Origin of the sequence: Neobacillus sp. NPDC058068 (assembly GCF_042885335.1) — a bacterium.
Classification (GTDB): domain Bacteria; phylum Bacillota; class Bacilli; order Bacillales; family Cytobacillaceae; genus Neobacillus.
The window spans coordinates 172,610-214,964 of the sequence record NZ_JBHVSI010000006.1; the positions used below are offsets into that span (position 1 = coordinate 172,610).

General features: G+C 44.6%; 43 protein-coding genes and 1 pseudogene (1 of these 44 only partly in view). 17 read left to right on the forward strand and 27 right to left on the reverse strand.

What is annotated here, in order from left to right; genetic code table 11:
* A protein-coding gene (gene speE / locus ACFVSW_RS09280) for a spermidine synthase (protein WP_387314950.1) crosses the window boundary here: on the reverse strand, nt 1-411 show its 5' portion. 417 nt of this gene lie to the left of the window's left edge; only the first 411 of its 828 coding nucleotides appear in the window; it begins with the start codon at nt 409-411; the stop codon falls past the left edge of the window.
* Nucleotides 412-828: 417 nt separating this feature from the next.
* Between speE and ACFVSW_RS09285 the strand changes: the two genes are divergently transcribed.
* Nucleotides 829-2,895, forward strand: coding sequence for a transglycosylase domain-containing protein (locus tag ACFVSW_RS09285; protein WP_387314952.1), 2,067 nt, complete (start codon nt 829-831; stop codon nt 2,893-2,895).
* Nucleotides 2,896-3,081: 186 nt separating this feature from the next.
* Here the strand turns inward: ACFVSW_RS09285 and ACFVSW_RS09290 are convergent, their stop codons facing one another.
* Nucleotides 3,082-3,591: a YwhD family protein gene (locus tag ACFVSW_RS09290; protein WP_387314955.1), complete on the reverse strand. Its 510-nt coding sequence runs from the start codon at nt 3,589-3,591 to the stop codon at nt 3,082-3,084.
* Between the two features lie 18 nt (nt 3,592-3,609).
* Nucleotides 3,610-4,260, reverse strand: coding sequence for a site-2 protease family protein (locus ACFVSW_RS09295; RefSeq protein ID WP_387314957.1), 651 nt, complete (start codon nt 4,258-4,260; stop codon nt 3,610-3,612).
* Between the two features lie 175 nt (nt 4,261-4,435).
* Between ACFVSW_RS09295 and ACFVSW_RS09300 the strand changes: the two genes are divergently transcribed.
* Nucleotides 4,436-4,621: a 2-hydroxymuconate tautomerase gene (locus ACFVSW_RS09300; RefSeq protein WP_387314959.1), complete on the forward strand. Its 186-nt coding sequence runs from the start codon at nt 4,436-4,438 to the stop codon at nt 4,619-4,621.
* A 69-nt stretch (nt 4,622-4,690) separates the two neighbouring features.
* Here ACFVSW_RS09300 and ACFVSW_RS09305 read toward each other — a convergent pair whose 3' ends face one another.
* From ACFVSW_RS09305 to ACFVSW_RS09320, 4 genes are all read right to left on the reverse strand, one after another.
* A complete protein-coding gene (locus ACFVSW_RS09305) occupies nt 4,691-4,891 on the reverse strand; it encodes a hypothetical protein (protein WP_387315145.1) in 201 nt (66 codons plus the stop codon).
* Between the two features lie 162 nt (nt 4,892-5,053).
* Complete coding sequence (locus tag ACFVSW_RS09310) at nt 5,054-5,557, reverse strand: YwgA family protein (RefSeq protein WP_387315147.1); 504 nt, start codon at nt 5,555-5,557, stop codon at nt 5,054-5,056.
* 34 nt (nt 5,558-5,591) lie between these two features.
* The gene (locus ACFVSW_RS09315) at nt 5,592-6,893 is read right to left on the reverse strand and encodes an HD domain-containing protein (protein WP_387314962.1); all 1,302 of its coding nucleotides are present in this window, start codon (nt 6,891-6,893) and stop codon (nt 5,592-5,594) included.
* 291 nt (nt 6,894-7,184) lie between these two features.
* Nucleotides 7,185-7,406, reverse strand: a complete 222-nt coding sequence (locus ACFVSW_RS09320) for a YuzB family protein (protein WP_024027438.1) — start codon at nt 7,404-7,406, stop codon at nt 7,185-7,187.
* Nucleotides 7,407-7,706: 300 nt separating this feature from the next.
* Between ACFVSW_RS09320 and ACFVSW_RS09325 the strand changes: the two genes are divergently transcribed.
* The gene (locus tag ACFVSW_RS09325; protein ID WP_387314965.1) at nt 7,707-8,453 is read left to right on the forward strand and encodes an RsfA family transcriptional regulator; all 747 of its coding nucleotides are present in this window, start codon (nt 7,707-7,709) and stop codon (nt 8,451-8,453) included.
* A gap of 230 nt (nt 8,454-8,683) precedes the next feature.
* Here the strand turns inward: ACFVSW_RS09325 and lipL are convergent, their stop codons facing one another.
* Both lipL and pta read right to left on the reverse strand, forming a co-directional pair.
* A complete protein-coding gene (gene lipL, locus ACFVSW_RS09330; protein WP_387314967.1) occupies nt 8,684-9,514 on the reverse strand; it encodes an octanoyl-[GcvH]:protein N-octanoyltransferase in 831 nt (276 codons plus the stop codon).
* 313 nt (nt 9,515-9,827) lie between these two features.
* Nucleotides 9,828-10,799 (reverse strand): phosphate acetyltransferase, encoded by a 972-nt coding sequence (gene pta / locus ACFVSW_RS09335; protein ID WP_387314969.1) that lies wholly within the window; start codon nt 10,797-10,799, stop codon nt 9,828-9,830.
* A 244-nt stretch (nt 10,800-11,043) separates the two neighbouring features.
* Between pta and hemQ the strand changes: the two genes are divergently transcribed.
* Complete coding sequence (hemQ, locus tag ACFVSW_RS09340) at nt 11,044-11,787, forward strand: hydrogen peroxide-dependent heme synthase (protein WP_387314971.1); 744 nt, start codon at nt 11,044-11,046, stop codon at nt 11,785-11,787.
* Nucleotides 11,788-12,026: 239 nt separating this feature from the next.
* Nucleotides 12,027-12,533 (forward strand): spore coat protein GerQ, encoded by a 507-nt coding sequence (gene gerQ, locus ACFVSW_RS09345; RefSeq protein WP_387314973.1) that lies wholly within the window; start codon nt 12,027-12,029, stop codon nt 12,531-12,533.
* A gap of 80 nt (nt 12,534-12,613) precedes the next feature.
* On the opposite strand, the gene ACFVSW_RS09350 is transcribed toward gerQ, so the two are convergent.
* The 3 genes from ACFVSW_RS09350 to ACFVSW_RS09360 form a co-directional block, all read right to left on the reverse strand.
* Nucleotides 12,614-12,985: a DUF423 domain-containing protein gene (locus tag ACFVSW_RS09350; protein ID WP_387314975.1), complete on the reverse strand. Its 372-nt coding sequence runs from the start codon at nt 12,983-12,985 to the stop codon at nt 12,614-12,616.
* 142 nt (nt 12,986-13,127) lie between these two features.
* Nucleotides 13,128-13,454 carry a YwdI family protein gene (locus tag ACFVSW_RS09355; RefSeq protein ID WP_387314976.1) on the reverse strand — a complete coding sequence of 109 codons (327 nt, stop codon included), beginning with the start codon at nt 13,452-13,454 and terminating at the stop codon, nt 13,128-13,130.
* 81 nt (nt 13,455-13,535) lie between these two features.
* On the reverse strand, nt 13,536-14,471 hold the full coding sequence (locus ACFVSW_RS09360) for a substrate-binding domain-containing protein (protein ID WP_387314979.1): 936 nt from the start codon (nt 14,469-14,471) through the stop codon (nt 13,536-13,538).
* 137 nt (nt 14,472-14,608) lie between these two features.
* On the opposite strand from ACFVSW_RS09360, the gene modA reads away from it, so the two are divergent.
* On the forward strand, nt 14,609-15,433 hold the full coding sequence (gene modA / locus ACFVSW_RS09365) for a molybdate ABC transporter substrate-binding protein (protein WP_387314981.1): 825 nt from the start codon (nt 14,609-14,611) through the stop codon (nt 15,431-15,433).
* A 9-nt stretch (nt 15,434-15,442) separates the two neighbouring features.
* Nucleotides 15,443-16,105 carry a molybdate ABC transporter permease subunit gene (modB, locus tag ACFVSW_RS09370; protein WP_387314983.1) on the forward strand — a complete coding sequence of 221 codons (663 nt, stop codon included), beginning with the start codon at nt 15,443-15,445 and terminating at the stop codon, nt 16,103-16,105.
* Nucleotides 16,106-16,148: 43 nt separating this feature from the next.
* On the opposite strand, the gene ACFVSW_RS09375 is transcribed toward modB, so the two are convergent.
* From ACFVSW_RS09375 to fdhD, 12 genes and pseudogenes are all read right to left on the reverse strand, one after another.
* A complete protein-coding gene (locus tag ACFVSW_RS09375; protein ID WP_387314986.1) occupies nt 16,149-17,168 on the reverse strand; it encodes a thiazole biosynthesis adenylyltransferase ThiF in 1,020 nt (339 codons plus the stop codon).
* A gap of 270 nt (nt 17,169-17,438) precedes the next feature.
* Nucleotides 17,439-17,672, reverse strand: coding sequence for a molybdopterin converting factor subunit 1 (moaD, locus tag ACFVSW_RS09380; protein WP_387314988.1), 234 nt, complete (start codon nt 17,670-17,672; stop codon nt 17,439-17,441).
* A complete protein-coding gene (locus tag ACFVSW_RS09385) occupies nt 17,665-18,132 on the reverse strand; it encodes a molybdenum cofactor biosynthesis protein MoaE (protein WP_387314992.1) in 468 nt (155 codons plus the stop codon). Before ACFVSW_RS09385 ends, moaD begins: the two co-directional genes overlap by 8 nt.
* Entirely contained in the window at nt 18,129-20,066 is a 1,938-nt protein-coding gene (locus ACFVSW_RS09390) for a molybdopterin biosynthesis protein (protein WP_387314995.1), read from the reverse strand. The genes ACFVSW_RS09385 and ACFVSW_RS09390 overlap by 4 nt, the downstream gene beginning before the upstream one ends.
* 15 nt (nt 20,067-20,081) lie before the next feature.
* Nucleotides 20,082-21,314, reverse strand: a complete 1,233-nt coding sequence (locus tag ACFVSW_RS09395; RefSeq protein WP_387314998.1) for a molybdopterin molybdotransferase MoeA — start codon at nt 21,312-21,314, stop codon at nt 20,082-20,084.
* Between the two features lie 20 nt (nt 21,315-21,334).
* On the reverse strand, nt 21,335-21,934 hold the full coding sequence (mobA, locus tag ACFVSW_RS09400; RefSeq protein WP_387315001.1) for a molybdenum cofactor guanylyltransferase: 600 nt from the start codon (nt 21,932-21,934) through the stop codon (nt 21,335-21,337).
* 145 nt (nt 21,935-22,079) lie between these two features.
* Nucleotides 22,080-22,880, reverse strand: coding sequence for a formate dehydrogenase accessory protein FdhE (locus ACFVSW_RS09405; protein WP_387315003.1), 801 nt, complete (start codon nt 22,878-22,880; stop codon nt 22,080-22,082).
* A 594-nt stretch (nt 22,881-23,474) separates the two neighbouring features.
* Nucleotides 23,475-24,188 (reverse strand): formate dehydrogenase subunit gamma, encoded by a 714-nt coding sequence (locus tag ACFVSW_RS09410; RefSeq protein WP_387315005.1) that lies wholly within the window; start codon nt 24,186-24,188, stop codon nt 23,475-23,477.
* Nucleotides 24,181-25,011: a 4Fe-4S dicluster domain-containing protein gene (locus tag ACFVSW_RS09415; protein WP_387315008.1), complete on the reverse strand. Its 831-nt coding sequence runs from the start codon at nt 25,009-25,011 to the stop codon at nt 24,181-24,183. The genes ACFVSW_RS09410 and ACFVSW_RS09415 overlap by 8 nt, the downstream gene beginning before the upstream one ends.
* Nucleotides 25,011-27,413: pseudogene (gene fdnG / locus ACFVSW_RS09420) on the reverse strand (formate dehydrogenase-N subunit alpha); the annotation flags it as partial. The pseudogene fdnG and the gene ACFVSW_RS09415, both read right to left, overlap by 1 nt.
* Before the next feature lie 12 nt (nt 27,414-27,425).
* On the reverse strand, nt 27,426-27,998 hold the full coding sequence (locus tag ACFVSW_RS28070; protein ID WP_483871850.1) for a twin-arginine translocation signal domain-containing protein: 573 nt from the start codon (nt 27,996-27,998) through the stop codon (nt 27,426-27,428).
* A 119-nt stretch (nt 27,999-28,117) separates the two neighbouring features.
* Complete coding sequence (fdhD, locus tag ACFVSW_RS09425; RefSeq protein WP_387315010.1) at nt 28,118-28,879, reverse strand: formate dehydrogenase accessory sulfurtransferase FdhD; 762 nt, start codon at nt 28,877-28,879, stop codon at nt 28,118-28,120.
* 413 nt (nt 28,880-29,292) lie between these two features.
* Here fdhD and pdxK point away from each other — a divergent pair, with 413 nt between their 5' ends.
* Nucleotides 29,293-30,132 (forward strand): pyridoxine/pyridoxal/pyridoxamine kinase, encoded by an 840-nt coding sequence (gene pdxK / locus ACFVSW_RS09430; protein WP_387315013.1) that lies wholly within the window; start codon nt 29,293-29,295, stop codon nt 30,130-30,132.
* A gap of 46 nt (nt 30,133-30,178) precedes the next feature.
* Here the strand turns inward: pdxK and ACFVSW_RS09435 are convergent, their stop codons facing one another.
* The 3 genes from ACFVSW_RS09435 to ACFVSW_RS09445 are packed head-to-tail and all read right to left on the reverse strand — an operon-like array spanning nt 30,179 to nt 33,856.
* Entirely contained in the window at nt 30,179-31,258 is a 1,080-nt protein-coding gene (locus tag ACFVSW_RS09435) for a Ger(x)C family spore germination protein (RefSeq protein ID WP_387315015.1), read from the reverse strand.
* Entirely contained in the window at nt 31,255-32,346 is a 1,092-nt protein-coding gene (locus ACFVSW_RS09440; RefSeq protein WP_387315017.1) for a GerAB/ArcD/ProY family transporter, read from the reverse strand. The genes ACFVSW_RS09435 and ACFVSW_RS09440 overlap by 4 nt, the downstream gene beginning before the upstream one ends.
* A gap of 25 nt (nt 32,347-32,371) precedes the next feature.
* Complete coding sequence (locus tag ACFVSW_RS09445; protein WP_387315019.1) at nt 32,372-33,856, reverse strand: spore germination protein; 1,485 nt, start codon at nt 33,854-33,856, stop codon at nt 32,372-32,374.
* Between the two features lie 207 nt (nt 33,857-34,063).
* Here ACFVSW_RS09445 and ACFVSW_RS09450 point away from each other — a divergent pair, with 207 nt between their 5' ends.
* The 9 genes from ACFVSW_RS09450 to ACFVSW_RS09490 all read left to right on the forward strand — a co-directional run bounded on the left by ACFVSW_RS09450 (nt 34,064) and on the right by ACFVSW_RS09490 (nt 42,078).
* Nucleotides 34,064-34,411: a YojF family protein gene (locus ACFVSW_RS09450; RefSeq protein WP_387315021.1), complete on the forward strand. Its 348-nt coding sequence runs from the start codon at nt 34,064-34,066 to the stop codon at nt 34,409-34,411.
* Between the two features lie 24 nt (nt 34,412-34,435).
* On the forward strand, nt 34,436-35,101 hold the full coding sequence (bshB2, locus tag ACFVSW_RS09455; RefSeq protein ID WP_387315024.1) for a bacillithiol biosynthesis deacetylase BshB2: 666 nt from the start codon (nt 34,436-34,438) through the stop codon (nt 35,099-35,101).
* A 317-nt stretch (nt 35,102-35,418) separates the two neighbouring features.
* On the forward strand, nt 35,419-35,853 hold the full coding sequence (locus ACFVSW_RS09460) for a cytochrome C (protein WP_387315026.1): 435 nt from the start codon (nt 35,419-35,421) through the stop codon (nt 35,851-35,853).
* A gap of 18 nt (nt 35,854-35,871) precedes the next feature.
* Nucleotides 35,872-37,737, forward strand: a complete 1,866-nt coding sequence (gene nosZ / locus ACFVSW_RS09465) for a Sec-dependent nitrous-oxide reductase (RefSeq protein WP_387315028.1) — start codon at nt 35,872-35,874, stop codon at nt 37,735-37,737.
* 82 nt (nt 37,738-37,819) lie between these two features.
* Nucleotides 37,820-38,401, forward strand: a complete 582-nt coding sequence (locus tag ACFVSW_RS09470) for a hypothetical protein (RefSeq protein WP_387315030.1) — start codon at nt 37,820-37,822, stop codon at nt 38,399-38,401.
* Entirely contained in the window at nt 38,398-39,738 is a 1,341-nt protein-coding gene (gene nosD, locus ACFVSW_RS09475) for a nitrous oxide reductase family maturation protein NosD (RefSeq protein WP_387315031.1), read from the forward strand. The genes ACFVSW_RS09470 and nosD overlap by 4 nt, the downstream gene beginning before the upstream one ends.
* Nucleotides 39,702-40,499, forward strand: coding sequence for an ABC transporter permease (locus ACFVSW_RS09480; protein WP_387315033.1), 798 nt, complete (start codon nt 39,702-39,704; stop codon nt 40,497-40,499). The genes nosD and ACFVSW_RS09480 overlap by 37 nt, the downstream gene beginning before the upstream one ends.
* Nucleotides 40,496-41,173: an ABC transporter ATP-binding protein gene (locus tag ACFVSW_RS09485; RefSeq protein WP_387315035.1), complete on the forward strand. Its 678-nt coding sequence runs from the start codon at nt 40,496-40,498 to the stop codon at nt 41,171-41,173. The genes ACFVSW_RS09480 and ACFVSW_RS09485 overlap by 4 nt, the downstream gene beginning before the upstream one ends.
* Nucleotides 41,170-42,078, forward strand: a complete 909-nt coding sequence (locus ACFVSW_RS09490; protein ID WP_387315038.1) for a FixH family protein — start codon at nt 41,170-41,172, stop codon at nt 42,076-42,078. Before ACFVSW_RS09485 ends, ACFVSW_RS09490 begins: the two co-directional genes overlap by 4 nt.
* Nucleotides 42,079-42,355 lie beyond the last annotated feature (277 nt).

The window sequence follows — 42,355 nt, forward strand, 5'->3', positions numbered from 1 at the left end:
ATCGCCCACCTGAACGTCGACACGCTCGTCCTCAAGCCAGCCAGCAATCTCCGGCAAGAATTTCTTTGAATACTCGATTACTTTGCCATCGATATCAACAAGCGTCGCTTTCTTCACGCTTGGGTGCTTTAACACTTCACGGATAACACCGCCATCGCCGCCGCCGACAACAAGAATATTTTCTGGATTTGGGTGCGTAAATAATGGAACGTGCGCCACCATTTCGTGGTAAACAAACTCGTCTTTAACAGAAGTCATCACCATGTCGTCTAATAACAGCATGTTGCCCCACTCTTCTGTTTCAATCATATCCAGCTTTTGAAATTCCGTTTGCTCTGTATGTAAGGTTTTATTCACTTTCATTGTGATACCAAAGTTTTCAGTTTGCTTTTCTGTAAACCAAATTGACATCTTCATCTTCCTTCCATTTTATCCTGTGGTCAACCGCATTGGGAGTCTGACCCCATAGGTTCGCTTTTCTTTTTTATACTACCCAACCTATTGAATTACAAACGGAAAAAAAAGTCTAGCAAAATTTTATGAAATCCCTCGGAAAATGTTTAAAATGAGTCTATTTTTTCAATACTATTACTATCTATTTTTTTAAGGCTGTATTAAAAGTGAATGTTGATTTCCGTTCCAGGCGCGAGCGGTTCGCGGGACGGGCGGTGAGCCTCCTCGGCGCTAAAGCGCCTGCGGGGTCTCACCTGTCCCGCTGCTCCCGCAGGAGTCTCGCTGTATCCACGTCCAATCAGCATTGTGCTCAAAATCAACAATGTGCTTTAACACAGCCTTTTTTAAAAAAAGGGAAAAACGGGGGTGAAGATAGTGGAAATCATGACTGATCACGGGTTTCGGAAGACAGTCAAATATTTGCGGGCATTTATTATCATCAGTTTGATCGGCATGATTTGTATGCTCGTTCTTTTCCTTGGCATTCTTGCCTATGCAAAAATTTTGGGGGCGCCGCCGCTCGCTGTTCCGCAATCAACGCTTTTCTACGCCGATGACGGGACGCTAATTGGTGAGAGTAACAGCGGTCAAAAGCGCTACTGGGTCGGGCTCAAGGATATTTCACCGGATTTAGTGAATGCGACCGTCTCGATTGAGGATAAAAGTTTTTACAGTCATCATGGTTTTGATCTTAAACGGATTGCCGGTGCTGTCCTTGCCGATATTCGAGCCTTTGCCAAGGTGCAGGGGGCAAGCACAATCACCCAGCAATATGCACGGAATCTGTTTCTCGAACATGATAAAACGTGGAACCGCAAGCTGCACGAAGCATTTTATACCATTCGCCTTGAAATGAATTACTCGAAAAACGACATTCTTGAAGGCTATTTAAATACTATCTATTATGGCAATGGTGCATATGGTGTCGAAGCGGCGAGTCAATATTATTTTGGCAAAAAAGCGGCGGATTTAACCCTTGCGGAAGCAAGCATGCTGGCGGGAATTCCGAAGGGGCCTGGCCTCTACTCACCGCTTGCCTCAATGGAAAACGCCAAACGGCGCCAGGCGATTATTTTAGCAACGATGGTGAAAAATGGCTATATTCAAACCGATACGGCGAAAACGGCGGCAGCAGAGAAGCTCAAAATAACAGGCATCCACACGACACAAAGGGTTAAGGTGGCCCCTTATTTTCAGGATGCCGTTAAAAATGCCTTGAAAAATCAATTACATCTTGACGACCGCACGATTGCCCTCGGTGGTTTAAAGGTGTTTACCACCCTTAACCTGAAACAGCAGGAAGCAGCGGAAAGGCAAGTCCAGCAATACGTTTCCAGCTCGTCGGAAATTCAGGTCGGGTTAGTCGCGATGGATCCGAAAAATGGCTATCTAAAAGCGATGGTCGGCGGACGGGACTATGAAAAAAGTCCGTTCAACCGGGCCGTTCAAGCGATAAGACAGCCGGGCTCGACCATCAAGCCGCTGCTTTATTACGCGGCGCTTGAGCAGGGCTTTACCCCATCGTCGACAATGCGCAGCGAGTATACGACCTTCCATTTTGATGATGGCCAGGGCGACTATACACCGCATAACTTTAACAACAAATATGCGGACGGCGAAATAACTATGGCCCAGGCGCTCGCCGTCTCCGATAATATCTTTGCCGTCAAGACGCATTTATTTTTAGGAGAAGAGACGTTAATCGAAACGGCAAAGCGCTTTGGGCTGTCGACAAAAATGGCCCAGGTTCCGTCGCTGGCATTAGGGACTTCAGGGGTTCGCGTGATTGAAATGGCCAATGCTTACAGCCTGCTGGCTAACGGCGGGAAACGGGTTAATCCGACCTTGATTACTCGAGTCGAGGATTATAATGGAAATGTTATTTTTGAAAAGAAACAGGAAGCAAAAAAGGTATTAGATCCGGCCAAGGCGTTTGTGCTGACGCAAATGCTGACGGGTATTTTCGATAAAAAGCTGAACGGCTACGCCAAGGTCACCGGCAGCACGATCATCAACGATCTAACGCGGCCCTATGCCGGAAAATCGGGATCAACGGAAACCGACAGCTGGATGATTGGCTATTCGCCGCAGCTCGTTACGGCTGTATGGGCGGGCTATGATATCGGCAAGCCGATTGAGCTCACGGCGGAAAAGACTTACGCGAAAAACATCTGGGCGGACTTTATGGAGGAGGCGTTAGAGGGCAAGCCGGTCAAGGCGTTTACGGCGCCGAAAGAGGGGGTTATCGGCGTTTACGTTGACCCCGCGAACGGCAAACTGGCAACCAAAGACTGCCCGGTCCGGCGCTTCACCTATTTTGTCGCCGGCACCGAACCAACGGAATATTGCACCGATCACCTAAAGAATGCGAATCCAGAACCGGCGAAACAGAAGAACATCAAAAAGGTACCATGGTATAAAAAAATAATGCCATGGAGTTAATATCGTAAAATAGAAAAGCTCCGGAGGATTTCCCCGGAGCTTTTCTTGTCCTAGTTTTACGTGTATTCACACATTGCTAATAATACTATCTATTTTTCAAAAAAACCATAAGTAATTATCCGCTTTCTTAAAAAGATTGAGAATTGTCCAGCGCAAGCAGCCTCGGGCCTCGAGGTCTTTTCCCTGTTACTCTGCCAATAATCCTTTTTTCAGTTCATCATTAGAATTATTCCACAATACCTCATTATGCCCGCGGAGGAAATCCGCCAGCACCTGCTTTGACTTTGCATCCATATCGTCGACAATAATATGGCGCTTTAACGACTTATCCATCCGGTTCACATGTTCCGGCAGCGATTTGTAACCGCGGCGGATTTCCCGGTCCACAGTCATATAGCAGGCGGTCGCCCCGGCATAATACGGTCCTTCCGGCTTGCGGTCAATCGTCACCCACACAAGCCAATACGGTTTCCCGTTCGGCACTTCTTCTTTCGTTTTTAAAAACTTTATCCCTTTTTCGACGACACTGCGGGCATGCATGGCGCCGACATCGATTTCGGCAGTGCCTTCGTTGACATCAATAATAACTGGCGAGACATTATCAAGACTTAATGCACCCTTGCCATAGCCCTTATGCCCGTCTGTCGGGTCACTTTTGATAATATTAAAACCAAGCTTCTTCTTTTTTTCATCCATTGCTGGTGCAGGCCTCCTTTATAAAAATAACCCCTGAATGAAAGAACCAAGGACATTCCACACCCAGGGAACAACCTTTTGAAATATCGGCTGAATGGTATAACTATTTAATGGTGTAATTACTAAAATTAAAAAAATTAAGATTCCATATTGTTCATATTGCGTCATTTTTGCCCTGAGATGATTAGGGGCGAGGTCCTCGACAATCCGGTAGCCATCAAGCGGCGGGAGCGGCAGCAGGTTAAAAACGAATAAGACGATGTTGAGCCAGATAAATATCTCTAAAAAAAGATAAAAATTGTCTGATGCGCCGGCTCCGAACCGATTTATCCCGAAGTTAATCATAAAGCCGATCGCCGCCAATACCAAATTGGAGAGTGGTCCTGCAACCGAGACAAGCACACCAGCCAGGCGCGGCTTTTTAAAGTAAAAGCGATTGACCGGTACCGGACGGGCCCAGCCAAAGCCGGCGATGAGAATTAAGATGGTTCCGAACGGGTCGAGATGCTTGAGCGGATTCAACGTCAGCCGGCCTTGATTTTTCGCTGTCATGTCGCCAAATTTGTAGGCAACAAAGGCGTGGGCAAGTTCGTGAAACGTAAACGCAATTATCAGCGTAATCGCTACGTAGGGAATCTCCTGCAGCGGATAGGCAAGGAATCGTTCCAATAGTGTTTCTCCTTCCTCATGAAAACGGCTTAGGCACCGCCACTAGTTTTCCTTTAGTATACATGAAACGGCTTCAAAAAAGAAAAGCAAATGCGCTGACGGTGATTGCACTTTTTCTTTGTTTGTGAAAAACTGTTAAGAAGCTGGACAACTTTTTAAAAGGAGGAAATACATCATGCCATATGTAACCGTAAAAATGATTGAAGGCCGTTCAGAGGAGCAAAAGCGGGCGTTAGTTGAAAAGGTAACTGTCGCAGTCAGCGAAACCACAGGCGCCCCAACAGAAAACATCACCGTCTTCATCGAAGAAATGAGCAAAAACCACTACGCCGTCGGCGGCATCCGCGCAAGCGACAAATAAGAAAAGCTGCAAGGGTGTCAGGCACCATGTGAAAAATTCACATGGTGCCTGACACCATATTCCATTTATTTACAAAAATTTCATCTCATCTTTTGGTGGGTCGAGTTTCATTTTTTCGAGTTCGACTTTCATTTTTTCTGTTTCGATTAAGAAATTCTCGTGTTTTAGTTTCTCAAGCTCCAGTTGATCTTTAATCATATCGGCTTTTAACACTGTTTGTTTCTGGAAATGACCTGTTAAAATGGCGACAATTGGAATTCCAAAAATCATTACAACCGAGATTACTCCAATAATCACTGCACTCCGCCTCCCTCATTTACTCGATAGACAAATCATAGCAAATTTTCAAAAAAATGAATACTGATTTGACTGAAAATTCTGCAACAAAAAACCGCCCGGATTTCTAGCTCTCCAAGCGGTTTTGAACAAAACTTATTGAATTTTCGTTTTCAACTTTTCAATATAGCAGTAGGCCTCGTCAATTTCGGCCTCGGTGTAGCGCTGGCTGCTTTTTAAGGTAAACACCTTGTTCGCAACGTCCGCTTTTGAAAGATCATCAAAATATAATACCGTCGAAACCAGCTCAAGGAATCTAGCATTCTGCCCATTCATATCGGTCAGGCAATCCTGCAAACACGGCATTTCCACCTCATTCAGGCTCAAAAACTCTTTCCCGGAATCCGTCAGCGTGTAGCGATATTGAAAATAGCCGCCTTTTTTCTCCTTCACTTCATCGAGAAAACCCATATTACACAACTCTTCCACCCTAGTCGTCAATTCCTCCGAGTACGGACCGTAAAAGTGAAACTGAAACCGCTCTTGAAAGGGAAAGGCAATCTTCTTCGCAATATATATCATCTTCTGCAGCTTTTTTCTGCCGGTAATTTCACCGGACACCATAATCGCCTGCATCAGCTTCGCATGATCATTTAACACGTTCGTCATCTCCTACTCCATCTATAACCAATTCTTATTCTATCTCTAAAAGCGCCCGTATTTGTTTTTTTACATTCTTTTTAGTCGAGTCATCCCGAAGAAAATCGGCCGGGTAATAAAGCTTATGATCGGTTCTTCTTTTTCCGGAAATGGCATCGACAATCTCCGACTCCCGCGATAACTCTCGCAAATCTCCATTTTTCATCAACAAATGTATCGGCAGCCGCTCTTCTTCCTCGCCGGGGCGGTAAAAGTCATACGGCAAATCCGAAGATGAATCGACAACCAAATAATATTCCGGGTCAATTCCTGCTTTTTTGAATAAGGAATTCAGTTCGGCGAGCTTCTTGTATTCTTTCGCAGGATCAAATTCGGCAAACTTGAACAGATTGCGATTAACAAAGCGCCGGCAAAGGTCGCGTAAAATCGCGTCTTCTTCCTCCTGCCAAATTTGAAAATAATATAAAATAACGGATTCATCTAATTTTAAATAGTCTTCTAATGTTACCTGGCCATGAAAGATGGATGTAAAGTGGAGCGGCTCGTATTTAAACGCATAGTTCTCTTCAAACAATTGCTTGGCGCGGTGAAGGATTTTCGTCAAAATTACCTCAGCGCTCCTTGATACCGGGTGGAAGTATACTTGCCAGTACATCTGGTAGCGGCTCATGATATAATCTTCAACCGCATGCATTCCGCTCTTTTTGATCACGACTTGGTCTTCTCGCGGCCGCATCACCCTTAGGATTCTTTCCATATCAAAATGGCCGTAGCTGACACCCGTGAAATACGCATCCCGCTGCAAATAATCCATCCGGTCGGCATCAATCTGGCTTGAAATCAGGCTGATGACGAGCTTCTTTTCCGACGTTTTCCCAATCACTTCGGCTACTTTAGCAGGAAAATCATGGCCGACCTTCAAGAGAATCTTGTTTACCTCTGTTTCTCCTAAAATAATCTTTCTCGTAAAGTCTTCATGGTCAAAGTCAAACACCTTTTCAAAGGAATGAGAAAAGGGGCCGTGCCCGAGATCGTGGAGCAGGGCGGCACATAGGGTCAAAAGCCGGTCATTGTCGTTCCATTCCGGTCTGCCGGCAAACACATCATCAATGATGCGGCGGACAATTTCATAGACCCCGAGCGAGTGGTTGAAACGGCTGTGCTCCGCTCCGTGAAAGGTCAAGAAGGTCGTTCCAAGCTGTTTAATCCGGCGGAGGCGCTGAAACTCCTTCGTTCCAATTAAATCCCAAATCGCCCGGTCGCGCACATGGACATAGCGATGGACAGGATCTTTAAATACCTTTTCTTCGAATAGTTTTTCCGCCGAATATACCATTGGTTTCCCTCTTCCTCATATACTTGCTTGTGCTATGCCTGGGGCTGAGCAAGGCGCTTACGGTTTTCTTGCTCCTATTATATCCTAAAAATCACCTATTTTTCAGCAAAATTCCGCAGGATTTTTCGACAACCTGCTTTTGGTGTCACTTTTGGTGTCACTTTCGGTGTCAGACACAGTTCCATAAAAAGGGAAATGGTGTCAGGCACCAAATTCCACAAAAAGGAAAATGGTGTCAGGCACCCAGTTCCATAAAAAGTAAAAATCACCTAAGCTCTGAGACTAAGGTGATTATTTTACCTTTTTGCTAACTTTCTCCATTAATTCCTCTTCTGTTAATGCGGCGACTGGGCGGTTATTAACGAAGGCAAAGGTTTTTTTCCGGCCGGGTCCGCAATAGGACTGGCAGCCAATCTTGATGTCGGCGTCCGGATCGATATCTTTCAAGCGAGGGATTAATGTCTTCAAATTCACGGCCTGGCAATCATCGCAAACACGAAATTCATTCGACATTCGTTACAACCCTTTCTACGTTCAATCTATTTGCTTTTATATTTATGTTATCCTGCAAGGATTTTATAAACTGGTTAACCACATTATTTTACATTTTCTTATTTGCCAATGCAAGTTGCAATCTTTAGCAATCGCGCCCGGGGCATATTAAATCTTTCAGTTAAAAAATCTACTATCCTTCCATTCCTTTTGGTATAAAGCTTGAAAAACTTGTCCATGATAAGACTAGAACTTTTAAAAATCGTCAGGATCATGCCTGACACCGTTAATTGGAAATTTTATTAGGGAGTTGAAAAAAATATGAAAGTTCGTCAAGATGCATGGACAGATGAGAATGATCTGCTTTTAGCCGAAACTGTGCTCAGACATGTAAGAGAAGGCAGTACACAGCTGAACGCCTTTGAAGAGGTGGGGGACAAACTGAATCGGACCTCTGCGGCCTGCGGCTTCAGATGGAACGCCGTCGTCCGTCACCGCTATGAAAAAGCATTGCAGTTAGCCAAAAAGCAGCGGAAACAAAGGCAAAGAGTTTTAGGCAAAGACCAGGGCGGCAAGAAAAAGCTGCTGTACAGTCCGCCGGTTACCGCTTCAGTGTCAGAGGAACTGGAAACATTACCGCTGCCAGCCGAAATGCCGCTCGAAACCGCCGTTGAAGAACCGGAAATGGCCGTCGAGTTTGCCGCTGAAACCTATGTAAAACCAGCTGTAACGCAGACTTACAGACAGCCGGCGACAACAGGACTCTCGCTCGATTCAGTCATTAGTTATTTGCAAAACTTTCATCATGCCAATCTGCAAAATGAAGCATTAAAAAGTGAGAATGAAAGATTGAAACGAGAAATGGCAGAGCTAAGAAAGCAAAACGAGGAACTGGCGGCAAAGATTTCCGGCCTCGAGCAGAATTCCGAAACCATTCAGGAAGACTACGAGACACTCATGAAAATCATGAACAGGGCCAGAAAGCTTGTTTTATTTGAAGAAGAAGAAAGACCAGCGACGAAATTCAAAATGGACCGCAATGGGAACCTAGAGAAAGTCGCTGAATAAGAGAGAACATTGGTGTTGGGAGAAGAGAATAAAGCGCAGCATCTCATTATAAAAGCGGAAGCGCCTTGATCAGGGGCGACAGGCATAAGACGAGCCGGCGAGAAGGCTGCTCTTTAGACTTCTTGACGGATTGGCTTATGACCCGAGCCCCTAGGCGCTGGAGCTGGATAGTAACCAAAGTCTAATGTATTAAACTTATTATATTTAGAAAAGCCGTAATCCATCAGGGTTTACGGCTTTTTTATTTGTTCATTCCGCTCAGTAATCCTTTGGTAATAGCCGGGAAATAACGCCAGCTCGAACGGATTCAATTGCCCTGCATATAAAAAATCACTATTTGCCTTTAATTGCTTTAATAGACGCAGCATCACATCGGCAATCGTGAAATCTGTCTCAAGCAATTCCGAAAGCGAGGCCATAACCTCAGGGACAATTTCCGGGAAGACGAATTTTGTTTGTTCGGCTTGTTTCGCCCGCTGGTAAAATTGCTTCACAAGCTCGGCCCGGTTTCTGCCGCTGCCATTGACACAGAGATATATCTGGACCGCGACCCCTTTTTTGAGGCGGCGCTGGGAAATGCCGGCGAATTTTTTTCCATTGATACTAAGGTCATAGCTCCCCGGGCAGTATGAGCCGACGATTTCCCGGGCCTCAATCTCGAATGGAAAATCAGCAAACATTTTTTGAATCAGCAGCCACATCGCGTCATAGCCGCGATTGATATCAATCCCTTTTACAGCCTCCGGAAAAATTAACGAAATATTAAGGACGCCTTCATCCAGAACGACCGCTAGGCCGCCGGAATTCCGGACAATCACTTCGTAGCCCTGCTGCTTTAAAAATTCAATCCCTGCCTGCAAAAACGGCAATTTTGTATCCTGAATGCCGAGGACAATCGTATTGTGATGGACCCATGTCCTTGCCGTCGCCGGCGCTTCGCCCGCCCCGACCGAGGCACAGATGGTATCATCGGTTCCGAACGATTGAACTGCTTGAAAGTGCATCCCAACCGCGGACTGGTCGATGATCCGCCACTCGGGCTGATGCAGTAAGTCTTCCATGTTGTGCTCTCCTCTTTATTAAAAAAATCCTCTTATTATTATATCAAAATGAGTAGAGTTCTTTGTAGGATTTTGGACTTCTTACTCATTTTTTCGATTGAGAGAAGGAGGTTTTGGACTTTCTACCTCACTTTTTTGTTTAAAAGAAGGAGGTTTATTTGTTTTGGCTATTTTTCAAGAGGTTTTGGCTATTTTTTTACCTGTTTTGGCTATTTTTCGACCCCTTTTGGCTAATTAGACATTTTCTGTAAAAAAATCACCCTTCGGTTACGAAAAAAGGAGCCAGCCCACACCCGGACCAGCCCCAAACTCCTTACAAACCCTGCGCCGCCGTAATTAACGCCAGCTTGTACACATCTTCTTCGTTACAACCGCGTGATAAATCATTTACTGGCGCATTTAAGCCCTGCAAAATCGGGCCAACCGCTTCAAATCCACCCAAACGCTGGGCAATTTTATAACCAATATTACCTGCTTCAAGACTAGGGAAAATAAACACGTTCGCATCGCCTTGCAGGACAGAACCAGGCGCCTTACTTTTTGCCACAGATGGAACAAATGCTGCATCGAACTGAAACTCTCCATCGACCACAAGCGTTGCATCGCGGCGCTTAGCCTCTGCCACTGCCGCAGCCACTCGTTCCGTTTCCTCCGATTTTGCCGATCCCTTCGTTGAAAAGCTCAACATTGCAATCCGCGGCTCGATATCGAACATCTCGGCCGTTTTCGCGCTTTCCACAGCGATTTCCGCTAAATCATTGCTGTCCGGGGCAATATTGATCGCACAGTCGGCGAACACGTATTTTTCATCGTTGCGTACCATGATGAACACACCGGAAGTTTTCTTAACGCCCGCCTTTGTCTTAATAATTTGCAGTGCCGGGCGCACCGTATCCGCTGTCGAATGGGCCGCGCCGCTCACTAAACCATGCGCTTTATTTAAGTACACAAGCATCGTGCCGAAATAGTTTTCATCGAGGAGAATCTTGCGCGCATCTTCCTCCGTTGCTTTCCCTTTGCGGCGTTCCACAAATGCAGCGACAAGTTCGTCCATGCCCGCATAGCTTGTCGGATCATAGATTTCCGTCAAATCCAGTGTAACCCCAACCTCAGCAGCTTTTGCCTTAACCTGTTCAATGTTGCCAATCAAAATCGGCGTGATTAATTTTTCCGCAGCCAAACGGCTAGCTGCACGGATAATCCGCTCGTCCAATCCTTCTGGAAAAACAATCTTTAACTCGCGTCCGGAAATTTTCCGCTTTAAACCTTCAAATAAATCACTCACAATAAACCCTCCTTAAACAAACTCCATTATTAGCATACTTTACCGTGGTAAAATTTCAAGCAAAGTAGTCACAGACAGCGTTTTCATTCGAAAATTTATTTTTTCAAAAAATGGCAACTCCGTTTTACTATTACCCCTTTTTGATAAAAATAACCACTTACGGTGACCTAGAGGTTTATTCATTCGCCCTTTGGTCAAACTATGATATAGTTATAGGCAGAATTATTATTTAGGAGTGATTATAATGAGTGAAGCAGCACAAACGCTTGATGGCTGGTATTGCCTTCATGATTTCCGTACTGTTGATTGGACAACTTGGAAAATGATTTCAAGTGATGAGCGCCAGGCAGCCATTCACGAGTTTTTAAGTCTCGTTGAAAAATGGAACACAACACAGGAACGTAAAGAAGGCAGCCATGCTTTATATACAATCGTTGGCCAAAAGGCTGATTTTATGATGATGATCCTTCGTCCAACGATGGAAGAGCTAAATGAAATTGAAACCGAATTCAACAAAACAAAATTAGCGGAATTCACGATTCCGGCTCATTCCTATGTATCGGTGGTTGAGCTAAGTAACTACCTGCCTGCAGGTGATGACCCATACCAAAATCCGCAAATCCTTGCACGCCTGTATCCAACATTGCCAAAAACAAAGCATGTTTGTTTCTATCCAATGGATAAGCGCCGCCAGGGCGATGACAACTGGTATATGCTGCCAATGGAAGATCGCCGCAGCATGATGCGCAGCCACGGGATGATTGGCCGTACATATGCTGGAAAAGTAAAACAAATCATCACCGGCTCCGTCGGTTTTGACGATTACGAATGGGGAGTCACTCTATTTGCCGAGGATGTCCTCCAATTTAAAAAGCTTGTCTATGAAATGCGTTTTGATGAAGTGAGTGCCCGCTTTGGTGAATTCGGTGCTTTCTTTGTCGGAAATATTTTAGAAGAAGAGCGCGTGGCAACATTCCTTAACGTTTAAGAAGCATATATAAAAAGTTCTCAGCAGATGCTGGGAGCTTTTTTTCACATCTCCGTTTATCCTCAAGTCATATATTCGGACTTTCCTTCATACAAATAAAACAGCGAGTCTTAATGATTGCCCCCAACTAAAGAGAAGGGATTTTTATTCTTTCCTGCATTCACATTTTGGAGTAAGGGGAGTATCAATAGAATGTTGGGCCATTCGTTTATGTTTATTCATATTAGGAGGGAAAAAAGATGAGCCAATATTACAATCCACAAGGTTTTCAGCCCTATACCGGCGCTGCCGGACAGCAGGGCGCACAGCCGATTGCAGGTGGGGGGCAGGGATTTATGCCCGTACAACAGCAGGCATTTCCGCAATTTCCGCCAGCTGCATCTGGGGGGTTCCCGCCACCAGCTGCAGGTCCCGTGACGTTCCCGTCTCCACCAGCTGGAGGGGCCCAAGTGCCAGGAATGCTGCCAATTGAGCAGTCATACATCGAAAACATTTTACGTTTAAACAAAGGAAAACTTGTCCACGTCTTTACAACCTTTGAAGGGAACAGTCAATGGAATGCGAAGGAATTTACCGGAATTATTGAGGCGGCAGGAAGGGATCATGTCATCTTAAGTGATCCACAGAAAGGAACACGTTACCTCATCCCGATGGTCGCCGTTGACTACATTACTTTTGCGGAAGAAATCGAGTATGAATATCCATTCGGTGGTGGCCCGACCTTAAGCACGTTCCCGCCAAGATAAGTGAAACCGCAAAAACACCAATTGTGCGCCAATTGGTGTTTTCTTTTTGAAAAAGCGGCATGATGCTACTCTTCCCAGTATTAAAAATTCTTCACTGCGCCAACAATCATCAGAATCCATGCTGCTAAGAAACAAACGCCGCCTATTGGCGTGATTGCGCCCAGGACGCCTACCTTCGTCAAGCTCAATAGGTACAAGCTGCCGCTGAACAAAATAATCCCTGCAAACATCAACCAGCCGGACCAGCTGAATAACGAGCTTGGCGCTGCTTTCCCTAAGAGAATCCCAATGATTAAAATCCCTGTTGCATGGAACATTTGATAGGTAACCCCTGTTTTCCAAATTTCTAAATAATGCGCATCGAGCCTGTCTTTTAACCCGTGTGCTCCGAAGGCACCAAGCGCCACGGCCACAAAAGCATTGATGGCACCAATAATAATAAATGCTTTCATCTACAATTCCTCCATTCATGTCTAGCTTCAGCGCCAAGCCCCTCGAGGTCATAAGGCAATCCGGCAGGAAGGTTAAAAACCAACCTTCCCACCGGCTTGTCTTATGCTGGTCGGGGCTGAGACTGGCGCTTCAGCTTTTCGATTAAAAATCAAGTAATGAATCGCCATTTGCTTCGTCGTCCATCTCTATTTTTTTCCCTTGTTGCATTGCTGCCGGCTGTTGGAAAACTTGTTGATTCAGCATTGGTTGTTGGAATGCTTGTTGATTCATCGCAGGTTGTTGAATAACCGGAGTCGGTTGAATCACTGGCACTTCCATTTTCGCTGCCGTTTTTTCGTCTAGAATCAATTCGCATAATATTTTAATAGAGTACACTTTTTCCCGCAAGCTTTCTTGCTTGGCGCTGCTTTTCGCCAGCTTCAATTCTTCTTCTATTTTTGCTAATAACGTTTGCACAGGTATATTCACTTCGAAAATTCCCTTCTATTTCTCTTCTTCTTTCGACAATATTCCTCTGTTTCACGTGAAACAAGTCATAATTTGTCAACATTAAAAGGTCTCGTACATGACTGAGCCTGTTTGCGCTTGATCGTAATCACCCAAAGAGCTAATTTCTGTTTGAAACAATGAAGACGATAAAATCTCTTTGACAATCCGGATAAGTGCTTCATTTTCAGGCGTTTTTAACATTACAAGGTCGTACTGTTCGGTAATTAACGGTACAAAGTCAACGCCGACCATTTTCGCCGCTTTTTCAATGCCTACGCCGACATCGGCCTTGCCGGTCGCAACAGCCGAAGCGACGCTTAAATGATTCGTCTCCTCGTGTTCATATCCAGTAATCGCCTTCGAAGATATTTGATGAATCCTGAGCTGTTCATCAAGCAGAATTCTTGCTCCTGATCCTTTCTCACGATTAATCATCGTAATGTGCGGCTGACTTAAATCCGGCCACGAAGTAATGTTAAGCGGGTTTCCTTTTTTAACATAAAGCCCTGCTTTTCTAGAAACAAGATTGAGTAGAATGTATCGGTTCCCAGTTAAAATTCTTTTAACGTATGGAAGATTATATTCCCCGGTATCACCATCAAACATATGTAGACTCACGATATCACAGTCGCCATTATATAAAGAGATGAGGCTGTTTAAGCTGCCGGAATAGGATCTAAGTGACTTATAGGGAGAAGATTTCTCGATATGTTTTCCTAAAATATCGAGGACGATATCTTGTCCGCTAATAACGATGTTGTGGGATGCTTTTGTTTCTGATCTGTGGGAATCTGCCATAGGAATGGCAGCTACGGTCTCTTGTGGAGACTTTTGATTTTTTATATATTGGTCTAAATCGGCTGCATCCATCCGCATCTGTCTGCCGACGCGGAATACAGGAAGCTCCCCTTTTTTTATTAAATCATAGATCGTAAGCTTCGAAACTTTTAACAGCTGCGAAACCTCTTCAATCGTATAGGAAATCTCCTTTGACATGTCCATCCCTCCACTTTATATTGTATCTCATTACTTTTTAAAAAGCATATTGCAAAAAATTTGTGATTTTTCTCATACCATAACTAATTATAATTAGTTATAATTAGTTATATCTAATTATAAGGAGAATGATAAATTTGAAAAAAAGTTATTTATTATTTTTATCGGTAATGATGTTTTTACTTGTCATTACTGGATGCTCAACTAATGATCAAAGTAAACAGCCGGCCGAGAAAAAACAACCAGTGGCGGAAAAACAAGCAGCACCTGAAGAGAACGTCGAATTGACGATTTCCGCAGCAGCAAGTTTACAAGATGCCTTAACCGAAATTACTGCGAATTTTAATAAAGAACATGGTAATGTGAAAATCAACTACAATTATGGCGCTTCCGGGGCGTTGCAACAGCAAATTTCACAAGGAGCACCAGTTGATCTTTTCTTCTCTGCAGCAGAAGATAAATTCGATGCATTAGTGAAAGATGGTCTGATTGAAGAAAAAGATGGTATCGATCTTGTAGGAAATGAATTAGTACTAGTTGTTCCAAAGGAATCCACTAAAGGCATTAAAACGTTTGAAGATCTACCAAAAGCGGATAAGATTTCAATTGGTACACCTGAATCGGTACCAGCCGGTAAATATGGGAAAGAGGTATTAGGAAACTTAAATATCTGGAGCAATGTTGAAGGAAAAATCGTCTATGCCAAGGATGTACGCCAAGTGCTTACATATGTAGAAACAGGGAATGTTGATGCTGGAATGGTCTATAAAACAGATGCGTTGACATCGGACAAAGTAGAGATTGCCGCAACGGCGAGTGAATTGACCCATACGCCTATCATCTATCCTGTAGGAGTCATCAAGGCAAGTAGCCATCAAAAAGAAGCTATGCTATTCTATGATTATCTAAAAACGAAAGCAGCAATGGACGTTTTTGAAAAATACGGATTTAAAGGACTGTAATAAGCAAACATGACAGACCACTTTTGGGATCCTGTAAAACTCTCACTTGAAATAGCGGTCGTTTCAGGATTCATTGTACTAATTTTGGGATTATTTTTGGGAAAATGGATGGCGAAGGCAAGATTCAAAGGGAAGGCCGTTATCGAAACGATTTTCCTGTTACCATTAGTATTACCGCCAACAGTTGTCGGTTTCCTGTTACTTGTGATATTTGGAAAAAAGAGTCCCATTGGCCATTTCATCGAATCGATCTTTCAGCAGCCGATTATTTTTACTTGGTGGGCAGCCGTTCTTGCGGCTGTAGTTGTCGCTTTTCCGCTCATGTATCAATCAGCTAAGACCGGATTTGAAGAGGTGGATCGGGACGTTGAGGACGCGGCAAGGGTAGATGGAGCAAGTGGGTTCCAGATTTTCTTGTTTGTTTCTATCCCGCTCGCCTTGAAATCGATTATCTCAGGCGGAATCTTAAGTTTTGCCCGCGCGTTAGGTGAGTTTGGCGCCACGCTCATGTTCGCCGGAAATATCCCCGGGAAAACACAAACCACCCCTACCGCCATCTATGTCGCCATTGACTCGGGCAATATGCAGATGGCTTGGCTTTGGGTATTGTGCATGATTGGCATCTCCTTCCTGATGCTTGTCTGCGTTCAGCTTTCAAGGGGCAAAGGGTAATTTTACAGTCAAACCCGTACCGATGTCGGTACGGGTTTGTTTTTTATCCTAAAATCCGCTGATAAAGCGATTTGGCGTGGGTTAAATCCTTTGTCCCATGGATGAGGGCACGGCCGTCTTGAAAAATTACCATTCGCTCGGCGCCGATTTCCACTGATAACAAATACGGATTGCCTTTCACTGTGTAACCTAGCGCGCTCAGCTGACCGGCAAGGTTGTCTAACGAAATCTCACCCTTATTAGATGGGCGGATTTGCACGGTATCGCGGCCGCATAAGACGGTTGTTTTTGTCATATTTTCATGATCTAAATATGGATATGTCCTCTCCTCGCCACATGATAAGCAGCCAGCAAACTTGGCTTTCGACATTTTCAAGCTTGTATATTGATTTCGCCAGAGGTCAAAGCTGACAAACGAAGTCCGGACCGCGTCCCAATCCTCGACTAACATTTTCATTGCCTCCGCTGTTTGATGGGCAATGACCATTTGCACCGCCGGAGAAATAATTCCACCGGTATCACATGTCATCCCCTGGAGTGGAATCGTACGCAATAAGCAATTTAAGCAAGGTGTTTTCCCGGGAATGATGGAAAAACTCATCCCGAAGCTGCCGACACAGGCCCCGTAAATCCACGGGATGTTGTATTTTTGCGAAATATCGTTCATCATCATCCGTGTTTCAAAGTTATCGGTGGCATCGAGCATCAGGTCAACACCAGCGACAAGCTCTTCCAGCAATTCAGGGGTGGCATCCCCGATAATCGCACGAATTTCCACAGCGGAATTAATCGCGCCAAGGCGTTTTTCCGCCGCCGCTGCTTTCGGCAGCTTCTCAAGCACATCCTCTTCAGTATAAAGCTGCTGCCGCTGGAGATTACTGGCTTCAACATAATCACGGTCAATGATGGTAAGTTTGCCAACTCCAGCGCGGGTGAGGATTTCGGAACTGCCTGATCCCAGCGCACCGGCGCCAATAATGAGGACATGTTTCTTGCTTATTTTTGCTTGTCCCTCTTTCCCAATTCCCGGGAAAAGGACTTGCCGTGAATATCGGTCGTTCATTTATTGGCGACCCCTTTCGAAAGAAAACTCGCCGGTTCGGTTGGCGAGCTTTAGGGTATGAATTTATCGTAATTAGTAGGATTACTATGCTGTAAATGTGTGCTAATAGATTGGAATCCTTTTTTGATTGCCCAGATACCTCGGTTTTTCATGCGTATGGGCACTGTTAGCCACTAATTGTGACCGTCTACGCGATTTTTTCGCTCTTTTGGTCACAATGAACCTCTTATTGTGACCGTTTAACCAATTTTTTCGCTCGTTCGGTCATAATCAACCGCCGCTGACCGGCGGGATAAACGCAATCTCGTCGCTATCGTTAATGAGCTCGTCGTTCGCAGCAAACTCCTCATTGATCGCTGTCATCACCGTTTCCATTCGTGGCAGGTCATACTTCGCTGCTAACTCCGCCTTTAACTCGGCTACTGTTTTCCCGCTGGCAGCCACCGACAAAAACTCCGCGCCGACCGCATCGCGCAAATGAGCAAAAAACAATATCTTATTCATTCAGGTCACCCTCCTCTGGCTTACCGCTCGGGTAGGCAACGGTCTCTAATTGGTTGCCCATCCATGATTCGCCGTCTTCCCAATGCTCCTTCTTCCAGATCGGAACGATTTCCTTAATCCGCTCAATCGCATAGCGGTTCGCTTCATAAGCATCGGCTCGGTGCGGCGTCGAAACTGCAATTACTACTGCGATATCGGTAATATCTAAGCGCCCAACCCGGTGGGTAATCGCTACCCGGGAACCGGCCCAGCGTTCCTCAATCTCCGCGCCAATCTGCTCAAGCTTTTTCACCGCCATTGCTTCATACGCTTCATAGATTAAAAATAACGTCTTTTTGCCGTGCGTTAATTCGCGGACCGTCCCAATGAAGGTAGTAATCGCACCGGCTTCACGCTGGACTACCTTATCAATCACAGCCTGAATCTCAATCGGTTCCTTAGAAATTTCGTACATCTTCATGATTTCACCTCTTCGGCCAAACTCTTCAATACCGGATTTTCGACCACTTCGTAGCCGCCAATTTTTTCAACCTGCTCGCGGAAGGCTGCTGATTGGATGATCTCTACGAGCAGCCTGCCGTGTTCACTTTCAAAAAAGCTGCGCTTCATCACTAAATCGTATTCCTCGTCGGCAACCGGAACAAAGTCTAAGCCCATCGCTTTTGCCGCCGGATAAATCCCGAGGCCTGCACCGTTACCGTCACCGTTCACTTCCGCCGCTACAGCCAAATGGGAAAACATTTCTCGGTCATAGCCGGTAATCGCTTCCGGCTCCAAGCCCGCTTCCTTCAGCAGCAGATCGAACAGGATTCGAGTGCCAGCGCCTTTTTGCCGGTTAACGAAGTTTGCACCGGTCCTGACTAAATCGGCGACAGCGGAAATCTCAAGCGGATTGCCTTTTGGCAGAATCCAGCCTTGCTTTCTTTTTAAAAATGGATAGAGAATGACGTCTTTTCCGGCTAAAATTTTCCTTACATATGAAATATTATATTGCTTTGTGTCTGGGTCAAGCAAATGAATGCCCGCTACATGGGCCTCGCCCTTACGAATCGCCATGATGCCGGCCATACTGCCGACATGCGAGGAGACAATTTTCATGTCGGTCCGCACCCGTTTTAACTGCGACGATAACAAGTCAATCGTTAAATCGTGGCTGCCGGAAAACACGATAGCCTCCTTGATTTCCTCAAGCGGCCGCAGCAATTCGACCTCAGCGAAATCTCCCTGCTCATAGCCAATGACATTCGGCGGCACTATTAACAGGCCGTCTGCCCTGACATAGGACATCGTGACCCCCGCCGCTCTTGTCAGCGGATTGGCGACAAATTGTCCATCCACATAGCCGATATTCATTCGGACAAAATCCTCAGCACCCATTGACGATACAATCCGGCGCCCAAGCTTGACGGTTACTTTCTGCCGCTGCGGCACCGGTATCCCTAAATATTGACAGACAAGCGGCTGGACAAACCACTCTAAGGCCAGATAGGCGGAAACAGGGTAGCCTGGAACACCGACAACAATTTTTCCATTTATTTTTCCTAAAACAGTTGGTTTTCCGGGCCGTGCGGCGACCCCATGGGTATAGACCTCGCCAAGTTCGCCGATAATGTGGACCGTGAAGTCCTTCCTGCCCGCCGAGGAGCCGGCATTGATGACGATAATATCCGAGGTTGCTGCGGCCTCCAACAACACTTCTTTAATCTTTTCCGGCTCGTCCTTCACGATGGAATGGAGCCTAGGCTCGCCGCCCCAATCCTTAATAAAGCCGGAAAATACCGTACCGTTAAATTCAATTATTTTTCCTGACGACAGCGCAGCACTCGCCTCTACCAGCTCATTACCTGTCGGGATGATTGCCACCACTGGTTTTTTGACAACAGGAATAACCAGCTGCTGGGCGGCAAGCAGTACACCTAAGTCCGCCGGACGTAACACATGTCCCTGTGGAAAAAGCATTTCCTCTTGAACAATGTCCTCGCCAATCGGGCGGATATGCTGCCAGGGTGTTGCAGGTTCGATGATTTCAATCGTTTCTTCGTCGACGACATGAACATGTTCAATCATAATCACGGCATTGAAAGGTGAGGGAATCGCGTTCCCTGTGTCGACAAAGCAAAACTCCGCTCCGATTTTTAGAAAAAGTGGATTTTGCTCATGGGCTTGATAGGTACTTTCCGCAACAACAGCAATCCCATCCATCGCCGAGGCGTGGTAGTGCGGCATTGACACCCGGGCAAAAATCGGCTCGGCGGTCACACGGCCCAGGGCTTCAGCGACAGCGAGATGCTCAATCTCCGGGGTCAGGATGGAAGCAGCAAGAATTTCCTCCCTGGCAACGGCGCGGGGTTTATCTTCTAAGTAAATTTTTCGCTTGTACGGTGTTTGATTCATTTTCGCTGATCCCCCTTACCGTGACGGAATCACAGGTACATATTCACCCTGTGATACGCCTTCTTTTTCTGAACTAATTTCGACAATGCCATCACTTTTTACAAGTGTGGTGATTAAGCCTGATTTTCCGATAATCGGCTCGGCCCACCAGTCGCCATCACGCTCAAACAAGCGGACGCGGATATAATCCGACCGTCCCGGCGAGGATGGGATGTTTTTCGTTATTTTCGCGAAAACACGCTCCGGCTTCCGCTCAAGGACCTCACCTGACAGCGTTCTTAAAATCCGCTCACCGAACAGCTTAAAAATAATCATCGCTGAGGCCGGGTGCCCCGGCAAGCCAATCACCGGTTTTCCAGCCGCCATTGCTAAAATTGTCGGTTTCCCCGGCTTAATTGAAATTCCATGGACAAAAACTCCCGGGTCACCTAAGGATTGAATCACATCGGTTGTATAGTCCTTGGCCCCGACAGAGCTGCCGCCGGAGAGAATTAAACAATCGCATTGCTGATAAAGTTCAAACGCCTTTTGCTGGAATTCAGCAAAGTCATCCTTAACAATCCCGCCGTAAACTACGTCGACATTCCATTCGCTAGCAAGTCCGGCAGTCGTTAAATAGTTAATATCGCGAATCTGCCCCATTTGAAGTGTTTCCGTTTGATAGGGCACAATTTCATCGCCGGAGGAAAGGTAGCCGGCTGTTATTTTTCGAAAAACAGTCACATGAGTAATTCCTAACGAGGCGAGAGCCCCTAATTCCTGCGGGCGAAGCTTCGTCCCGACCGCCAGGAGAATTTCCCCTTCGCGAATGTCTTCGCCTTTGCGGATGACATTTTCCCCAGGTGCTACTTGCTTGTACGTGTTGAGGAGATCCTCTACGTCTTCACAGTGTTCAATCATGATGACGGCGTCGCTGCCTGCCGGAAGCATGCCGCCCGTGGGAACATAAACGGCCGTCCCGGAACTGACTGTCACAGTCGGAACCTCGCCCATGTGCACTTCTCCGGCAAGCGCTAAAAAGCCTGGCATCGATTCGGAGGAGCCATACGTATCCTTCGCCCGGACAGCATAGCCGTCAACCGTTGAGCGGTCAAAGCCTGGGACATTTTCCTTCGCTACTACCGGCTCGGCAAGAATATAATGAAGGGCCCTGTCAAGCTCCCGCGTTTCTGTTTGCTTAATGGCCGGTACTTGCTCCGCGATTAAGGCAAATGTCTCTTCCACTGTCTTCACTTTGAAAAATTGCATGGTTCCTCTTCCCCCTTAAATCAATCGTCCGCTTCGGCCCACTTTTTGGCATCTTCATATTCATTCGGGCGATTCATATTGAAAAAAACCCGTTCAAGGTCATGTTGGCTATAAGTCTGAAGTTCGCTTTCTGTCACGTAGAGTACATTTAAGCGGTCAAGCAGATGTTTCATCCGCAAACTACCTTCTTCGATACACGTTGCCGCTTCTCCTGCTATTTTTTTATGAAATACAGCAAATAACGGTTGCTGTTTGCCATGGATCACAGGGATGACAGCATCATAATGGCCGCAAGAATGGACAAGTGCCTCGGCTAGCTCGACGGAAACAAACGGCATGTCACAGGCGACGATAAAATTCACGTCGTAATCAGAAGCTGTTAAACCTGCGTGAATTCCTGCAAGCGGCCCCATTCCCGGATACTGGTCCGAGGTCATTTTCATTTCTAAAAATTCATACGTCTCAGGTTCATTCGTTACGAGAATTATATCATCAAAGAGCAGTTTAAGCGCATCCCGGGTTCGTTCGATCGTGGTCTTCTCATTTATCTTTAACAGCGCTTTGTTCGTGCCCATCCTGCTTGACTTTCCGCCTGCTAAAATAATCGCGGCAGCTTTCATGCAAAAACACCCTCTTAATTTGTCTCTTTTTTGTCTATCTAGCTTCAGCGCCTAGGGGCTCGAGTCATAAGCCAATCCGGCAATAAGGTAAAAAGCAACCTTCTTGCCGGCTCGTCTTATGCTGGTCGCCCCTGAACGAGGCGCTTCAGCTTTTAGTACCAACCGCATGATACCCATTCTCCTGCGCTACAAAATCAAGATGAATCGAGTTCAAATCGAGTAATGCAGCGGAGGGCTGGCTGATATATTGTCTTGTATCAATAATTTTAATATAGCCGCGGCAAGTATCGCAAACCTGTATTTGCGAAACCGCATCGCCTTCAATGGTGAGAAATTGGATCGTCTTATGGTCTTCATTACCGCAATGTGAGCATTCGAGACGCTTGGCATGCCAGTGAGCAAGACAGCGCGGGCAATGGATGACCTTTTTGCCTTCTTCTTTCAGTGTTGCTACTCTTACTGGTTCGCCGCAAACAGGACAGCCTGCCCCAGGGTTTGAATGATGAATTTCGTGCTGGACCTTTTCAGCGGTCAATTGTAAGTAGGGACGAAGGGCGGTTTCTGCGAGGAATTGCGGGATCCATCCTTCGAGCCCGTGTTCTTCGGCAAAGCTGGCAAAATAAACATGATTAAACGCAAACGCCTCTTCAATCCAGCGAATTGCTATTTCTTCGTTTAACAGACTGGTGATGCCTGAAAGCTTTGGCTCAAGTTCAGGATTGCTGTTTATGAGGATGGCACTAATTTCCTCTATCCACTGTAGGAATAGTGAAATTTCAAAATCAATAGCCGTAAGTGCGGCTGCAGGCACTCCTGCTTCCATGGCCGCTTTATCAAGATTGGGCCTGATTGTTTCCGGGTTTAGCTGTTGTTTCCACTGTTCCTGAAGCTGGACGATTTCCTTTTGCAGATCCTGGTATTCTTTTGAAACAACGGATTTAATCATCGTTGTTGCACCTCTTTCTTATATTAAAAACTCAATTTATTTTTAGAACCTCATTTTTAACGCCCCATGAGGACAAGTTTGGTTGATTTTCTCGGGTTTCTGTCCGCATGAACGCTCCATGAGGACAAGTTTGGCTGGTTTTCTCGGGTTTCTGTCCGCATGAACGCTCCATGAGGACAAGTTTGGCTGGTTTTCTCACTTTTCTGTCCGCATGAACGCTCCATGAGGACAAGTTTGGCTGGTTTTCTCGCTTTTCTGTCCGCATGAACGCTCCATGAGGACAAGTTTGGCTGGTTTTCTCGGGTTTCTGTCCGCATGAACGCCTCATGAGGACAAGTTTGGCTGGTTTTCTCGGGTTTCTGTCCGCATGAACGCTCCATGAGGACAAGTTTGGCTGGTTTTCTCGGGTTTCTGTCCGCATGAACCCCTCATGAGGACAAGTTTGGTTGATTTTCTCGGGTTTCTGTCCGCATGAACGCTCCATGAGGACAAGTTTCACCTTTTCTCCTCTAAAGTTGACTCTATAATTCTATTTATAGGAAATGGCTGTCGCAACAAAGACAGCCATTCCCTTTTGACTATAAATTTAACCTATCATGCACCTTTTTTACGCTTTGGATCGTCTAAGTCAGGGAAGTTGCCCTTTTTCACTTCTTCATCATACCAGTCGCCATAGTGGCCTTTTGCCCACCAGGCAGGAACTTTTCCGTTAACTACGCCGGAATAGCCTGGTCTTGAGTGTTTATGAACGACAGATAGATAGACGTGTCCAACGATTACAGCAATCCCTAATCCGAAACCAACGTTATGAAGGAAGTAGCCCCATTGCACAATTGCTCTTGGGAAGAATTCAGGGAACCACATCGTGAAACCTGATGCAATAACCAAGATCGCACAGAAAATCTGGATAACCGAGTTTATTTTTTCTCCAGCATTAAAGAAGGTTTGTTTAATATGTTTAAACTTGAAGCCGAATAATTCTTTAACGAATTCACTGAAGAATTGAAGGTCGCGCTTCTTCCATGTTATTAAATCTTTCATCCATTGGAAAAAGAACTTCGGACTAAAAATTAACAAGATGAAGGTTGGCATTATAAATACTACTGCGAAAATTCTATGCAATAGCCGTGCCATGGCCGGACCGCCAAGAACCGGATACAGCCAGTTAAAGAAGTCGGTATACATTGGCAGGGCCGTGATGTAAAGAGCAAAGAATGCAAGTCCATTGATTGCGTGTGCCCAAACAAACGCCTTTGGGAAGCGACGAACCTTTACATTAGCTTTTGGGTGCTTTTGATAATTACTCATGGCTGCCACCTCCATCTTCTGCGTCATTACCTGCTTTTTTACTGAAAAACTTATTAGCGACAAATGCGCCGACAACCGCCATCGTTGTGGCGCCAATCATTGCTTTTCCGATTGGCTGCGCATAGTCCTTCCATAAAACAGCTGAAGTTGGGACTTTCGGATTTTCAGGAAGTCCGTACACACTTGGCTTTTCTGCCAGCACGTAAACCGTATGCGTACCGCCAACGCCCTGCGGATTATAGACCATGGCATTCGGGTAACGATCCTTAATTTCCTTCACGCGCTGCTCTGCTTTTTGAATCATGGCGTCTTTATCGCCAAACTCCATCGCGCCCGTGTGACAGGTTGTTACGCAGGCAGGCTGTAAGCCCTCTTCAATTCGGTCCGTACACATCGTGCATTTATGAGATTTCCGATATTCTTTGCCGTTTTTATCCTTGTATGTCTTTAAAGAAATCACTTCAAATGGACAGTTTTGGACACAGTAACCGCAGCCAACACACTTGTCTTGATCAATGACAACTGTTCCATACTTTGTATAACTGATCGCATTTTCAGGACAAACCTTTTCACAGGCAGCATCGGAGCAGTGGAAGCAGCTAGAATGACGGAACAAGTAGTCTAAATCACCTTTGCCATTTTCGTGCTCGATGTACTGCAGGACGTTCCATGTATCCGCTGTTGTTTTCGCATGTGATTGAACACTGCCAAGGAATTCCGTCGGCTCCGCCGGCAGGTCGTTCCAGTTTTTACAGGCAACCATACAGGCTCGGCAGCCGTCACACTTTGTGACATCAACATATTTCACATATTCTTTCACCATTAGTCAGCCCTCCTAACATTGCAGAGGAATGCTTTGAACTCCGGAATCATCGTGTTGGCATCACCAATATGCGGTGTTAGACGATTCGCTGTATCGCCTGTGGCAAATCCTTTATAACCGAAGTGCCACGGCATTCCAATTTGATGAACTTTTTTGCCGCTAACACTATAAGGCTTAAAGCGTTTTGTCACCATTGCATAGGCTGTGATTTCTCCGCGTGCTGAGCTGACAATGATTTTGTCCTTATTCTTGATGCCTTTTTCTTTGGCAAGCTCTTCACTCATTTCGACAAACATATGGCCGGCAAGCTCTGAGAGCCATTCTTGGTTCCGTGTCATTGAGCCAGATTGCCAGTGTTCACTTACCCGGTACGTTGTTGCAACAATCGGGAAGCTTTTCTTATCGCCTTTTTTATTGAAATCGCCCTCGATTACCACGGCAGCCGGGTTCAATTGCGTATTGGAGAACGCATTTGGAACAGGGCTTTCAAATGGTTCATAGTGTTCAGGGAACGGTCCATCATTCAGAGTAGGGGCAAACAATAAGGCTACACCATCTTTATTCATCATAAACGCCCCGGTACCACCTGGTTCAGTTGGTGCTGTAACGGCTTTAAAGTCCGGCACGTCATTGCCGACCCATTTCTTCTCGGCGCCATCCCACCAGATCACTGCCTTTTCCTTGCTCCATGGCTTACCGCTTGGGTCTGCTGAGGCACGGTTGTAAAGAATCCGGCGGTTCATCGGCCAAGCATACGACCAGTTCAAATAGTGATCGCCGCCTGTGTCCTTGTTGTCACGGTTCTTCGATTTGTTCTTGCCTTCTTCAGGATAGAAGCCGGAATAAATCCAGTTGCCGCTTGAAGTGGTCCCGTCATCTAACAACGCGCCGAAGCTCGCAATCAATTTGCCGGTCTTCAGGTCATAGCCGTTGATTTCTTTCGCAACAAGGTCAATATCTGGTTCTTCTCCTGTTCCGTAGTTCCAATCAAGCGCTAAGAATGGTTTGTCAGCCGATTTTGGACTGTTCTCATATAGCTTCTTCAGTTTTAAGGCAAGTTCATGAATGATATCAAGGTCTGGTCTTGCTTCACCTCTTGAATCAATCGCCTTCCAGCGATATTGCATCCAGCGCGAGCTGTTGGATACACTGCCCTCTTTTTCAAACGATGCCGATGCTGGAAGCAGGAATACCTCGGTATTGATTTTCGCAGGATCACTGCCGGCCTCTTTTTGCCAGAACGATGATGTTTCCGTTTCCCAAAGGTCAATCGCTACCAGCCATTTTAAGTTGCCAAGGGCTTCTTTTTCTTTACCGGCGTTCGGACCGCCGACAACCGGGTTTGTTCCAAATAAGAACGTACCGTCAAGCTCCCCTTTGTACATCGCATTAAATAAGTTGATATGTGAGTAGTTTTTATTTCCCTTTGGTAAAAATTGATAGCCAAACTCGTTTTCTGCCGTCGCATTTGCGCCATACCATGCTTTAAGCAAGCTGACGACAAATTTTGGCTTGTTGCTCCAGTAACCTGTTTTTGGTGTTTCTTTTTCCAAATAGCCTTTCAGTGTTGCATGCTCTGGAACGGTTGCTTTTGGTGCACCTAGATAACCTGTTAAGTTATCAAATAATAAACCGAAGTCTGTAGACCCTTGAACATTGGATTCGCCACGCATCGCATTGATTCCGCCGCCTGGTAAGCCGATGTTTCCTAACAGCAATTGCAGAATCGCATAGATACGGACGTTTTGTGAGCCGACGGTATGCTGAGTGGTTCCCATTGCATACATGATCGTTCCTGCTTTTCCAACCTTGCCTGTTTCACAGAAGGTCTTACAAACTTTTAAGTAATCTTCTTTTGCTGTTCCGGTTACGGCTGTGACTGTGTTGACATCATAACGGGAATAGTGCTTTTTCATCAATTGGAAAACAGAACGCGGGTGCGCTAATGTTTCGTCTTTAACCGGCTTGCCGTCTTCCGTTGTTTCAATTGCCCATTTTGTTTTATCATAGGCTCTTTTTGTTTCGTCATAGCCTGAGAATAGGCCGTCATTAAAGTCATAGCCTTCTTTGACGATAAAGGAGGCGTTTGTATAGTTAGCAACATACTCTTTGTGGATGAGATTGTTTTCGAGTGCATAATTGATCATCCCGCCGATAAATGGAATATCCGTACCGGAGCGAAGCGCAGCGTAAACATCAGCCTGTGCGGATGTACGTGTATAACGTGGGTCCACCGAAACGATTTTTCCGCCGTTCTCTTTCGCCTTCGTCAGCCATCTAAAGCTAATCGGGTGATTTTCTGCAGGGTTCGCGCCAATAATCAATGCACAATCGGTATGCTGCAGATCATTCCAATGGTTAGTCATTGCTCCACGACCAAATGTAGGTGCCAGACCGGCAACCGTAGAACTATGTCATATTCGTGCCTGGTGCTCTAAATAGGTGACACCAAGCCCTCTCATTAGTTTCGCGAGCAAATATGTTTCTTCATTATCAAGTGCCGCCCCGCCAAGGCTGGCAATTCTTTCGGTTTTATTGACGGTTACTCCATTTTCTACTTCGACAAACGAACTGTCGCGTGTTTCTTTAGTACGTTTGGCAATGGTATCGAGCATCCATTCCCACTCTTTCTCTTCCCATTTATTACTTCCTGGTGCACGATAAAGCGGTTTGGTTAAGCGTTTTTCAGATGTATAAAGCTGTCTTAATGTTGTTCCCTTGCTGCAAAGCTTACCTTCGTTAATTGGGTTATCCGGATCCCCTTCCGTATAAACCACGGTATTATCTTTGGTGTGAACGAGGATTCCGCATCCAACACCACAGTAGCAGCAAATGGTTGGTGTTACAGTTGCTTTGGCAATTTTGAATTCTTTTGATTTCGCATAAGCCTTTTTATCATTAAAGCCGAGCTCGACAACTGCAAGTGTTGCTGCTGTTGCGCCTGATAGCTTTAAAAATTGCCGGCGATTTAAGTTCATTTCAACCATTACTATTCTCCTTCCCAAACATATTGATTAGAACATCCCTTAAAAAAGTGAAAGCCCCTTAAGCCGGTGCTAGACACCCTTTTTCTCTCTATTGATTCCTAGCTTTTCATTCACCCCTCTCAATGCATCCCTAAAGCCAGCTCGACGTTTAAGTCGTTTTCGACTCTGCCTGACGAGGTATAAATCGACGCCATTTTCCCTCTTAAATAGCCGATTACCTCAATATTTAAATATTTTGCCAGCTGTACTGCCTGTTTAGTGGCCGCTGTCCGCGAACCGATAACAGGGAAGCCAAATTTAGCTGCTTTGGAGAGCATTTCATATGAAACCCGGCCGGTTGTAAGCAAAATTAACCTTTCGGGTTGTAAACGATTTCTTAATGCATGACCAATAATCTTGTCGACGGCATTATGGCGGCCGATATCTTCGCGAATCGTGATATCACCCTGTTCATCGACAATACAGGCACCATGCATCCCGCCTGTTTCGAGATAAAGATCTGAGTTTTGTGCGAATTGACTGCGCTTTTTTAACAGATAACTTAGTGGATAGACCTTGTTTGATGTCACCTTGTCAAAGCTCTTCACATCTGTCATTGAGAAGAAGGTAACACCCCTGCCGCAGCCGGCGGTGTAATGCTTCTTTTTTGAAAAAATTTCGTCTTCATCAAAACCGGTGCGGAGCGAAACATTGATGGTGCCCATGTCTTCGTTAATGTCAACCGATTCTAAATCGCTTGCCTCCTGAATAAATCCTTCAGAAAACAAATATCCATATGTCCAATCATCAAGGTCGGATTTTGTCAGTTGAAAAACGGCCATTTCATATCCGTTAATAATTAACGAAATCGGATATTCATCCGGACAACCTTTGCGGTTCATGGTTTTTCCTCCACTCTAGGACTATTTTCCTTATCTTTTCATTGTAAAAATAGAATCAATTCCACTCAGCGACATTTGTCACATTGTCGAAATTTGTAACTTTTTTAAAAGGGATTTTGCCTGCAAAAAGCAAGAAGGACCCTTCTGTTTCTAATTTGTGTCAGATTTCCAACAAATGCAGGTATGGAAAACGGAATAATGTAAGCGATTCCGAAATGGCCCGCCACATACCCCCATCCTACGCCGCCACTTTCCTTTTGAAAGTAATATTTATCACACAAGATGATTGGAAATAGTAAAAACCAGGGAACTGTCATTTTTCTGTCAACTATTGGTCCTTCGTTCGCAATATCTGTTAATTTTATAAAAATGTTTTATAATAATAAGTAGGTTTTTAGAAGGAGGAGTACATAATGACAATCAAAAAAGTAATGACGATTGCTGGCTCGGATACAAGCGGAGGCGCTGGGATTCAAGCGGATTTGAAGACGTTCCAGGAGCTCGGCGTCTATGGGATGACGGCACTAACAACAATTGTAACGATGGATCCGCAAGATTGGCGCCACAGCGTGTTTCCGATTGCCATCGAGACACTGAAAACCCAAATCGATACGATTCTTTCCGTCGGCATCGACGCGATGAAAACAGGGATGCTCGGAACGGTTGAAATTATTGAATTAGCGGCAAAAGTGATTGATGAAAACAAGCTGGAGCGTGTTGTGATTGACCCTGTTATGGTTTGTAAAGGCGAAGACGAGGCGTTGCACCCGGAAACAACTGATGCAATGCGTGAGCTTCTATTGCCACGTGCCTTAGTTGTAACGCCTAACCTTTTCGAAGCAGGGCAGCTGGCGGGAACGAAAACACCCCATACAGTGGAAGAAATGAAAGCGGCAGCCGTGAAAATTCACGAACAAGGAGCAAAGTTCGTGTTAATCAAAGGCGGCAGCAAGCTTCATTCTGAAGAAAAAGCCGTCGACCTTCTATTTGATGGCCAAGAATTCAAGCTGTACGAGTCTGAAAAATTTGAAACAACCTACACCCACGGCGCGGGCTGTACCTATTCCTCGGCGATTACCGCAGAGCTTGCTAAAGGGAAGTCTGTTTATGAAGCAGTCGATGTGGCGAAGGCATTTATTACCGCAGCAATCCAACAAGGTTTCCGCTTAAATGAATTTGTCGGACCAACCTGGCATGGAGCCTACCGCGGTGCTGAGGCAGTAACTGAGTATTGTGAGGATTGTGAAGAATAGACAGAAGAAAGGAGCCGGTCTACCAGACCGGCTCCTTTCTTTACCTTTAATCAACCACACCTTTTTCGAGAATTACCACATTTACCTTTACCCTGATTTTCACATCTGGATATTGGTCTAACCACTGTTGATAACGAAAATTTCTTGTGCGGCTGCGAACTTGATCACCAAAGCCTATGGGATCAATCTTTAACTTCTGAAACGTACGAATCATGGCAGTGGCTTCCTTTTCCATCTCTTTTTCCATTTGTTTCTTTATTTCGTCGATTTCTCTATTGTCTGTTTTCTTCCCCGTGTATTCCCTAATGATTCCTCTCACTTTTACATGGACATTAATTTCTGGAGTTCTTTTCAAGTTAACAACACGATAGCTATGCTTTGTATTAATATTCTCGATTGCCACATATTTCTTATTTTTTAACTTTAGCTTATACGTCCCTAACTTTATGTTTTCTAACAGTGCTTGAAAAATAAATTGCTGATCTTGGCGGAGATTCCTCACATAGTGATCATCCTTAAATAAGGCAATCCCCTTAAGATGAACTTTCTCCCCTATTTGCTCAATGAGCGGTAAAAACGGATCCTTTAATTTGGAATTGTAGGCGTTTAGGAATTGGTGGAGGTTATTCGTCGGCAATCCCCCCGAGTTCATATTTTGTTCGATTAGCATCGATAAATAAGTACCCGTATCGCGATCACCGTACTTCTTTTTCAAAAGTTTATTTGTTTCCCCATCGACAACGGCAACAAACAACCGCTCACTAATAGAAGGGTCCCTTTGTAACGAGTCCACTAAATCGCCAATTCCATGTTTCGCCACTTCTTTGCTATATAGGGCTACTTCCAATTTGCCGGTTACCACTTGACGGGATGATTGTTGATTGATTTTACTGAATGTTTGTGTACTTAGTTCATCACTTGCCGAAAAGATTTTATTCCCCATGCTCTTGTCAGGTTTATAAATAGGACGGACTGTCGTAGCTTTTATCGTATTTTTATCAATATAGTCATACCCTATAGACGATGCCATGTTAAGATCATCTAAAATCTGCCTTTGGACACGACCAAACATATACGCGGAAAAAATGATGCTTACCAACACCGCTATTTTTATCTTTTTCTTCATATTTTTTTCCTCATTTTGAAACGAATATGATAACAAATAAAAAGAAAAGGTATATAACCAAACAATATCCAAAAGCCAATATCCCCGACAAATGTATTATATTGTTCGATCGTTTCGCGATCGATTAAGAAACAACTAACAATCAGGCAAAGAAATAAAAGGACGGCGAGAACAGTCCGCTGTTTTAGCTTAAACATTTCCTTTATTCCCCGGCTCGCCGACCAAAACATCAAGCAAATGATTGGTAACATGACAACCGCCCAGGATGTTACGCCAATAATTTCGAAGCGCTCCACGAAAGGTAATTTGATAATCTTCCACATCATCAATGTCGGCCAGATCACTTTTTGTAAATACCCCTGATCAAAGAATCCTAATGTAACGATCATGATTAGAAGATACAGGCATGTTGTGAAGAGATTTCCTAAGTGGGCCCATTTTTGTGAACTCTCCGGTTGTTTAATAAAAGGGTAATAGAACAATACATATTCAAAGCCGGAAAAAGCTAATACAGCACCCTTAATAGATTTAGCGATGTCAAAAAGGGAATGATCAAAGACTGGTAATAGATTGCGAAAATCTGCAAATTGAATGGGTACAAAAAAGGTTAAAATTAAATAAGCGGGTATCACAACAGCCAAAAAGCAAACACCGGTAACGGTACGAAATCCACTTGAAACGACATAGTGGACACTGAGCAGCAACACTAAAGCAAACGGCCATGTTTTTAGTAAAGGAAACATCCAAACTTGAACAATTTCTATATATGATCGCAACACGGTTACACTCTCTGCCAGAACATAAAGAATAATGAGAAGGCTTAACAAATTACCGAGCCATTTTCCAAAAGTACGTTGGTGAATCGTCATTAAATCGCCCTTGTCCTTATTTAGCATCATGTACATCATCCAAATTAATAGGTGAATGATGAGTCCTGATAGTAAAATAGGGATCCACGCATCATGGCCGACATACTTCGCGAGATGCCGTTGAAAGCTTAAAGGTCCAACACCATATTGCATCCCATGCACAAGGAAAAATACAAGGAATGGTGAGACAAGAAAATGATCTTTTATCGCCGTTTTCATGAGGAACCTCCTTTACAATTGGCGGCTATTCGTCGATATCCTTCACCTCACTCGCTTTTTGTTTTGAAAAACGCTGCGGATCTTTTGTTTGTAAAAACACGGGTCTCGTTGATTGAAGAGAAAAAGGTACACGAATAAATGAATCTTTTAAATCCTTAAACCTTGGGGGATAAATTGGTTCTAAGTAAGGTCTTCCCAGTGACGTTAAACGGAGTAAATGAATCATTAAAAAGATAAATGCAACCGCAATCCCTAGCAGTCCCCATAAATCGGCAAGCAAGAGAAACGGAAACCGGAGTAAACGAATCGTATTACCCATCCGGTATACCGGTGTAGTAAAGGAAGCTAATGCCGCAAGTGCAACAATAATCAGCAGCACATTGCTTGTTAACCCCGCATCCACTGCTGCGGTTCCAATCACGATACCACCCACGATACCGATTGTTTGACCAACCTTTGACGGAAGTCTTGCCCCGGCTTCCCGGAGCAACTCAATCGTTAACTCCAAAATGATGGCTTCAAGAATGGGCGGTAAGGGAATATTCCTTCTTGATGATACTAATGTCACCATTAAATCTTTCGGGATTAATTGATAATGATACGTTAAAACGGCCACATAAATCGGCGTCACCAAAATAGAGAAGGAAACGGCAAAGACCCGAATAAGCCTAAATGCGGAAGCCATTTGCCAATTGACATAATAATCCTCAAACGCATTAAATAATCCCATTACCGAAATCGGACCAATCAACGCATGGGAGGAACCATCTGCGAGAATCACGACACTGCCTTCTGCCAGCACACCTGCGACACGGTCAGGACGTTCGGTATCAATTAATTGCGGAAAGAGAGAATGCCCATTATCGGCAATCAACTGGGCAATAATCGAACTGTCAAGAATTTGATTGAATTGCAAATCAGTAAGTCTTTGACAAACGGTATTAACGTTATCTTCATTCGTGATTCCTTCAATGTACAAAACGGCCACTTTTGTTTTCGAAAGCGTCCCAATCGTAAATTCTTTTACTTTAAATTCTGATATCGGTAATCGTTTGCGAACTAAATTTAAATTCGTCGTTAATGACTCGACAAAGGCTTCTTTTGGCCCGACAACGCTGTACTCCTCTACCGGCATCGTTACCTCACGGGACTTTTTCATTTCCGCCCGGACAAGGGCGCAGGTCGAATCCTTTTCATCGAGTTGAATCAGGACAGAGCCTTGTAGAAGGTCATCTTGAATTTTTTGTAAATCACTAGTAATTAAGACATCTTCAAACGGGATAGCGGTCTTTATCTCTTCTAGTGAAGTAAATGTTGATTTATTTAGATAGGGAAGAATATCACGATGCAAAATCTCAACATCAATCAACGTCCCAAAATAAGAAATCCAATAGGCTTTAGGTACATGCGGGTGATGGAAATGAACAAAATCGCCCGATTGTTTGTACATATTTATTAAGGCAACAAGGGTGTTTTCTTGTTGTTCAGGAGGTTGTTTTCGAAACCACATTTTCACGGATCCTTATCCCTTCTGGCTATTCTAAAAACTATGTGCCTAGGATTAAGGATTTCCAAGTTAATATTTCTTAATTAAAGTTAATTGTTTCCAATTGTTATTTTTTTTTAAGCAATCATTTCGCATTTTGCTACTGACTTTAGTATGATAGTTACAAAATAAAAATAGTTTATAGATTCTGAAGGGAAAGGAGGCCGCATTTTGGAATATATTGATGTTAAAAACGTACAAGACGCCATCAGTCGCTTTGCAAATAAAGATGTCTACATTCACCTGGAAACGACCAACGGTGCATATGCCTCACACCACGATCAGTCTTTCTTTTCAGCTGGCGCCTATATCCGTAATGCGCTTGTCCGTTATGAATTAGGGAAAATCACCGGAACGGGCCCATACCGTGTCGGCTTAAAAATAAATCTCGGCTGGATTTATGCTGAGGGCCTTACACATTTTGAAATCGATGAAGAGAATCACCTATTATTAGCCGGCCACGATAGTAAAGGAAAACTTGCTGTTGCGCTGGAGATAAGTTCCACGCCATTTGAATAATTAGGCCAGAAAGGAGCATGAATTATGGAAAAAGAGCGCCATGTTTTGGTCGTTTTCCCTCACCCTGATGATGAGGCATTTGGCGTATCCGGGACAATTGCGACCCATGTACAAAATGGAACGCCTGTCACCTATGCCTGTTTAACCTTAGGGGAAATGGGACGCAACATGGGGAATCCCCCCTTTACCAACCGGGAAAACCTGCCGAAAATCAGAAAGCAAGAGTTACAGGAAGCAGCCCGGGTTTTGGGCATCCAGGACCTAAGAATGCTCGGATACCGGGATAAAACGATTGAATTTGAAGATGAGGAAAAACTCGCGAATACAATGCTGGCATTAATCGAGCAAGTCAATCCTTCGCTGATAATTACATTTTATCCAGGCTATTCGGTCCACCCTGACCATGACGCCACCGGTGCGGCCGTCGTGCGCGCTGTTGAAAAAATGTCTGCTGCGGTAAGACCAACCTTACACTGTGTTGCCTTCTCAAATAATTGTGTTGAGGAACTGGGGGAAGCGGACATTATCAATAATATAACCCCTGTCGCTGACAAAAAACTCGCCGCCATTCGTGCCCACCGCTCACAAACCGAGCAGATGCTTATCGGCATGGAAGAGAAATTAAAAAATCAAGACCCGCAAACAATGGTCTGGATCAATAATGAACGGTTTTGGACGTATACGTTTTAATAGGAAAAGGCCCTTCCACTTCGGAAGGGCCTTTTCCTATTAAAATAGAATGGTTTTTTTCCAAATAATGTCTAAATAGACAAAACCCTCACAAACAGTCACCCTTTTCAAAAAACACCCTCAAGAGAGCGCTGACATTTTTTCAAACCAATTTCACAAAAAATTCATTTTTCAAAACCACGATTTCCTTAGTCCTTTCCGACTTCTTCACAAAACGTTCAAAAACCTCGATAAAGAAGTGCTCTACATCACTATTTTACCGTTGACCAGACGGTAGGATGGAGTTGTTCATTTTAATAAAAAGGAGGGGGATAAAATTGCAAAAAGCCATTATTAGCTTTGTTATTTGTGCATTACTTGGTTTTGGACTTGGATACCTCGTATTTGGGGTAATCATGGGGGACTCCGAGAAACAGCCGCAGGTGGCGCAGACTGAAACAAAGGACGAAGCGACAACTAAAGAAGAGAATACAGCGGCCGCTTCTTCCGCGAATGAAGACAATATCCTTAATCAAAAGGGATGCCTTGGCTGCCATAGTGTTGAAGCTCTCAACATAAAAGGCGGGGCAGTCGGACCGGACCTATCACAAGCGTTTGTTAACGTGGAAGGAAAGCATGGCAAACCAATTGAAGAATTCTTAAAACAGCCAACATCAGCCGTGATGTCAGGCGTTATTAGCAAAAGTCCATTAACAGATCAAGAGCGCAAGCAGGTTTTAGACCTATTAAAGCAAGCATCTGAAGCTAAATAGAAAGGATGGTGTGAGTAAATGAAAAAATGGATCCCAATCGCCTCCGGTTTGCTTGCCGGCTTTATTGCCGCAACGATAACATTTGCTGACTTTTCCGCAAAGACAAACACGGAAGCTGCTTCAAGCAACAAGAGCGATGCTGAAAAAGTGTATGTTCCATTCGGACAAAAAGATGATTATTACTTATTCGCATCCGGCGGCCACTCTGGACAGATGTTTATCTATGGTGTGCCATCGATGCGCAAAATCAGAACAATTCCTGTTTTCTCGCAGGATTCGGCAACGGGCTATGGTTTTGATGAGCACTCGAAAAAATTAATGGGCGGCTATACATGGGGGGACCTGCACCATCCGGCCTTCTCAGAAACAAAAGGTGATTATGATGGAAAGTGGATGTTTGCCACTGATGTCGGTAACAGCCGTGCCGCTGTTGTTGATTTGGAAACCTTCACGACAAAAGATATCATCAAGGTTCCAAACACGGCCGGCCCGCACTGTGCCGCATTCGTAACGGAAAATACAGAGTATATGTTCCTGCCGACTCGTTTCGCCGTGCCGGTTGGCCAAAAATATGAATCACTTGATAACTACAGCCAAAACTACCGCGGAGTTATGTCAGCGGTTACCTTTGACGAAAAGAATGTCAAATTAAACATTGCTTACCAGGTTGCGCTTCCGCCTTGGTCCTATGATCTGTCTGATGCAGGTAAAAAAAGCTCCGCTGATTGGGCCGTGATGACGACCTACAATACAGAAGAAGCAACAACAACATTAGAAGTAAATGCTTCGCAAGCAGACCGTGACTATATTGTTCTTTTTAACTGGAAAGAGCTTGAGAAGATGGTCAAGGAAGGCAAATATGAAGATGTTGATGGCCAAAAGATGATCTACCCTGAAAAACAAAAAGGCGGCATTTATTTAGTGCCGGTCGCTAAATCACCACACGGCGTCGACGTTACACCTGATGGTAAATACTTTATCGCTTCCGGAAAATTAGCACCTGCGATGTCGGTATTCTCGTTCGAAAAAGCATTTAAAGCCGTTGAAAACAAAGACTTTGCCGGTGAACGTAACGGGATTCCAATCCTTAATTACAAATCCGTGATGGAAAGAGAAGTAAACCCAGAAAATGCCCTTGGACCGCTTCATACTCAGTTTGACGACAAAGGCATGGCCTACACAACAATGTTCATTTCTTCAGAAGTCGTAAAATGGGATCCGAATACGGGGAAAACATTAGACCGTGTCCCTGTTCAATATTCACCAGGGCACTCTGTTGCTGCTGAAGGCGACACCGTATCACCTGATGGACACTGGCTCGTTGCTCTGAACAAAATTGCCAAGGACAGCTACTTGTCAGTTGGACCGTCACACCCTGAATCGATGCAGTTAATTGACATCAGCGGCAAGATGAAGGTCATTCAATCGGCACCGGTTGACCCAGAGCCGCACTATGCCCAAATGATTAAAGCCGATAAGATTAAAACGATTAATGTTTATCCAAAGGATGAAAAAAATAAAGATGCCGTTTACAAGCAAAATGATACTAAAATTGTCCGTAAAGGCAACGAAGTTCACGTTTACGGTATCGCAATGCGCTCAAGATTCATTTTTGACGCAAAAGCAAAACGCCCGGACGTTATTGAGGTTAACGAAGGAGATCACGTCTTCATCCATTTAACCAATATTGACTTTGATGAAGATATTACCCACGGTTTTGCGATTAACAGCTATGACTTGAATATAGAAGTTCAGCCTGGGCAAACAAATACGATCGAGTTTACAGCCGATAAGGCGGGGACGTTCCCAATCTATTGTACAAACTTCTGCTCAGCCTTACACCAGGAAATGAACGGCTACTTCTTAGTAAAACCGAAACAATAAAAGTTTTTCAGTGGGTATCAATTAGAAAAATTGGTACCCACCTCCATTTGTCTTTAATTGCACTATTAAAGGAGTGGTTAACTTGAATGATCGCAGCAGGAAAAACAGTAAATTATCGATTACGTCTTCCTTACTGATTGGGCTCTCAGCTGTTTTAATTGTTGTATCGCTATTTTTCCCATGGTGGAAGATGGTCTTTTATGCACCGCAATATCCGGAAGGCTTAAATATTATCGTCTTTCCGAACAAGCTCGAAGGAGAAATTGATATTATTAACGGGCTGAATCACTATATCGGGATGTCGAATTTCGGTGAAGAAAACTTTCCTGAATTATCTTACCTTGCCTATCTTGTTGGCGGATTAGCCGTCATAACGCTAATAACGGCGATTCTTCGCAATAAGAAAGTGCTCTACGGGCTGATTGGCATCATCGCGCTTGGCGGTCTCGCCGGCATAATGGATCTCCATTTTGCCTTACAAAAATACGGTACCAATTTAAGTCCAAAGGCACCGATTAAAATTGACCCATTTGTCCCGCCGATTATCGGTCAAAATACGGTAGCGAATTTTACGACACATAGTTTACTAGGCACAGGCATCTATTTTGTCATCGCCGCCTTTATTCTATTACTGATTCCGCTATGGAAGGATCGAAAAAAATGAAAAAAATGACGCTCTTATCTTTCGTTTTTTCTCTTTTTTTCCTAGGGATTCCTGAGAAAAATATGGCAGCCGAAAGCTTGCAAGCAATCATCGACTCCATGAAAGAGGGGGCGGTATTAAAGCTTGAAAATAAAACCTATGAAGGCAATATCGTCATCAATAAACCACTGACGATTATTGGCGCAGCCAAAACCGTGATCAAAGGAGACGGAACAGGGAACGTGATTTCGGTTAAGGCACCAGATGTAAAATTGAGCCATTTTACGGTATCAGGAGGAAGCATGGACCGCAACTCCAGCGAGGAATACGCAGCCATCAAAATCTATACAGATCATAATGTCGTTGACCACGTCAACATCCGCCATTCCTTTCACGGTGTTTATTTAAGCAAGGCCCACGATAATACCATCCGCTATGCCGATATTAAAGGGATGGGAAAAGGGGAAATAGCCGCCCAGGGAAATGGCATTCATGTTTTTTACGCAAATAATAATCTCTTAGAACACAACACCGTCGACGGCACCCGGGACGGCATGTTCTTTGATTACGCCAACGATAATAAAAGCTATGACAATAACATAACCAATACAAGATATGGTCTGCATTACATGTACTCAGACGAAAATATTTTTAAACGAAATGTATTTACAATGAATACGGGCGGCGCTGCTGTCATGAACTCGAATCATCTGAAACTAGAAGACAATCAATTCATCATTAACTATGGAAACCAATCGTTCGGCCTGTTACTATTGCAAGCCAATGATAATGATATAAAAAACAATACCTTTTACATGAACCAGCGGGGCTTGTATATTGACCAAGCAACAAGAAACACGATTCAGGGGAACCGCATCATCCAAAATCAGATTGGCATTGAACTGTGGGCCAGCTCCAACGAGCAAACATTCACGCTGAACCGGATTTCCGAAAATACCATCCCCGCCGTTACCCTTGGCGGCAAAGGCGAAAACAATGCTTGGAGCAAGGATGGCAAAGGAAATGACTGGGGCGCCAGCTTTCCGCTCACCGATTTAAACCAAGACGGAATCGGCGATTTTCCGGTCACTTATCATTCTTCCCTCCATCAGCTGATTGAGGACCAAGAACTAACCAATCTATTTTTAAAAAGCCCGGCGATTTCAATTTATGAAAAAATCAATGCGACATTGAAGGACGACGAAGTTATGTTTCAAGATTCACACCCATTAGCGGCCGCAAAAGCTGAGCATTCTTGGATTCTATATCTGGTCATCGCGGGGGTTGCCGTGTTGATTTTACTAAAGGGGAGACATCGACTATGCATTATATTTGGAAGGAATGGAAGGAAAATATAAGAGGCAAAGGGCTTTGGCTTTCATTAAGCATTATTGTGCTCATATCTGTCAGTATTTTGTTCCGTTCCACAGCGCTTTCCTTTGATAAAGGCTTTTATGTTTTGTTAATCAATCTATTTGATACGCTCATCTACTTTATTCCGATTCTGTGCCTGTTTATCGGGGCGTTCTCGATTTTTCAAGAAAAGGAACAAAAGACGTTGATCATGCTGCTCACGAAGAAGGACAACTACCCAAGCTTTTTGGTTAAAAAAAGCCTCGGGCTTTATACGGTTGTGCTTGTCCCGCTGATTGTCTGGTTTTTCATCTATTTGCTGCTATTGAAATTTACCTTTCAACTCGATATCAAAAGCTATTTGGTGTTCGTTGCAGCGATTGTCCTGATGACGCTTCTTTTCTTGCAGATGGGTGCGGCAATCGGGAGCTTCAGCCGTTCGCGAATGCAGATCATCGGCTATACGATCTTTGTTTGGTTTTACTTTTTCTTCCTGCACGATTTTATCCTGCTATCGTTTTTACCTGACGTCACCTATGAAAATGTCAAACTATTTTCAGCTGTCTATTTTTTAAATCCGCTTCAGTCCGTTAGAATGTACCTGGAAACCGGGATAGGTGTATATTCGTTCGGTCACATGTCGAGGCTCATGCAGGCCTTTATGTGGACGAAGCCGGTCTTCTTTTTGCTCGGAAATTTGCTTGTCTGGCTCGCGATTTCTTTTGGTACTGCAATTGTCTTCAACCGTAAGGAGGGCTATGAATGATTAAGGTGGAGCATCTAAACCAATCGTTCGGAAAAAAAACAGTGTTAGACGACGTTACGATTGAAATTCATAAAAATGAAATCTGCGCCCTGGTTGGCCGAAACGGTGCCGGGAAATCAACATTTATTAATAGTCTGCTTGGATTATTACCTGTTAAGCAAGGCTCAATTGCGATTAATGAAATGGAAGTTACCAAGAAAAACGATGCCTGGAAAAAGGCGATCGCCTATTTGCCGGAAAAATTTATGCTTTATCCGATGCTGACCGGGCTCGAGAATATGACCTTTTTTGCCGAAGCGGTTGAGATGGCCGCCGATTTGGAACGAATCGAGCACGCACTTCAATCGGTCAGCTTGTGGGACGACCGCAATGTCCAAGTGAAGTCTTATTCAAAGGGAATGCTCCAGCGCCTCGGCTTGGCGATTACACTTTATCAGGATTCTAGCATCTTGATTTTGGATGAGCCGACAAGCGGCATTGACCCGATGGGAAGAAAGGAAATCCTAGAAGTACTGAAATCACTTCATGATAAAACGATTCTCCTGTCGTCGCATCATCTCGATGAAATCCGCCAGGTTTGTACACATGTGGCCTATCTAAATGAGGGAGAAATGGAGAAATTTACAGTTGGCGATTTTTTGGCGACACACAATTTAGGAGGGATTGAGTCATGAAGAGACAGACGTTGTTTGCGACTTTGTTGCTAATGCTGATGGCGATGCTGACTGGCTGCAGTTCGGGACCTGATTATATAATCAAAGTGACAAAGGAGCTTTATTATCAACAGAATACCGCGGCACCGTTTGAAATTAAAGTAACCGAGGGGAATACGGCGGTTAAAGGACTCGATGTCTCCGCGGAATTTTCGATGGCCAATATGGATCATGGCACAACCGATGTGAAGTTAGCGGAGGGCAAAGATGGTACCTACTCCGGTAATGCCGCGCTGCCAATGAGCGGGAAGTATGAGGTCGCTTTTACATTGGAAAAGGACGGTGTGAAATCGGAAAAGGTCATTGACACCAACGTTGTGAAGGCGAAAGGGGTTGCCACGATAAACGGAGAATGGATTACGCCAGACGATTTAGCTTTTTATCAATTGATTAATCGCTTGCAGCTGGCGATTAATCGGGAAACCGCTCAGCAAAAATATACGGGCAAGCAGTTAGAGGAAGAGCTTGCTTATTTAGACTCACAGGAGAAAATCAGCGTTGATAAAAATCAATTATTAACACAGATTATCCGCCTGCGCTCAATGGCAATGCTTGCCGATGAAAAGGGGCACAAGGCGGCGGATGCCGAGGTTGACGCGGCAGTTAGCAAGGCGCGCGAGCAATATAATGGGTTCCCCTCTGCGAAAAAGTTGATTAGTGACTACGGCGAGGACAAGTTTTGGGCAACGGAAAAACAGCAATATAAGCTGATTGTTTTATCCCGAAAGGTCCAAGAGGATATCGTTGCGCAAGTGAAAAAGGAAAACCCGAAGGCCGGAGACCAAGATATCCTCTACCAGGCACAGCAAAAATACGAAGAACTCCTCGTCTCCCAAGTCAACTCCTTAATGATCGAAATTCTTTAGGGAGTTTTGTGCGTTGAACAGATAAAAGTACCCTCATGTGACCTTACGAAGGACAGTTCTTCTTGTTTTTGACCACATACTGTCCTTCAGCTACCTTACGAAGGACAGTTCTTCTTGTTTTCAACCACATACTGTCCTTCGGCTACCTTACGAAGGACAGTTCTTCTTGTTTTTATTCACAAACTGTCCTTCGGCTACCTTACGAAGGACAGTTCTTCTTGTTTTTGACCACATACTGTCCTTCGGCTACCTTACGAAGGACAGTTCTTCTTGTTTT

What these genes read in the sequence shown, in the direction of transcription:
- ACFVSW_RS28070 (WP_483871850.1), bottom strand. Translation starts at nt 27,998, where the DNA reads ATGGTTGAAATGAACTTAAATCGCCGGCAATTTTTAAAGCTATCAGGC.
- ACFVSW_RS09390 (WP_387314995.1), bottom strand. Translation starts at nt 20,066, where the DNA reads ATGAATCAAACACCGTACAAGCGAAAAATTTACTTAGAAGATAAACCC.
- ACFVSW_RS09415 (WP_387315008.1), bottom strand. Translation starts at nt 25,011, where the DNA reads ATGGTGAAAGAATATGTGAAATATGTTGATGTCACAAAGTGTGACGGC.
- ACFVSW_RS09405 (WP_387315003.1), bottom strand. Translation starts at nt 22,880, where the DNA reads ATGATTAAATCCGTTGTTTCAAAAGAATACCAGGATCTGCAAAAGGAA.
- ACFVSW_RS09350 (WP_387314975.1), bottom strand. Translation starts at nt 12,985, where the DNA reads ATGAAAGCATTTATTATTATTGGTGCCATCAATGCTTTTGTGGCCGTG.
- ACFVSW_RS09410 (WP_387315005.1), bottom strand. Translation starts at nt 24,188, where the DNA reads ATGAGTAATTATCAAAAGCACCCAAAAGCTAATGTAAAGGTTCGTCGC.
- moaD (WP_387314988.1), bottom strand. Translation starts at nt 17,672, where the DNA reads ATGAATAAGATATTGTTTTTTGCTCATTTGCGCGATGCGGTCGGCGCG.
- pdxK (WP_387315013.1), top strand. Translation starts at nt 29,293, where the DNA reads ATGACAATCAAAAAAGTAATGACGATTGCTGGCTCGGATACAAGCGGA.
- ACFVSW_RS09375 (WP_387314986.1), bottom strand. Translation starts at nt 17,168, where the DNA reads ATGAACGACCGATATTCACGGCAAGTCCTTTTCCCGGGAATTGGGAAA.
- ACFVSW_RS09385 (WP_387314992.1), bottom strand. Translation starts at nt 18,132, where the DNA reads ATGAAGATGTACGAAATTTCTAAGGAACCGATTGAGATTCAGGCTGTG.
- ACFVSW_RS09290 (WP_387314955.1), bottom strand. Translation starts at nt 3,591, where the DNA reads ATGGATGAAAAAAAGAAGAAGCTTGGTTTTAATATTATCAAAAGTGAC.
- mobA (WP_387315001.1), bottom strand. Translation starts at nt 21,934, where the DNA reads ATGAAAGCTGCCGCGATTATTTTAGCAGGCGGAAAGTCAAGCAGGATG.
- nosZ (WP_387315028.1), top strand. Translation starts at nt 35,872, where the DNA reads ATGAAAAAATGGATCCCAATCGCCTCCGGTTTGCTTGCCGGCTTTATT.
- lipL (WP_387314967.1), bottom strand. Translation starts at nt 9,514, where the DNA reads ATGGAAGACTTACTGCATCAGCCCGAGTGGCGGATCATCGACCAGTCC.
- modB (WP_387314983.1), top strand. Translation starts at nt 15,443, where the DNA reads ATGACAGACCACTTTTGGGATCCTGTAAAACTCTCACTTGAAATAGCG.
- ACFVSW_RS09395 (WP_387314998.1), bottom strand. Translation starts at nt 21,314, where the DNA reads ATGCAATTTTTCAAAGTGAAGACAGTGGAAGAGACATTTGCCTTAATC.
- ACFVSW_RS09440 (WP_387315017.1), bottom strand. Translation starts at nt 32,346, where the DNA reads ATGAAAACGGCGATAAAAGATCATTTTCTTGTCTCACCATTCCTTGTA.
- gerQ (WP_387314973.1), top strand. Translation starts at nt 12,027, where the DNA reads ATGAGCCAATATTACAATCCACAAGGTTTTCAGCCCTATACCGGCGCT.
- ACFVSW_RS09435 (WP_387315015.1), bottom strand. Translation starts at nt 31,258, where the DNA reads ATGAAGAAAAAGATAAAAATAGCGGTGTTGGTAAGCATCATTTTTTCC.
- ACFVSW_RS09300 (WP_387314959.1), top strand. Translation starts at nt 4,436, where the DNA reads ATGCCATATGTAACCGTAAAAATGATTGAAGGCCGTTCAGAGGAGCAA.
- ACFVSW_RS09305 (WP_387315145.1), bottom strand. Translation starts at nt 4,891, where the DNA reads ATGATTTTTGGAATTCCAATTGTCGCCATTTTAACAGGTCATTTCCAG.
- hemQ (WP_387314971.1), top strand. Translation starts at nt 11,044, where the DNA reads ATGAGTGAAGCAGCACAAACGCTTGATGGCTGGTATTGCCTTCATGAT.
- ACFVSW_RS09360 (WP_387314979.1), bottom strand. Translation starts at nt 14,471, where the DNA reads ATGTCAAAGGAGATTTCCTATACGATTGAAGAGGTTTCGCAGCTGTTA.
- fdhD (WP_387315010.1), bottom strand. Translation starts at nt 28,879, where the DNA reads ATGAACCGCAAAGGTTGTCCGGATGAATATCCGATTTCGTTAATTATT.
- ACFVSW_RS09485 (WP_387315035.1), top strand. Translation starts at nt 40,496, where the DNA reads ATGATTAAGGTGGAGCATCTAAACCAATCGTTCGGAAAAAAAACAGTG.
- ACFVSW_RS09315 (WP_387314962.1), bottom strand. Translation starts at nt 6,893, where the DNA reads ATGGTATATTCGGCGGAAAAACTATTCGAAGAAAAGGTATTTAAAGAT.
- ACFVSW_RS09490 (WP_387315038.1), top strand. Translation starts at nt 41,170, where the DNA reads ATGAAGAGACAGACGTTGTTTGCGACTTTGTTGCTAATGCTGATGGCG.
- ACFVSW_RS09480 (WP_387315033.1), top strand. Translation starts at nt 39,702, where the DNA reads ATGCATTATATTTGGAAGGAATGGAAGGAAAATATAAGAGGCAAAGGG.
- ACFVSW_RS09320 (WP_024027438.1), bottom strand. Translation starts at nt 7,406, where the DNA reads ATGTCGAATGAATTTCGTGTTTGCGATGATTGCCAGGCCGTGAATTTG.
- nosD (WP_387315031.1), top strand. Translation starts at nt 38,398, where the DNA reads ATGAAAAAAATGACGCTCTTATCTTTCGTTTTTTCTCTTTTTTTCCTA.
- ACFVSW_RS09325 (WP_387314965.1), top strand. Translation starts at nt 7,707, where the DNA reads ATGAAAGTTCGTCAAGATGCATGGACAGATGAGAATGATCTGCTTTTA.
- ACFVSW_RS09445 (WP_387315019.1), bottom strand. Translation starts at nt 33,856, where the DNA reads ATGTGGTTTCGAAAACAACCTCCTGAACAACAAGAAAACACCCTTGTT.
- bshB2 (WP_387315024.1), top strand. Translation starts at nt 34,436, where the DNA reads ATGGAAAAAGAGCGCCATGTTTTGGTCGTTTTCCCTCACCCTGATGAT.